The sequence below is a fragment of the Glutamicibacter ardleyensis genome (genome assembly GCF_014644555.1).
Lineage (GTDB): Bacteria > Actinomycetota > Actinomycetes > Actinomycetales > Micrococcaceae > Glutamicibacter > Glutamicibacter bergerei.
Map to the genome: position 1 here is coordinate 115,344 of NZ_BMKX01000007.1, position 57,071 is coordinate 172,414.

Consider the following 57,071-nt stretch of genomic DNA (forward strand, 5'->3'; position numbering starts at 1 on the left):
GATGGTGGAGCATTCCAAGAACAGCGTATTGTCCTTGGCCGTTTCCAGCAGGTACCCCCGGTAAGCATCTAATACATGCTGACCGGTAGGGAACATGGTGAGCACTATATCTACGTCCTGCGCGGCATCGGCGCCAGCCGACACGGTTTCTATGCCAGCAGCTTGGGCTGCCTCAAGCGCGGCCGGGACAACATCAAAAGCTTTTAATCGATAGCCTGCGCGATGCAAATTGATCGCCATAGGTAGGCCCATATGGCCTAGTCCTAGAAATCCAATGACTGGCTTCTCGCTCATTTTCCGCTCTTCTCTCGTATCCCCTGCTCCAACAGTGCAAAATTCAGTTCTGCTCCCGGCAACGGAGCAAAGTGGCGAGCCGTGCGCTGCGCCGAAGTCAGATCTCCCACCTGCTCACGCCACTGTGGGTTGCGGTCCTTATCGATCACCGCCGCGCGGATTCCTTCAGCGAAGTCAGGATCATCTAGGCGGTTGACGGCTGCCCTAAATTCTCGGCGCAGGTCTTCGCGCAGGTCATCTCCGGCACTAGATAACAGTTGATCAACGAGCCGAACCGAGCTCGGACAGGCAGCACGAAGCGCCTTGGCCGCAATTTGGCTCTGCGACTGATCGCTCGCATTTAGCGCCGCGAGAATCCCGGGGATGCTCGGCTCGGCGAAGGCCTCTACCCACTGACCATCGAGCATGCCTGGTTCTGGCTCGGACTTATATCGAGCAATAACTTCCTCGACTTCTGCGGCCTCTAGCTCCGTCAAGAGCTGGGCCAAATTTTCTTGGGGTACATAGGTGTCGGCCAGACCTAGAGCTATCGTATCCGCAGCCTGAAATTTCAATCCCGTCAGCGCTGCAAGACGCCCTGCGGCCTTGTCACCCTGAGCAAGCAGGTGGGTACCTCCGACATCGGGGAAAAATCCGATTTCCACCTCAGGCATACCGCAACGACTTGTTTCGGTCACGATGCGGTGACTACCGTGAGCCGACACTCCGATGCCCCCACCGAGCACAATCCCGTCCATCAGCGCCACGAATGGCTTGGGATACTCATCTATGAGCACGTTGAGCTGATATTCAATACGCCAGAACTCTTCGGTGGACCCGTCGCGGTTCAAAATATCGCGGTAAATGGCCACGATGTCTCCACCGGCACACAAGCCTCGTTCCCCTGCCCCGGTGATCGCTACATGGTGCACCTGCGGGTCTTCACGCCACGCAAGCAGGGCATGAAGCATCTCCCGGCACATCTGTGTGGTCAGTGCGTTAAGCGCGGCTGGCCGGTTCAGAGTAATGAGTCCCAAATGTCCCCGGCGTTCGGTCAGAATGTCGGTCAAAATACCCACCCCTCGGTGATCGCTGTCACAGTTCAATCTCGAATATACTCGGACTTCCAAGTAAATTGAAGTGGCGCATGACAGCAAACTTGATAGGTTGAACTAGTGAAGATTGCAACCTGGAATGTGAACTCCCTGCGGGCCCGGGCTGACCGCGTCGAAGACTGGCTGCGCCGATCCGACGTTGATGTCCTGGCAATTCAGGAAACGAAATGTAAAGACGATAACTTCCCCTGGGAACTTTTCGAGAATAACGATTACGAGGTGGCGCATTTTGGCGTCAACCAGTGGAATGGCGTAGCCATTGCCTCCCGCGTTGGACTTGACGACGTGCAACGCACCTTTCCCAACCAGCCCGAGTTTGGTAAAGGTGGGAAAGATCCTATCCAGGAGCCGCGAGCCATTGCGGCCACTTGCGGCGGGGTCCGCGTTTGGAGCTTGTACGTACCCAACGGACGCGCTTTAGATGACGAACATATGGGCTATAAGCTCAACTGGCTCGAAGGCCTGAAGGAAAATTCCGCTCAGTGGCTCGACGCCGACCCGAAAGCTCAAATCGCGTTGCTCGGTGACTGGAATATTGCACCTAAGGATGAAGATGTCTGGGACATCCAATTTTTCTTGGACAACCAGCTAACCCACGTCTCTGCCCCCGAGCGAGCAGCTTTCACTACTTTTGAAAATGCTGGTTTTTCAGATGTGGTGCGACCGTATACCGAAGGTGAATACACCTACTGGGATTACACGCAGCTGCGCTTCCCGAAGGGTGAGGGCATGCGTATCGACTTCGCACTGACCTCTCCCGCGCTGACTGAGCGCGTAGTGGGCGCAACTATCGACCGCGAAGAACGCAAGGGTAAGGGCGCCAGTGACCACGCACCAGTCATTGTGGAGTTGAACGACTAACAATGACAAAAAAATTGATTGGGCCCCTCGAAGAACTTACAGCCGCCACCGCACATCTGCGCGTCTACGAGCCTTTGGATACCTTCGAAGATTGGGCCCAATCAATTATTCTTCGCAACGGACAACGCAGTGCGAGTCATTGGGATAATTACGAAAATCAGAACCTCTGGGAGCGCACGTTACGAGACGTCTCAGACCCGTTCCCGCATAACGAGATTGAGCATTTCCGTTCGCTAAAGGTTCTTGATTATGAGGGCAACGAGCACACTCGCTACTGCCCTGGACAGCTAAAGGCGCGTAGCCTTTTAGCAGCAGAACAAGCCGAGGAAGCGATCCGGTCCGAAGTCTTCGATCTTCTTGTACCGCCGGCGGCGCGCAGCGCCAATGCCGAGCGAGTGACTCCAGAGCAACTTGCAGCAGACCTGACGCATTTACATACCCGCACTTCAACGTGGGGAATCCCGCTGAGCTGGTTTGCGCTCTTCCGCGAAGATGATGAGTTCGAGCAGATCCATCAAGATGACCGCCTCATGACGGTGCGCCTCATCGTACCTTTTGAGCAGGCTGTAGAACGCCTTGCCTGGGCAGTCCAGACACTAGTGACCTATGCTCCGCAGGCTCCGCTATTTGAAGAGCTAGGGGCTCTAGGAAGCTGGCTAGAATCCTTCGATAGGCGTTCCGTCATCGAGCTAGATTATGGATTACTTGCTGAAATTGTGTGGCCAGACGAGTCGGCCAATGATTTGATGCACGGAATCCAGGCCATCGAGGATGGTGACTTCTCCACTGCGGCAGCCGCTTACCGCCGGCTGACTAATCGCTGGCTAGGCCCTCGTCACTTGGGACGGGCTAACTAAAAGCTCGATACCCAACACCGCAACACCAACCATGGCGGGTAGAGAAGATCTTTAAAGTAAAAAGCTCCGGAAAACCGGAGCTTTTTTTGTTGGCGACCCTGACGGGACTTGAACCCGCGACCTCCGCCGTGACAGGGCGGCGCGCTAACCAACTGCGCTACAGGGCCTTGCTTTCGCAAGCCAATGAATTTCTTCATCTGACAACCAACAAGTTGGTTGTTTGTACCCCCAACGGGATTCGAACCCGTGCCGCTGCCGTGAAAGGGCAGTGTCCTAGGCCGCTAGACGATGGGGGCCTATATCTGCTTCGGTTTCTTGCGTCTCCGTAGCGGACTTCAACAACTATACGTGGCCTTTTTACCTTTTGCAAAATCGGCCTTTGCGGCAATTTTTTCAAGCTCAAAGCGACGCTGAACAGTAGGGTTGAAATATGAATTTGGAGATGAGTGACGACGAGTTTGACGACCTAGTCCAGTCGGCTGTCGACAGCATTCCGCAGAGCGCTATCGACATGATGGACAACGTCATTTTCTTTATCGAAGACGAATACGAGCCACTCCCTGGAGAACCAAAAAACACCGAGATTCTGGGCTTATACGAGGGTGTTGCACTCACTGAACGTGATCTCGGTTGGGCATCAGGCGCCCTGCCAGACCGGATTACAATTTTCAAAAACCCGACTCTAAGAGCCTGCGAAACACGAGAAGATGTCATCCGTGAAGTGCGCGTTACAGTCATGCATGAGGTGGCGCACCACTTCGGAATCGACGACGATAAATTGCACGATTTGGGCTGGGGATAGCAAAATTTCGTAAAAACTTATATTGAGATGTGCGTCACGAATTTTGCTCAAAATGGTGCAAAACTTGTCTTGCCAGCGCTTCTCATATTGTTGACCTCGGCGCCGCGGGTGGGAAAACCGACCTCTGTCGGTGTTTCAGGGCCGGCATGCCGATATTTTATTTATCTGCGACTGAAGCGAATCGCACCATGGATGCGCTGCATGCACATGCTTAGTCCGCGACGGGCAAAGCTTCGCCCTGACGAAGCCGACTTCCCGCTCAGTGATCATTACTTTCTGGTTCCATCACCTTTAGCCGTTGGGCGCGCTGAGCATCATGGCCAAACACGCTCAATTGGCACTTTCCTAAGCCAAGAACGTTTTAGCCTGCCTATACCTACATAAGGACGCAATAACAGCGCATTTCAGCCCTCATCTTGCTTAGTCGCGCGACAAAGTAACGAACGTGGACCCAGTTCCAACATTTTTGCGTTGCCGCACAGTCAAGATAACGAATCAAACGTGATCAAGCTTGGCACTTATAGGACTTTTACTTCCCGCCAAAAACCCTAAAACCATACCTTATTAAGCCACCTTCGTCCATATCACTCCGTAATTAGGGGCAGAAATCCCATCGATGTAATTCTTGTGACTGGTGTGACTAGTGTTGCCAAGCACCTCTTTTTTGGCCTAGTGTGCTATTTGGGACCTTGACCAAATTGCAACATTTCGATCTCGAAAAATTACGATTGGTCCTTTTCCCAACTGTCATCACCTGAATCTAGTGAGGAACGATATGGCGAACCGCCACTCGCTCGGCGTTGCCGCGTGCACCCTGGCCCTAGCAGTCTCATGTCTTGCTGGCGCCGTCCCGGCATCTGCCGCACCGTCGGCGAAGTTTCCCACGGCTATTTCGGTCGCCGCTGCACCGTCAAACACCTCTTTGCCCTCAGCGGCAGAGGTAGCGGCTGCCAAGTCGGACAAGAACGCCACTAACAACATGATTGCCCGCCTCGAAGCATCGCTTGTCTCAAGCCGTGCTGATCTACAGCGTGTTGAGACCGCCGCTCTAGAAGCACAGGAATCGTTGCTGACTGCCGGGCAGGAACGCGATTTGCGTTCAGCCGAGGCTGACAAAGCAGTTGAGCAGGTCAAATATGCGAAGCAGTACCTAGCCCAGAGTCGCAATGACCTTGGCGCTATCGCTTCGGATATGTACCGCAACGGTGCCAGCAACTCCAGCATTGGCATCCTGCTACAGGATGATGAATCAAACGACATCTTCTACAAGGCCGCCACCATGAGCGCCTTGAGCGAGAATCGCTCCCAGACGGTCAACACGGCCTCTGAAGCCGAAGCCCTCGTCACTGCTTGGGAAGAGTACGCAGACACCGCTCAGAAGGCCGCTAAGGCTGCTGCAGCGAACTATGACGAGGCTGCGACTACCGCTACCTCCACTCTGAACACCTACGAATCGTCGATCACTCCTCAGAAGGAACTTCGCGACGAACTTATTGGTCATCTTTCGGTCCTCAAGGAAAAAGAAGAAGCAGTAGTTCGTAAGCAGATCGCCGAGCAAGAAGAAAAAGCTCAGGAAGCGGCCCTGAAGGAAGTCATCGAGACTCCGCAGGCCGATGAGCCGGTCTCGAAAGATGACTTGGCCACTGCGCAACCACTTGCTGTAGAAACTCCCCAGGAATTCGAAGCTCTTGATTCCGAAGATGGCGACAACTCAAAGCTAAGAACTTTAACTCCAAAGGTGATCGAGCTCGAGAAGAACGAGCCGAAGGAAACTGAGAAGCCAAAGGAAACCGAGGCTCCAAAGGAAACTGAAAAGCCTAAGGAAACCCAGGCCCCAAAGGAAACCCAGAAGCCAAAGGAAACCGAGAAGCCGAAGGAAACTCAGGCTCCAAAGGAAACCGAAAAGCCAAAGGAAACCCAGGCTCCAAAGGAAACTCAGAAGCCAAAGGCTAAACCCAAGCCTAAGGAAACCGAGAAGCCAAAGGTCATGCCACAGGCTCCTGAAAAGCCAAAGGTTATCGAAGCTCCGAAGCCAGAACCTAAGAAGGTTCAGCCAAAGGCCCCCGAAAAGCCCAAGGTGACTCCGAAGCCAAAGCCTGAACCTGAGGTGAAGAAAGAAGAGCCTAAGCAGGAGACCAATAACAGCAACTATTCTGCTGCGATCTCTTGGGCCTTGAAAACCGCTGCTGATCCGAGCAAGGGTTACGTCTACGGCGCCAACGGACCAAATGTTTTTGACTGCTCCAGCTTCTCCAAGAAGGCGTTCGCCCAATCTGGCATCAACCTTCCACGTAGTTCCAGCCAGCAGTACGCGAGTGCTCCTCAGTATGTCTCGCTGAACGAGCTACGCCCGGGTGACTTGGTGTTCTCGTCCTCTAATGGTGGCGCTTCGTTCTACCACGTGGCTATCTACATCGGTAACGGCCAAGTAGTTCACGCTCGTAACCCAGGTGCCGGTATCTCGACGACCCCACTGAGCTGGGTCAACAACCTACATTCGAAGGCAGCACGCTACTAAGCCCGCTCACCTCCGAAAAAATGCTTCCGTAGTCTGCTGACTGCGGAAGCATTTTTCTTGTCCGTTGCTAGTTAACTAGCCAACGAGCTATTGATCCATGGCAAGAAGTTGGCCCGGAAAGATTTCTCTTTCCGGGCCAACAAGGTTTTTATTCGGCGTTAGTGTCGAAATTCTTTCGGTCAGCCAAACGAGGGTCATCACTGTCTGGTACCACCATGACCGGCCCCTTCGAATGGTGCAATACTCCCTGGCTGGTAGAGCCAAGCAACATACCGGCGAAGCCACCTCGACCACGCGAGCCCGTTACGGTAAGTACCGCATGCTCAGATTCGCGGATCAATACCTCCACCGGAGGTCCTGAAATCACATCAGTTTCCACTTCAACATTCGGATAGTGCGACTTAATCCAACGCTCGCCCACGTCCATTTGGTAGCGGACATCTTCAAGTACCGCTTCTTGATCAACGGTGGCTGGCATCCAGGCCAACGCCGCGGAGACCGGAGAAACAGCGCAAACCACACGAAGTTTGAGGTTTCGTGCTTGCGCCGCATCGGCTGCGGCTAGTACGGCAGACCTGGCTCGTTCCGATCCGTCAACACCAACAACAATGGTCTGGCGTTCCGGAGCGTCTTCCTGAGCCTGTTCCTGCTCTTTAGCCATAGACAACGGCACAACAACCGTTGGGCATTTGGCGTGCGCTGGCAATGCGGACGAAACCGACCCCAATAGCCGGCCCACGAAACCGCCACGGCCACGCGTTCCAACTACTACCAGTTCGGCATCTGCACTGAGGTCCAGCAGAACACCGGACGGGTCTCCAGACTCAATGTAGGTGCGGATCGTAGCTTCGCTACCTTCAAGTTCTGCGCGTGCCTGACGCACGATGTCCTCGGCGCCTCCACGGATTAAATCATCATCCAAAGTTGAATAACCTGCGTCCATGGACGAGGCAGCAAAAACTGGAATTGTGTAGGCGGATACGATATTTAACACGCTGCCCCGGCGAACCGCTTCGCGTTCGGCCCACCGCAAAGCGCACTTGCTTTGCTGGGACCCGTCGGCACCGACGACAATACCTTCGATTTTTTCAGTTCCGACTGGTGCTTCGTCACTCATCAGACTCGCTCCTCATTGACCTGTGATGGCATTGGGTGTGACCCCTCTTACAACCAATGTACTTCCAATCTTGTCTCACAGTGTGAGTTGGGTCTAATGATTTCACGCTAAGCCTACTCAGCTGTGAGATCAGTATGATTCCATGCCCAAAACGTCATAGAATTTTTACCATGCCCTCCCCCACCAAAACTGTGACCGAGACATCCTTCCCGGCGCGCGTTGATCGATATTTCAAAATTTCGGAACGCCGCTCAACTTTTGCTACCGAAGTTCGAGGCGGCATCGCCACCTTCTTCGCGATGAGCTACATTGTTGTACTCAACCCGCTGGTGCTCTCCGGCGTCGACTCTTCCGGTGGTGAACTCGGGATCCAACGCGTAGCCGCGGTGACCGCCTTCGTTGCTGGCATCCTGACCATCCTGATGGGCATCTGGGCCAGGCACCCATTCGCCATGGCTACCGGACTGGGCGTCAACGCCTTCGTAGCGATCACGGTGACAACAAATCCGGAACTTACCTGGGCAGATGTCATGGGCCTGGTGGTAGTTGCCGGTATCGTCATGTTCTTGCTGGTCCTCACCGGCTTTAGAACGGCAGTATTCCGCGCCGTTCCTGCGGGACTAAAGACCGCCATCGTGGTCGGCATCGGTATGTTTATCGCACTCATCGGTCTGGTCAATGCGGGCTTCGTTCAGCGCATCCCAGATGCCGCAAACACCACCGTACCGGTGGGTCTAGGCTTTGATGGCAAGCTCATGGGCTGGCCAATCGTTGTCTTCGTCGTTGGTTTGCTGTTGACCATGGCGCTGGTAGTTCGCAAGGTTAAAGGTGCCATCCTCATCGGGATTGTTGCCGCCGCAGCACTAGCGAATATTTTCGAAGCGGTCTTCAACGTTGGCGACCAGGAGACGAACAGCTGGTCACTGGTTGTTCCTTCGCTTCCAAGCTGGACCCTGCCAGATCTGAGTCTCATCGGTCAGGTCCATCTCTTTGGTGCCTTCGACAAGTTGGGCGTCACCGCGGCGTCACTACTTGCCTTCGTGATCCTACTATCGATTTTCTTCGACGCCATGGGCACCATGGTGGGTCTAGCTTCCGAGGCCGGCGTAATGGACAAGGACGGCAACATCCCGAACGTCGACAAGGTTCTGCTTGTTGACGCCGCAGGCGCCATCGTCGGTGGTGGTACCTCGAGTTCTTCGGCGCAGATCTTCGTGGAGTCCGGCGCCGGTATCGGCGAAGGCGCACGTACCGGTCTAGCCTCCGTGGTGACCGGTCTGCTACTTATCGTGGCGATGTTCCTGACCCCGTTGATCCACCTTGTTCCTTTTGAAGCGGTCGCACCGGCGCTGGTAGTCGTAGGCTTCATGATGGTTTCGCAGGTCTCCAAGATTGACTGGAGCGACTGGGGTATTGCACTTCCAGCGTTTCTCACCTTCATCCTGATGCCATTCACCTTCTCTATTGCCAACGGCATTGGAGCGGGCTTCATCTCGTACGTCTTCATCCGCACAGCGCAGGGACGTGCGAAGGAGATCCACCCATTGATGTGGGCTGTCGCGGCAGCCTTCGTGCTCTTCTTTGGTATCGGACTGATCGAGAATGCCATCGGCATGTAAGTAAAAGTACGACTCATCGGCTCGGCTCGTTTCCACGAGCCGAGCCGATTTTTCTTTGCCCAAAGCATGTTCTTCGCTTACCGACCGAACCGCAAAGACTCAGCCTTCTCCCCATATTTCGAAGCCATTACCGTGAGTTGAAATTCAGCCATTTCTACGCCCGGTGAATCACACTGGGTAGCATGAGAAATATCCAGATGATCTGAACGTTGAAGGAAGAACATGTCTCAACACAACAAGTGGGTCGAAATCGCTGCGGGATTAAAGAACCAGAATATGCGCAAGGCACTGGGTTTGGTCCTAGCCGGAGAGGGAGCCAGACTCGGCAGCTCTACCCAGAGCCTCAAAGACCTACGTCGTTGGGCCAAGATTGGCTTGTTAGTTGATACAGACCAGGGTTGGACGCTCAATGAAGAGCTTTTGAATGACACCCTGGCGACTGCCTCAGCAACCAATACCCAGCGCACCGGAATACTGCGCTTTTTTACTGGCACCCGGCTAAACGCTTTACCTGCACGTCCTACAGCCCGCCATGAAGTAATGGTCCATATTCGAGACCAGGTTCTGACCGCCCAAGAATCCTTACGGGAAAATCAGCTCAATGAGCGCTTAGCGGTCATCCATGAGGATGTGGCCTTACTGCGTCGTTACATGGTGGACCATAATTTGGTTCAGCGCGACACGGACGGCACCGCTTACCGAATGCCAGTTAGTTAATTGGCGTGGCTCCCGCAGCAAATTTGGTAACCCCAGAACCGGCAACCAGTTGCGCTGGCAGCGGGGCAATTCGCAGGTTTCGTTCAAAGCTCGCGCCGAGTGTTAACGGCTCGTCGCTAGCTAGGAATACAATATTTCCGTAACGGCGGCCCTTGAGCATTGGCGCATCAGCAATCATGGCCACGTGGGAAAATACGGAAAGTAGCGTAGCAGCTTCTGCTCGCGCGCCGGCAAGGTCCGCAGAGTCACCGCAGTTCAATAAGTAAACTCCGCCTTGATCCAGTACCCGCTGAGCTTCCTGGGCGTACCCCACGGTAGTGAGCTCGCGCGGAGTAATGCTGCCTGCGAATACATCTCGGATAATGATGTCCCGACTGTCGTCACTGAGCGTGGGGAGCACCTGCCCGGCGTCACCCACACGTAGCCGGACCAAGGGTGCACGCGGGACGTCGAAACGAGTACGCACTAATTCGGCGAGTTTTGCATCTAGTTCAACAACAACCTGGCGCGCGTTCTCATAGGTCGCTGCAACCCAACGAGCCATTGAGCAGCCGCCGCCACCTAGGTGTAACACGCGAAGTTTACGCGTGCGGCCATCAAATTCTTCGGTGGGAAAACCAATGGTGAATACAGGTTCCATCCAACGCATGTATTCAAAATCCAGGTAGCCGGGGTCATCAAGATCAATATGCGAAGAAGGCACACCATTGACCTTCAGAATGTAACGGTTAGCGCCGTAAGGGTCAGGTTCAATTTCAGCAAGCCCGGTGGCGATCTCGTAGCTTCCGACCATAACATTACTTTCGGTCTTAGCCATGTTTACGTACCATCCGTTGCTCACGAAGACCTGCCCAAGATCCGACCAGCTCTTCGCTAGTGCCATCCGGAACAAAACCATGTTTGGTATAGAAGTTTATTGCTCGCGCATTTCCTTCCAGCACCCAGAGCAACGCGTCACGCCGTGACAGCACGGTGTCCATCAAATGGGCTGCCAGCCCGGTGCCGTAATACTCTTTGAGCACATAAAGTACGCCGAGTTCGATATCGACGCCGGTATCTTGGTCTTCTTCAATGGTGGGGGTTCCGCCGGCTAAGCCGACAATTTTTCCGTCCCCGGTTTCGGCAATCCAGAACTGCGCTCCCCCAGCCAAGCCACGTTCCCACCATGCAAGCTGCTGGTCCAGTTGACTTTCATGGTGAGCAAAAAATCCTTCGTCACGGAAGGACGAGTAGGCTTCACGCCAAGCTTGCAACTTCATTTCAAGAGCTGCCCGGAGATCTTGTTCCTGGGCCAGACGGATTCGATATTCGTTCAAAAGTGACACACTCCTACATTACGTCAGCATCAGGTTCTGCGTCGCGAGGCACCACTGCCCTCCTACTTAAGGACTATTGCTACGGCGGATGGAATTTGGAAAACTAAGTAGATAGTTATTTAAACGTCCGAACCGAAGGGAAGGTCACGGGTGGATCGTAACGAGAAGTTCGCGACCTTCAGCGGCAGCGTCGTGACAGGTCTAACGCTGGTCTTCTGTTTATCCCCGACTTTCTGGATCATCTGTTTCGGTTCATTGCTACTAATCGTTAGTTTTAGCCTCTTAGCAAAATTTGAAGGGCTCTGGGGGCCAACCACTGCCAAACATTGGTTCTATATTCTGCCCATGGTGCTCGCCCCAACTCTGGGAGGGCTACTTCGCGAAACGAATTATGCACTGTGGCTCGGAGCTCTCGTGGCATTAGCCGGTGGTTTTGCAACGAATTTCCTCGTGCGCCGTTACCCTCCGTTTATGTCTCCACCTCAGGAGACGGAGACAGCAGAGACCGCAAACTCTATTTCGCGTTAGAACACTTAGCCGAGCTCAAATCCATCCCAATCACTTGGAACCATTGGTTTGTGACCCCGCGAAGAATCACGATATCCAAGATAATCACCGTTTGCTGCGCGCTCCCGACCGGCAGAATGATGAATCATGCCGTTTAGTCTTCAGAATCTTCAATTGCGCGCTCTAGACGCTGAATTTTTCCGTCAAGTTCACCGGTATATCCCGGGCGAATATCGGCCTTGAGCACCAGTGAAACCCGTGAACCATAGTTACTCACAGCCATTGTGGCAGCCTTAACGACAGCCATGACTTCATCCCATTCGCCTTCAAGCTCGGTAAACATTGAACTTGTACGGTTCGGCAACCCGGAGGCTCGAACGATTCGTACCGCTTCTGCTACGGCCTCATGAACCGAGGCATCGGGGTTGTCGGTGCTTGGGGCAACTGAAAAAGCTACAATCATGATTCCACTGTGCCACCGACGCCCACGCTTGTCAGCCTTTATGTTCTGTATGCGCAATATATTGTGGCTTAACTACAATGAGTTGCATGACCTATAGCGCACTGACTAGATACTTATCGTTGGGTGCGACTGCTAACCCAACACCGCCCGCAATCCGGGCAGAGGAACAAAACAGCGACTACGAATCAGCCATAGTTCAGGTAGAGAACCAATATTGGAGAATTCGTACCGCACGCATCACCCCGACCAAACCTGGAGCGTTCCTCGCCTGTTGGACACGCGACGTTGACGGTCGAACCGTACCGTTTAATGCGGGCGAGAAAATTGCAGGACTGTTGGTTTTTGTACAAGATGGGGAACGTTTCGGAGTCTTCAGGTTCACCCAAGAACATTTACGAGAGCTTGGAATCACTACCAGTGATTCCAGTCCCGGAAAACGTGGATTCCGGGTTTACCCAAGTTGGTGCACACAACTCAATCCGCAAGCACAACGCACTCAACGCGCCCAAAGTTCGGCCTTCAGCTCTTTAATTTAAGCGCCTCGGCGCGCCCAGCGGCGTCTACGCCGCTAATCCAGTGGCGCGTAGCGCTACCGCAGCCAGCGCTCCGACCAGCACCACGACTAAGTAGGGAGCTTTGAAGATCAAAGCAATCGTTGCTGCCGCCAACGCTCCGATCCGCGCGTCGATGATAAGTTCTTGTCCACTAGTTACCGCATTCATGGTGACCAGTGAAGCCAGCAACGCGACGGTGAGGGTTGCTGCCACATGGCTCATCAACGGGGAATCGAGTACCCGACGAGGCACAAAGTAGCCACTAATTTTCAGTGCAAAGGCCGCCGCGCAAGCGCCCAGAAGCCACCAGCTCAATTCGCTCATGTCTTCTCCTGATCTACCTGTTGCAGCTGCCCGTGTTCGGTAGCCGGCTTGGTGTGACGCCCGGTGAGCACCGCAAAAAGCACTGCGCAGCCAGCGGTGATCAGAATAGGTACGCCAGGAACCGTCAAGGGCACAGCGAACGCGGTGACAGTCGCCGCAGCACAAGCGACGACGATCGGTTGCGCGGATTTTAATCGTGGCCACAACAGTCCAAGGAACGCAGCTACCGCAGCCCCATCCAACCCCCAGGCCGCAGGATCTCCCATCCGTTCGCCAAGTAGCGCGCCCATGAGGGTAAAGAGGTTCCAGAGAACATAAACGCCAAGGCCCGCGGTCCAAAATCCACGATGGCGCTCACTGAGACTGGCTTGGCCTAAGCTCGTTGCGGTGGACTCGTCGATGGTCACCTGTGCCATGAAGGGAACCGCCCGAGGGCTAGGGCGAAGCGACTGCTTAATCTGCATTCCATAGACGGCGTTGCGCACCCCAAGCAGGGTTGCCGCGGAAAAGGCAGCCGAGGCTGCGCCGCCTCCGGAGAGCACCCCGATAAAAGCGAACTGCGAACCACCAGTGAACATTAACGCGCTCAAGGCCACCGTTTGCCACAAGTTAAGACCCGCGGCTATAGACAAAGCACCGAAGGAGATCCCGTAGAGTCCAGTCGCAAGCGCGATGGACAGACCCATTTTGGTAGCCGGCGTCAACCAATTACTCTTTGTGCTGGGCATCGTACCGCACCTTGTAAACACCACGTTTGACTCGTGCCTGGCCGATTTTTACTGCGTCTAACTGGTTCACGTGATTCACATGAGTGCCACCGCAGGCCTCGGAATTGATCCCCTCGATGGTGACCGTGCGGTGGCCATGCTCATCTATTTGAGTGCTGATTGACCCGCCGTGTGAGATCAGCTCGTCAACGCGTTGCTGTAACCAAGCTTCAGCTGCTGCCTTTTCGGTTTCATCATTAAGCGGCAAGTCGATACTGGCTGGATCAAAATCTAGGCGTGCTTGCCCGGGGAAGTGTGAGTGGCCACGGTGTTCCCATCCGCGATTTTCGCCGGCAAAGCCGATGATATGCCCGGCGGTATGTAAGGCGGCGTTGCTACGTCGCTGCGCTTCGTCGATAGCTGCGGTGACGACCTGCCCGTCGGTGAAGGTGGAAGTTGTGTAAAGAACAACCAGCCCGTCATCGGTGCGTCCAACGGTCACCGGCTGCTCATTGACCGTTCCGTGGTCTTCTTGCTGGCCTCCGCCCCGTGGGTGGAAGATATTCGGGCTCAGCGCAATCCAATAACCGGCTTCATCGTTACCTGAAGTGATGACAGTAGCTTGCGTGCTGAAGACATAGCTATCGCGCAGGTAGAGATTATCTTGGGTCGCGGTGTTCTTGGTGCTCATTCTTGGTCCAATTCTTGACGCAGTGCTGCCGGGCGGTTGCTAGTAATTTGGGTGACTCCCATGTCGATCAAATATTGTGCGTCAGCGGGGCGGTCTACGGTCCAGATTCGTGCGGTGAGTCCCTGTTCTAGCCATTGACGCACTAAGTGTTCGTTGGCGCGGACCCAGGCCACACCTGGGCCAATAATGCCGGCACCTCCGGCATTGATTAGCTCCCGTCCTTCCGCCACTGAACGGCGCATCACTTCATATACTCCGGCGCGTATAGTTTCACCCTCGCTGAGAAAGTCCGCTACCCGCCGTGGATCAATCTCGGTCATCAGCTGGCAAAGCAATGCTCGATTCACGGTCTGGGCGAGGAAACGAATTGAGTCAGGCTCAAAACTCATCAAAGTCACCTGAATCTGGCTTCGGCGACCTGCCAGTCCCGTCTGTGGATCAAAATTAAATCCAGCTAAGACCTTCAGTGTTTCTTCTTCGAGCAGGTGCCCGTACGGGCTGGGATGCTTGATTTCTATCGCTAAACCAATGTTGGTCCCACGCTCGTCGATCAATTCAAGCAGCTCCACTAGGCTAAGTAGCTGGTCGCTGATGCTTCCGTATTCTTCCGGTACAGCCACCGGCATATAAGAGGAGAAATCCATCTTCTTGAGCTCGTCGAGCGTAAATCCAGCCACTTCTCCGGTGGTATCGCTGGTACGGTCAACGGTTGGATCATGATGGCAGATCACTACACCGTCGCTACTCAGGTGCACATCACACTCAATTCCATCCGCACCCTCATCGATGGCTTGCAGATAGGCTGCGCGAGTATTTTCGGCGAATTTTTGCGAACTACCGCGATGTGCGTAAAAGAGCGTGTCCATGTCTCCAACGCTACTGGTTTATGCGCGGTACGCGCGTCATTAATGGCGTGCCATCACAAGTAAAGTGGTGCGCATGCCAGAACTTCTTGATCAGCGCGCCGAAGGCCTTCGCAGTATGAAGCGGGTAGCTACCCTGCTGTTCTTACTAATGTGCGCGCTATTTGTTTTTAGCGTGCTGTTCCAAGAGCGAATTCCTGCTTTGAGTTATCTGAAGTCAGCCGCCGAGGGCGGGATGGTCGGCGCGGTGGCCGACTGGTTTGCGGTGACTGCGCTATTTCGACATCCTCTGGGCCTGAAAATCCCTCACACAAATCTGATTCAACGTAAAAAAGATGAACTTGGCGCCTCTTTAGGTGATTTTGTACAGCAGAATTTCCTCACCCCTCAAGTCATCACCACAAAGCTTCGTCAAGCACAATTGGGGCTTCGTGTCGGTAGCTATCTTGCTAGCGAGAAGGGTTCTACTGCCGCGGCCACCCAGATTTCGACTCTGGCCGTAGGCGCATTAAATTCCCTGGATGATGAGCAGGTACTCACCGTCTTGCAGGTATTAGCCAATGATTATGTGGTCGCCCCAGAATGGTCCACAACTCTCGGAGCACTAGGCCAGAAACTCATCGACGATAGCCATCATGAAGTCGCCGTAGAACTGATCGCACAGCGGGCCGGAACCTGGGTGTCCGAACACTCTGAGGTGTTCTTAGATGTGGTTTCTGGTCGATCCCCTTCATGGGTTCCACAAATGGTCGACCAGCTGCTGGCGCAGAAAGTGCATCAAGAATTACGCGGATTGCTCTTCGCAGTGGCAAATAATGTGCAACATCCATTGCGTCTGGCGCTGACCGATTGGCTGGCGGATTTCACTGTGGCCATGCAGCATGACCCAGAAACCATCAAGAAGGTTGAGGCATTTAAGCACTCGCTGCTTGGTGACCAACAGTTACGTGAGCTAGCTGTTCGTGGCTGGGATTCTTTGAAGACAGGACTGATTCAGTCCTTGCAGGATGCCGAATCTCCACTAAATATTGCGCTTCGTTCAGCTTTGGGCACTTTTGGCGAACGTCTGCAAAATGACCACCAGCTACGTGAGAATTTAGAGGACCGATTAGTTTCCGGCGTTGCTTCACTGACCGAACAACACGGAGCGGCTTTGGCCGGACTGGTCAGCGATACTGTTCAGGCCTGGAATCCAGTGGAAACCAGTGAAAAACTTGAGCTTCAGGTGGGCCGTGATCTGCAGTTCATTCGGATCAATGGCACCGTGATCGGCGCGCTAGCCGGCGTTGTGATTTTCTCCGTGGGCGAGCTCATCGTAGCCATTTCTGGCTGACCTGCCAGAATACGTTTCCAGGGTTGCCTAGCAACACCTCTTCCCTGCAAGCCATCGAAAGATTAGTATTTATTCAGTCTCAATAACTATTGAATAAGTATTTCTCACTATCGAACCGGCTGACTAGAGTTGCCATGAACGTCGCTACAGCTTTAAGCGCGGGTCGACGATCGGAGCACCCATGGAAACTAGACTTTTACGTTATTTCGTCGCAGTAGCCGAAGAACGACATTTCGGCCGCGCTGCCGAACGCCTGCATATGGCTCAGCCACCGCTCTCTCAGCAGATCAAGCAACTCGAAGAACAACTCGGTACGAAGCTTTTCGTCCGCACTACCCGCAAAGTGGATCTCACCCCTGCCGGTGAATTGTTGTTGACTAGAGCTCGCGCGCTCCTCGAAGAACACACCCAACTGGCACGCGACGTACGCACCGTCGGAGACGGTGCCAGTGGAGTGCTTCGCTTGGGCTCCACTGGCAGCGCCACCTACCGGATCATGCCCAAGGTGATCGCCGCGACCACCGAGCATATGCCGGGACTTCAGCTCAACGTCCAAGGCGAAATGCTGACTCCGGAAATGGAAGAGGCGCTGGCTGAAGGCCGTCTTGATATCGCGATCTTGCGCCCGCCAGTACACAATGACGAGGTCGAATATTCGTTATTAGAGAAAGACTTGCTCGCTGTCGCGTTACCCACCGGGCACCGTCTGGCTTCACATGAAGTTATCGACATCCAAGAGTTGCGTACCGAAAATTTCATTTGTTACCCCGCCAGCTCTGCGGTAAACACGATTTTCGTTGAAACCTGTCGCAGCGCCGGATTCATTCCGCGCACCGCGCAGATAGCCCGCGAGACCTCTACCCTGCTGACCTTTGTGGCCGCCGGCTTAGGTATCGGCATGGTTCCAACGTCCAATTACCTGCCACACAGCGAGCGGATCATCTTCCGTCCACTGCGCAACGCGCCGTCGGTCGATCTTGCGGTGGCTTGGAAGCTGGGCAATCAGTCACCGCTCGTACAAAACTTTCTAAAACTCTGCACCAACTTGGCTCCTGAGGAAGGACACTCTGAATGAAAATTGCTCGCATTGAAGCGATCCCTTACGCCATCCCGTACACGCACCCATTGCGTTTTGCCAGTGGCGAAGTGCACACGGCAGACCACGTACTGATCCGTGTACACACCGACGACGGAATCATCGGCACCGCCGACGCCCCACCACGTCCGTACACCTATGGTGAAACCCAGACCTCCATCCGCACCATAGTGCAGGACATCTTTGGTCCACAGGTGATTGGATTAGATATCTTTGACCGCGAAAAGGTTCGTCAGGTCATGGACCGCACGATTCACAACCAAGTCGCCAAGGGCGCCCTGGACATCGCCATCTGGGATGCTATCGGCCAGGCGGTGAAGACCCCGGTACACAAGCTTCTCGGCGGATTCACCGATTCCATGCGAGTTTCACACATGCTTGGCTTCCGTCCGGCCGAAGAACTTCTCGAAGAAGCACTGCGCTTTGGCGAGCAGTACGGCATCACCACCTTCAAGTTGAAGGTGGGCCGTCGACCACTGGCGCTGGATATCGAGGCATGCCGAGTGTTGCGCGAGGGCCTAGGTGAAAACGTCGAGATTTACCTAGACGCGAACCGTGGTTGGACCGCCAACGAAGCCATGGAAGTTCTACGTCAGACCGAGGACCTTGGCCTCACGATGCTCGAAGAGCCGTGTGATGCCAAGGAAACTCTGAGCCGTAAGCGACTCGTTGAACGCTCACCAATTCCAATTGTTGCCGACGAGTCCGTCCCAACTGCTGGCGATGTCTCACGCGAACTGCTTTCCGGTGGCGCCAACGCCATCTGCATCAAGACCGCGCGTTCGGGGTTCACCGAAGCCACCGAAATTCTGGGCTTGTGCACCGGGCTGGGAGTAGACGTCACCATGGGCAACCAGATAGATACGCAGATCGGCTCGCTAGCCACCGTCACCTTCGGCGCAGCCCATCAGGCCACCACCCGCAAGGCCGGAGAACTGTCCAACTTCCTCGATATGACCGATGACCTGCTGGCGGATCCATTGGTGATCAAGGACGGGCGCATCTTCGTGCGCAACGTTCCAGGCGTTGGCGCTGGAATTGATGAAACAAAACTGGCGCATTACCGCCAGGACTAGCATTATCCCCACTTACCCTAGGAGAACCCATGTTGTTCCTTGCACGTATGGACGTATCGTTCCCAGCCCACCTCACTGCAGAGCAGGTTGCAGATTTTCAGGTCCGCGAGAAGGCCTACTCGGCTCAGCTGCAGGAAAGCGGCAAAATGCAGGGCATCTGGCGCATTGTCGGAGAGTACGCGAATCACTCGATTTATGATGTTGAATCAAATGATGAACTGCACGAAATCCTCAGTGGCTTTCCGATGTACGCGCACATGAAGATCAAGGTGACCCCGCTCGCTAAGCACCCGAATTCGATACGCTAAAAAGATTTTTAGCATCCCATCGCCAACTGTGCGCCAACCCACATGGATTGATACTCAAATCATCTCATTGGACGGTAAATAAGTATTTTACTCGTCATAGACACTGCACTACATTGAATACCAATCGCACGAGATGATGGGGATCACAATATAGATCCGCGTCAGTCACACCACACATGATTAGGGGAGTCATTATGACCATCGAAACTCCACAGGATGCAACCGCAGCAAAGTCGGGCAACGCCGCCACCGACCGTTTCCGCAGCTCCGGAAAACTTGGCTCAATTGAAACCTCAGTCGAGCGCGTGAACCTGCTAGCCAGCAAGCTGGTCAAGGCCGCAAATGACATCATCCTCGAAGAGCGCGTGAGCTATGACGAGTTCAACGCGCTGAAGGCGTGGCTGATCAAGGTTGGCGAAGATGGCGAATGGCCACTGTTCCTCGACGTCTGGCTGGAGCACTCCGTGGAAGAGGTCGCTACCGACCACCGCGAAGGCAACAAGGGCTCGATCGAGGGCCCTTACTACGTGCCGGAAGCACCTACCCAGGACTCCCCTGCCACCATCTCGATGCGCGAAGACGAGAAGGGCACCAACCTGCTCTTCCAAGGTCAGGTCCGCTCCACCGATGGCTCGGCACTGAAGAACGCCAAGATTGAGCTATGGCACGCAGATGAAGAAGGTTTCTACTCGCAGTTCGCCCCTGGCATCCCGGAGTGGAACCTGCGCGGCACCTTCATCGCTGATGAAGAAGGCAACTTCGCGATCAACACCATGCAGCCAGCTCCGTACCAGATCCCTACCGACGGCGCCTGCGGTCAGCTGATCGCCGCTGCCGGGTGGCACGCATGGCGTCCGGCCCACCTGCACCTGAAGGTCTCAGCCGAGGGCCACGAGCTGCTCACCGCGCAGCTGTACTTCCCGGGAGATGCACACAATGACGATGATATCGCCACTGCGGTAAAGCCCGAACTGCTGCTGGACATCCAGCCAGCAGAATCCGGTAACGGCAAGCAGGTCACCTACGACTTCGTACTTGACCCAGTAAAGTAAAGCAGAACTTAGAAGCACCGTCTGACGCTGTATGGGAGCGTTAGGCGGTGCTTTTTTGTCTCCAGCTCAGGGGTTTCAAACCTGTTCGGCCCGATGGTCAAAGGCCAATGGCAAGAGGTCCTGGCAAGCACCGGGCCCGCCGGTGAAATACTGGATGCCTACCCCCCGCAAATACCCTGCCGTCCGCGGCCCGCACCGCGGCGCCCAGCGTATGAATACCGTCTTGGCCCACACCTGCATTGGTGGTCGAATCAATCGTTACGCGTGCAAAATTGATGAGCTCAAGGTCACTGACTGTCAACGGAAGCGCGGAGGCAGGAATGCTCAACGGCAAACTTCAGCGTAGGCGCTTGCCCCTTCCTTAGCTTCGGATACCTTCGTAGACTCAACCTTGAATTAGCAAACGTTTCCCCCCACCGGAGGTTTGACCTATGCCGCGTATTTTGAGGTTTGATCATGTTGGTATCACCGTTCAAAATCTTGAGAAAGCCACGGAGTTTTTTGTGCGTCTCGGTCTTGAAATCGAAGGGAGCACCTTCGTTGAAGGCGATTTCATTAACACCGTCACTGCGCTGCCCAACGCGCGTTCCGAAATTGTGATGTTGCGTATCCCGGGTGGTGATACCGCGGTAGAGCTTTCCAGCTTCATTCGTCCCGCGCACCTGAGCGGATCTCCGCAGAACATGGCCAACGAGCTGGGTATTCGAAGCCTGTCTTTTGAAGTTGATGATCTGCAAGGCCAGGTCGAGCGCCTAAAAGCCCAAGGTTATGGACTAGTGGGTGGCATTGGCACATATGAGGGTTCTTGGAAAATGGCTTATATCCGCGGCCCCGAGGGAATTCTTGTGGCCCTGGCGCAGCGTCTGGGCTAAAAAACTTCCCATGAATTGCTTCAGTTGCTAGGATTCGAGAAAGGCAGCAAAACACCTTGTGAGAAGTTCTTTACACAACCTTTGCCACCATCTAATTTCTAGTAAAGGCATCTACAACATGGCAGCAGATGGGTCATTTCAAAAGCGTTTGCAATCGCACAAGGCCACTCTCACCTCAGGTGCCGGGATACTTGGGCTTGCGCTCTGCGCGGGGCTTATCTCGGGCTGTACGGCCATTGACAACTATTCAGGCGACACCTGCGATGGAGAAAAACCTGTGGCCTCCCTCGAAGAAGCTGGCCGAGCATTGGTCACCGCCGTCTACGCCGGCGATCTCGACGGCGTATGTCGTGTCACTGCCGCGCCTGCCGACGGTCATCCGCCCAGCGATCAAATGGTCGCGGCAACAAAAGTCATCTTGCAGGAACAAGGGATCACCCCGGACGATCTGAAGATTACCGTGGGCGAACAACTCGGCAGTGGCATCTTGGTAATGCTCAGCGATGGGTCAGCTGATCCTGCACAATCCATAGAACTATTTGGCACGGCCGTGCGTGCCGAAGGGTTTACTATCGGCCTCCCACCGCAGGTATATCCCACGGAACCTTCCCATCCAGCTTCTCAATCGGCAAGCGTAACGGACTAGGTTTGGTGCCGTGAACGCAGCCGATGAATCGCGAATAATCTTCGAGAAAAACAACCAACGATAAGAAATAGCGGCTAGACTCAGGCAGACATCGTTGCCCCTTAGGAGGCCACATCATGTCAAAGGTCTATTACAGCGCCCCGCTCATCTTGCTGATTGCAGTCTTGATAATTTTCGCTTTCACCCAGTGGTTACCATTGCTCTTAGTGATCCCTGGCACAGCTGCGGCGATGCTCGTCGGCAGGCAACATTTCACGACCGGCCCGACGCAGAACTCCTTGAAAACAGACCGGGAATAGTCCACTTCTCGTGCGTTAGTAGTGCGCATTGTTACTCAGCGAACCCCTCACGGGTCAGTGCAGCAAGTTCGGTACGAGTTGAAACGGCCAGCTTCGCGTAGATTTTTGTCAGGTGGTACTGCACGGTTTTGGTGCTGATAAATAGTTCTTCGGCTACGCGGCGGTTGCTGGCGCCGTCACACACAAGTTTGGCAACGGTCTGTTCTTGCGCCGTGAGGGTGGACCAGTCGGTCACATTTCGGCGCGACATGCCGGTACCACTAGCTTGCAGCTCGCGGGTGCAACGCTCAATGTAGGCGGTCGCATCAAGATGCGTGAAAGTGGCCAACGCCCGAGTTAACGGGGCAACGCATTCGGCGCGTTTTCCGGCTCGGCGTAAGCACTGCCCATATGAGAGATCAATTCGCGCTCGATAATACGCGGCGCCGATGCCCTCCAAATGCCTTAAAGCCTCTTCAAAGATCTCCCGCGCACCATCGATGTCTCCGCGAGCCGCTGACAGCATTGCTTTCACACTCAGATACCGTGCGCTACTGCTGTGATGACCGGTTGCTAGGGAAACATCTAACAGCGGTCGGATAAACTCTTCGGCCTCAGCTAGCCTTTCGGCTCGAATCAAGGCACCCGCATAGGTGTCCTGCCATGTCCAGAAACCTGGCTCATCAATACCCTGGGTACGATCAAGTTTGAGTAATGGTTCCAAGGCCAAGAGGACGTCTTCATGATTTGCTTGCGCTCTGGCGACCTCCGCACGGGCAATTCGGTAAGGCAATTCCATCACCGGATAGCTACCAATTTTGGCCCATGATTTGGCTAGGTGGACCTCGACTAGTTCCCAATTTCCGCGCAACGCGTGGATCATTACCGCGGTGGCTTGGATCAGCGGTCGAAGTACCTGAATTTCAGAGCGTTCCTGAAGCGCCTGCGCCGCCCGCACGGTCTCTAGCGCTTGGTCCCAATCTCCCATTAAGAACTCCGCACGCGCTAACCACGCCTTAGCCCACAGGGCAATACGCAGTGACCCCTCGCTGAAATCGGTGGAGCTGGCAGCAGTCAGCTCATGACGAGCAAGTTCCACCCGGTCAGAGGCTAAGTACACCCACCCCAAAGACATTTCTGCGCGTTGGCGTTGAGCCCCGGTAGGCAGCTTTGCGAGCAAACCAAGAAGTACCTGTTCACCTTCGTCGCGGCGTCCCATCATTGCCAGCCCCAGGCCCTGAATAGCTGCGCTTTCAATAGCCAGTGGACTATCAACCTCCGCTAAATCCAGAGACTGCTCGGCCCAATCTAGAAGTTTTTGACCTTCCAATTGGCAGAGGGAATGTAATACCCGGCGCTGCGAGATGACAGCCATGGCATCACTAGCCTGAGCTTGAACAGCATTCTGCCAAGCGCTGGTGAGCCACCGATTAGCGGTATTCGCGCGCCCCTGCAAAATGGCGATATAGCCGGAGAGCACATCTCGTTCAGGACTGCTCGCTAAACTTGCAAGCTGGTGTGAAAAAGTTTGGGCTCGACGTAACTCACCGGCAGCAACGATGGCATCTACCGCTTTAAGTAGCAGGGAGTCACGTTCCTGCGGGTTGGGAGTTAAGTGGGTGGCGCGAAAAAAGGCAGTTGCCGCCGAAGACCATTCACCACGTTGCCCTTGGGCCACCGCATATGTGGCTAACGCACGGGAGAGACCAACGTCAGGCAAGAGGCTGGCATCAGCCCGGTGGCCGAGCATGGCACCGTGGCCTTCCACAATTTTCGCCGCGACGGTGTGCAACCGAATCCGCGTACTCAAAGGAATCTGATGGTAGACCGCCATCCGAGTCAGCTGGCTTTCAAATCCTAGCCGCACCATGCCGCTGTGCCCGTGGGTTTGCACCAGCGAGACATCGACTAACTGTTGCAGCGGGCTTAATGGCTCGGTGACCTGCGCAAGTCTGACAATAAGATCGAGTCTGGCTTGTACGCCTAAAATCGTGGCCGCTTCCAGAATGGCACGGGCCTGTGGCTCAATTTCTTCGAGTAAGCGTTTGATATGTAACGACAGGGCCCGTGGTGCTGGTGGCCACCGATTCCATTGTTCCCAGCTTTGTTCCGGGTTCTCCTGCACTAAATCAAGGATCGTCTGAAGATTGCCTTGCGTGTACTCCACCAGCTGCTCGGCAGCCATCGCCGGCAGCTCAATACCCAAGCGGGTAAAAACAATCTCACCGATTTGTGCCGACGTTGGCAAGGCCAGTCGTATCCGCGTCAATTCACTGTCATCAAGAAATTCCCGGGCTTCGGGCGGCAACATGGCTAGGTCATTATCTCGAATTGCCAAGACGATGAGCACTCGTTCGGTGCGCAATCGCCGCCAGGCGTAGCGCACCGCCGCGAGGCTCTGAGCATCGACCCACTGCACGTTTTCAATCACCAATACCCGGGCGCGCTCTGGTTCCGCACGAAGGTAATGCAACAAGGCGGGGCCCAGATCCGCTGGTGCTCCAATACCGATAGGTTCCAGCAATGGCCCAAGTGCAGCCGCTGGTTCGTCCGCCTCCCAGCGAGAAGCGGTCACCATGCTGACGGTCGCCGCACGAGATCGAGTGTGCATCCGTCGGATGACGGTACTCTTACCGCTACCTTGTGGCCCTTGCAGCACGGCGAGGGCACTGCGTCCTTGCTCCGCGCCGCGCAAAAGGGTGGCGAGTGCGTCTTGAGCTTCCTGCTGGCTCAATTTCACACCCACCACCCCCTTGTTAATATTTTTCACCGAATCGATGTTCAACTACTTTTCTGTGCCGGTCACCAAGAGCTCACGCGCCGGCTGCAGCGCATTGGATCGAGACATGGGTACAAAGGTGGTGACCAATGTTCCAACGATAGCAACACCAGCAAAAACGTAGAACGCAGTTCCAGGGGTCGCTCCTGCGCTGAGCAGCATGCCACCGGCCAGCGGGCCGAAAATACCGCCGAGGCGGCCGAATCCAGCGCACCAGGCAACGCCTGCTCCGCGAGCGGCACTATGGTAATAATTTGAGACAAATCCGTAGATCAGCACCTGGGTTCCGATAGTTCCCACACCAGCCACCGCCACTAGTGCCAAGAGCAGCAGCAGTGGCAACTTCAGTGTCATCAGCACCATTGCAAGCGCAGCTAGGAAGAAGGTCACCGCGATGACCTGTTTGGGGCCGGTACGGTCTGCTGCGACCGAGGCAAGCAGTCCGCCAAACACCGCGGCAAGGTTGAGTACCAGGAGGAATAACAGTGAGTGGGATTTGCCGTAGCCCGCTTGCAACATGATTTCCGGCATCCAGGTGTTCAAGCCATAAGTAAGCAATAATCCTGCGAAGCTCATCATGCCCAGCAGTGCTGTTGGCAAGGCGTAGCGTTTGGTAGCCAGGGCCGCGAAGCCCACTGCTTCTGCTTTCACGTTCTCGGTTTTAGCATCAATTGGCAGTTCCAGAACAATCCCGGTGCGCGCCGACATTTCTTGTGCTTCGGCTACCCGACCACGTGACAACAGCCATTGTGGGGATTCCGGAAGTTTGAACCATGCCATTGGCAGGAGGAAGAGTAATGGCAAAGCACCGATCATGAATAATCCACGCCAGCCGATGAGGTCGGTGAGCACCATCGCCAGGAGCGAGGCGAGCACACCACCCATGGGCACGCCGGAATAAACGATGGCGTTGTAGTAGTTGCGACGGTTTTTCGGTGCAAATTCAGCCACGATGGCACCAGCGGTGGCAACCAATGCTCCCACTCCCATGCCCGTGAGGAAGCGTAAGATCCCGAACCAGAATGAGTCTGGAGCAAAAGCGGTGAGCGCCATGCCAAGGGAGAACCAGATAATACCGGTGAGCATCACCTTGCGGCGGCCTAGATAATCACCGACGGCGCCTGTAGTCAGCGCACCAACCATCACACCGAGTAAAGCGTAACTTCCCAGAAGTCCTGCGGCAGCCGCATCAAGCTGTCCTAGCTGGCTGGGATCTGCGAGCAGTGTGGAAACGATGGTCCCAAAAACTACTAGGTCATAACCGTCAAAGATCAGTGCAATGGCGGCGATAGTGACCACCCAACGGACCGTATTCACTTGCTTGGAACTATTTATTGTAGGGCTGGTCATCACGTGATTTCCGTTCATTTGCGGTATCTGGGAGCACCTCGTTGTGCCCCAGAAAATACGTGCCCGGCGGGTACAGCTACGGCACCGGGATCAAGATGATTAACGAAACGGCCCGTCGTAACGGGCCGTTTCCTTCGATAATCAGTCGAACTATCCGAGGTCTCCGCCGGCCACCGCGAGGGTTGCGCCGGTAATATAAGAGGCTTCATCGGAGGCTAGGAACACGATCGGAGCGGACTGCTCGTCCAGGGTTCCATACCGTTTGAACAACGTTGAGTCCACGGTCTGGTCAACAATTGCCTGGTACCAGGCCTGCTCCTGCTCGCCCTGTGGGGCGGGGCCACGCTTGACCTGACGTTCTGGTGCTTCGGTACCACCTGGTGCGGTAGCCACCACACGAATTCCGTGCGGTGCACCTTCCATGGCCAACGCCGAGGTAATTGCTTTCACCCCACCCTTCGCTGCCGCGTAGGGCACCCGGTTCATGCCACGAGTGGCCACCGAGGAGACGTTAACAATGGTGCCGCCACCGGCGGTAATCATCATTTCGAAGGCTGCACGGCACATCCACAGGGTGGGGAACAGCGAACGCTGGATCTCCTTTTGAATTTCCTGTGGTGTGTAATGCTCATATGGCTTGGCCCAGATGGTTCCGCCCACGTTATTGATCAGCACATCAATCCGACCGAATTCATCTTTGGCGGCGGCAACCGCCGCCAAGGCGCCCTCGTAAGTTTCCAGATCCGCGGTAACACTCAACGCATGCGCCGAGTGAGCTCGCAAACCCTCTGCCACTTCATGGATCAATGGGGCTCGGTCAACCAGCACCAGGTCTCCGCCCTCGGCAGCAATACGCCGAGCTACTGACCAGCCGATTCCCTGTGCGGCACCGGTGACCATCACTACCTTGCCGGCAAAACGTCCGGCATGGAATGACTCGGGCAAGCCTGCAGCTTTGGTCAGATTGCTCGTGGTGTCGGCGCCGCTCACTTGTTCAGTTCCTTGGATGCGGCAGCCATGGTGGCCTTGGCATGCTCGTTGTGCGCGATGATCGCGGTACGTGCCGCGGTGATGTCCTGCTGTTCAAAAGCTGCCACGATGTCCAGATGGTCTTTATCCACCGCTCCATCGATCCAATGTTCTTGTCGCAAGACCTTGGCCATAATTGCCGGTACTTCGAGTCGGGTATAAGCCTGCAGCAGGTGTTCGTTGCCCACACAGGTGAACAAGAACTCGTGGAATGCGTCGTTGGTGACGGTAAATTCGTCGGCATTGACGAACTTTTCTCCATCGAGTGTCTTTCCTGCGATTTCTGCCAGGATCTTAAACTCTCCCAGCTGCTGCTCGGTCAACCTGCCCATGGTCAGTTCCACAATCGCCAGTTCCAGCGCCATCCGAGCATCAAACTGCGCCTGGAAAGTTGCGTGTTCCTCACCGATTTCATATTCGGTGACTGCCCTCGCAACCACTGCCTCGGCTTGCTCCACAGGGGCTGCAACCTCGGTAGCCGGCGCCGCATCTGGCAGTACCGCGAGCGCGAATTTCTCGAAGTAGAAGTTCTGTGGCTTGATGCCTTCGCCTTCGAGGTGGCGGCGGACGCCTTCGACCATTGGAGGTGGACCGCAGAGGTAGATATCCACGTCGCCCTCGGCCAGATGCTGTGGTTCGAAGTGGTTGGTGACGTAACCCTTCTTTGCCGCGGCACTATTTGGGTCGCCCACCACGGTGTCAAAGCTGAAGCCTTCGATACGCGCGGTGTAGTTTTCAAGCACGTCCAGCTCAACCAGGTCGGTGTCGGTGTTCACGCCATAGATCAGGTGGACCGGGTGTGCGTTGTCCATGCCGACAAGCTTTTCCAAGATGGACAGCAGTGGGGCCAGACCGGTGCCGCCGGCAAGCAGCAGCGACTGGCGCTTTGGTTCGCGCAAGAAGAAGCTGCCCATTGGGCCGGTGAAGTTTAGTCGGTCCCCGACCTGTGCCACGTCACGCATGTAGGTGGACATTAGTCCCCCATCGGTGATGCGGATCAGGAAGGACACCGTGCTCACCTCGGGGCCCGAGCTGAAGGAGTAGGAGCGCGTCTGTCCCTCGGAGCCGGGAACTTCGATGTTCACGTACTGGCCGGGCAGGAAGTTCAGCTCTTCGCGGTTGTCCACTTCGAGGCTGAAGGCGTAGGTCGTTTCGGAAATGCGGCGGATCTCGGTCAGCGTTGACTCGTAGACGCTCGCCGCGGTTTTAGCCACATCCGAGGTGGTGGGGATCTGCAGGACCAGGTCCGATTCCGGAACCATCTGGCAGGGAAGGCAGAAGCCGGCCTCGGCTTCGTCATCGGTCAGCGCCTCTTCGATGTAATCGCCACCGTCAAACTTGCCCGATTCACAGAACGACTTGCAGGTGCCGCAGGCGCCGTCACGGCAGTCCAGCGGGATGTTGATCCTTGCCTTGTAGGAGGCGTCGGCGACGGTTTCGCGGGGGCCAACTTTGATGAAGCGGGTGATCCCGTCCTCGAAGGCTAGGGCGACCTGATAAGTCATAATGGGGCTCTTTTCAAAATGATGCTGACAGCGCAGCAGGAAGTTCTTGGCCGTGATGCGCCGAGCTAAAGGCTCGACGCATCACGGGCTGACCGGGGTGTTCTCGGCCGAATTAGATGTGGTAGATATCCACTACGTGGTGGATATAGTCGTTCTTCAGCACTACCTTCTTTGCGGTGATCACAGGCTGAGTGCCGGAGTAATCAATCGTGTAGAACGAGGTTCCAAAGTAGGTGTCCACGTTCTGGTAGCGGTAGTACAGGGTGAACCAGTTGAAGCGCACCTCAACCTTGTCCCCGTCAACTGAAACGATCTCAATGTTGTTGATGTTGTGTCCGGTGCGTGGTTCAGGCAACGAGGTGGCCGAGGAACGGTCGGTCTTGATACGGAAAACACGGTCTTCCAGACCGCCGCGGTTTGCGTAGTAGATCAACGAGATCTCGCGCTGCGGGTCTTCGGTGAGCTTGTCGTCATCGGCCCATGCTGGCATCCAGAAGGTGGCTTCCGGGTGGTAGCAATCAATCCAGTGATCGAAGTCACGGTCATCGAGGAAGCGGGCTTCCTGGTAGAGGAACTGTGCGACATCGGCGGTGGTGATGGTGCCGTTGGACGTCGCTGCCTCGGTTAATGCAATGGTGCTCATGTGAATTTTCCCTTCGGCCTTAGTTCTGTGCTTCGCGTTCGGCTGCCAGCGCGTTGCGCATAGCCGAAAGCCAGTAGCCGTGCTGGATGGGGTACAGTCCCTCGTCTTCGGTGCGTGCACCGGAGGCGATTGGTTCTAGGCCAATGGCCTTGGCACGTTCGTCGGCACCGGTGATCTGGTGTGCCGCGCCACGGCTCATGTCATTCCACTTCGCCGCGGTAGCCATGTAGGTCTTCTGGCAGGAGCGGAACTCCTCCAGGTCATCCGGGGTAGCCATACCCGAGGCGTTGAAGAAGTCCTCATACTGGCGGATGCGGTTGGCACGGGCAGAGTCTGATTCGCCCTTGGGAGCGATGCAATAGATGGTGACCTCGGTCTTATCTACGGCGACCGGGCGGAACACGCGGATCTGCGAAGAGAATTGGTCCATCAGGTACACGTTCGGGTACAGGCACAGGTTGCGCGAGACACCGATCATCCAGTCGGCCTTAGCTTCGCCGTACTTGGCAACCAGCGCGTCGCGCTGTTCGGCCAAGGGACGGTTTGCGGCGTCCAGCCATTCGGTCCAGAGCAGCAGGTGGCCGTTGTCGAAGGAGTAGAAGCCGCCTTCCTGCTTGTCCCAGCCGCCGGCATCCATGGTCTTGGTGTCGTTGCTCGACTCACCGGAGGCACGGCGTGCCTGAGTGGCTGCGTAGTTCCAGTGGGTTGCCGACACGTGGTAACCATCGGCGCCGTTTTCGGCCTGCAGCTTCCAGTTACCGTCATAGGTGTACGTTGAGGAACCGCGCAGGACCTCTAGTCCTTCTTCGGACTGATCAACGATCATGTCGATGATCTTTGCCGCTTCGCCCAGGTGTTCTTCCAGCGATGGAACGTCGGGGTTCAGCGAGCCGAAGAGGAAGCCGCGGTAGTTCTCGAAGCGGGCAACCTTGGTCAGGTCGTGCGAACCATCTTGCCTGAACTGCTCCGGGTAACCGGCTCCGCGGGAATCCTTAACCTTGAGCAGCTTGCCCGAGTTGTTGAAGGTCCATCCGTGGAATGGGCAGGTGAAGGTGGTGCGGTTATCGGTCTTGCGACGGCACAGCATTGCGCCGCGGTGGCTACAAGCGTTGATGATGGCGTTGAGCTCATCCTGCTTGTTGCGCGAGATGATGATCGGCTGACGGCCGATGTTGGTGGTGAAGTAGTCACCAATGTTGGGGATCTGCGATTCGTGGGCCAGGTACACCCAGTTGCCCTCCCAGATGTGCTTCATTTCCAGCTCGAAAACTTCTTCGTCGGTGAAAATGTTTCGGTTGGTGCGGTATTCGCCGGTTTCGGGGCTGTCAACAAGCGCGTTGTCGAGCACCTCGGATACGGCGTTTAGAGTCTCAGTCATGATGTGGTTTGCTCCATCCTTCATATGGGGCCCGACAGGGCGCAACCGCTGCTTGGCGGCCATTGATGGATTCAACCTTGACAGGTTATGCGCGCCATCACACTAGGCATCTGCCTAGCCTTGGCCTAGGCATTTTTACTAGGAGTTTGCGCATATCAAACACAATTTTTAAAGTATTTGTTGTTTGCTTGGCACCTGCGTACCTTAGACGGACGAAGTGCCGATCAAGGGACGGGCACGCCCTGATTCCCCACGTATCAAAGGTCAATAACCGCGCTCCCCACTGACTCGAACGCGAGACTTTCCGCTCAGAAATTTGTGCTGGATTTACCGCCGGCAAGTTGGCAGGCGGCCTAGCACGCCGGGTCCGCTGCGCGGCTCTTAGTCCGCGCCCGGTACCGCACTGTTGTCGACGGCGCTTGATATTTGCAGTGGTGCTGAACCTTTCACTCTGCGCCATCCTAGGCATTGCGTTGCCATTGCTGGTCGCCGGCCTCTTCGAAGTCCTACGTGACGTTATATTGAAGGAATCCGTCGCAACTTTTCGTTTTTCATTGGCCTAATTCAGCCAACTATTCATACAACTTTTTACTTCGGCAACGGCCAAGCCGTTCATCTCGGTTGCCGATGGAGGCCCATGCTGGCACCGCGGGGATTCTCCTCCCCCAGCCCTAGGGTATTCTCGGCGGCCCTGCACTACTTAGTCCCGCGTTAACCGCTCCCTGCTGGCGGTACCGACCGCCGCGAGCTGATTAGTTCCAGCCGGCGGTGGCATCCCGTGTATGCACATAACGTTCATAGATTTCCGGGCGCGCTTCGCCTTCATATCTAGTGGAATCCGCAACGTTCCACGTCGGTGGCTCGCTGGCGCCGCTTAGCGCCCACGCGGCTTGCCTCGCAGCACCCAAGGCGACATATTCGGCAGTTTGTGGCACGTCTACCGCCACACCAAAGATCTGCGGCGCAATGCGGCGTACCGCCTCGGACTGCGCGCCACCGCCGATCAGCAAGATACGGCGCGTTTCAACTCCCGTCGCATCTTCCAACGCAGCCACTGCATCCCTCATGGAGCACAAGAGGCCTTCTACATAGGCTCGAGCGATCTGCTCGCGCGTTGTACTGGTGCGTAAACCATGCATCATTCCAGTGGCATCGGGCCGGTTGGGAGTGCGTTCCCCGCCAAAGTAGGGAAGCAGGACCGCGCCGCCGGAACCAGGTTCAGCAGCTAGCGCCAGGTCGGAGAATTCTTTCTGACTCACGCCTAGCATCCGTGCCCCAAAGTCAAGAACCGGTGCACCATTTAGCGTGCAAGCCAGTGGCAGGTACCTGTCGGTGGCATCAACAAATCCGCTGACCAAGCCACTCCCATCATGTACGCTGCGATCCACCACCGCAGAGGCTACCCCAGAGGTACCCATGGACACGCAGACGTCTCCGGGTTGCAGATCCAAGCCCAGAGCGGCAGCCATATTATCTCCGGTACCGGCAGCGATCTTACGACCGGTGGAACTGCGTCCAACCATCTCGTTTGCTTCGGCCAAGCGCGGAAGAGCCACCTGCTTGCCGAGCGCCTTCGCGGCCACTTCGGGCAGGAACCGACGTTGCGCTGTCGAATAGTATCCGGTGCCCGAAGCGTCCCCGTGGTCGGTAGTCATTTCTTTGCGCCCGCCCAGATACCAGGTCAGGTAGTCGTGGGGCAAAAGGACTGCCGCCGTGCGTTCGGCATTCTCCGGCTCATTTTCACGAAGCCAACGCAGTTTCGAGGCGGTCAGCGACGCAACCATCACGCTACCGATTTGTTGCGCACAATCGTGCGCACCGCCTAACTCTGCAATTAGCTCTTCGGCCTGCTTTGCGGAGGAAATGTCATTCCACAGCATGGCGTCGCGGACGGGGATGCCCTGTGCATCGAGAGCCACCATTCCATGCTGCTGACCAGCCACCGATACCGCAGAGGCCCGCTCGAGAAGCCCCGCGACGCTTAGCTCCAATGCCTCAATCCACTGTTTTGGATCAACTTGAGTCCCGCCTGGATGCCCGGCGCGACCAGAAGCTACCACCTGCCCGGTCTCAGCGTCGACTAGCAGGGCTTTGCACGATTGAGTCGACGAGTCGATCCCTAAGACATAAGTCGGTGACATGGCTAGTCCTTCGGTGAGGTATCGGCGAGGTGAATGTTTAGCTGCAACGACTCTAGGTTCGCTAATAGCGCTGGGGCCAGTTGTTTGTCGATGACGATGTCATCGAATTCTTCCAAACCCATCACATGATAGAGCCCGGATCCCTCAAACTTACTGGAGTCAATGATCAGAATTTTTCGTCCCCCGGTTTTCAGCAGCGCCTGCTTAGTGAGCGCTGCCTCGGCGTCCGGGTGTAATAGGGACTGATTTTTGATCGCCGTGGTGGAGACAAAAACCGCATCCGCGGTTAGCCGCTGAGCCTGCTCGACGACCACGGATCCGAGGAAGGAGTCCGTTTCGGCATAGTATTGGCCACCCAGCCCCACCAGCGCGATGCCCGGATGCGTAGCCACGGAATTCATCAATGCCAACGAGTGAGTAATTACGGTCGAGGGCCGACGGCTTTCTAGGTGTGGGCCTAGTTCCCCAACGGTGGTGGAATCATCAAGCGCAATCACCGAGCCGGGTTCGATAAGTTGGGCTGCGGTGTTGGCTAGTTGCTTTTTGATGTGTGCGTTCAGGTGTCGACGTAGTCTTACATCGCGTTCGGCCAAGCGCGCGGTGATCGCCCGAGCGCCGCCACGGATGCGTTCCAGACGCCCTTCGCTAGCTAGCACGTCAAGGTCGCGATGGATGGTCATGGAACTGACACCAAAGACATCAGCCAGATCTTCGACGCGCGCAGTGTGCGAGTGGTTCACATAGCGGGTTAATTCATCCCGCCGGCTCTCCGGAGGTAGCCCATTGATTCTCATCGACACGACAATCTCCTCACTCAGCTCATCATTTCTCACATATTCGATGATAGATGCTGCGCCCACACTCTCAAAACATCACAATCCAGCAATAAATTTAACAAAAAAGATGTTGAGTTTGTTTATTTGGTGTTAGATTAGTTTCGTCACGAGCGACAGTTATGTCCCACGCAAAGGAGCGCCATGATCTCGGAACCTTCAAACCTCGATTCACCCCCGGCTGCTGGGGGTCGCTCAGGGCTGCTCGAGCGCATGGGCCTGCCTCGACCGCTACTTTGGGGTTTCATTGGACTGACCCTCTTCATGATCGGCGACGGGGTAGAAACAAACATCCTCACCCCGTATTTGACTGGCGAACACGGCTTCTCCATTCCTCTCGCCGGCACCCTCATCACCGTTTACGGCGTCGCAGTGGCAATCGCAGCTTTCCTTTCGGCATCGCTCTCAGATCTGTGGGGGCCACGCAAGGTGATGTTGATTGGCGCATCCATCTGGGTCGTCTTCGAACTTTTTTTCCTGCTTGTCGCACTGAACTCTTCAAATGTCGTGTTGGTCTTCATTGCCTACGGCCTACGCGGCTTCGGCTATCCGTTCTTCGCGTACGGATTCCTCGTATGGATCTCCGCCACTGCAAATGCTAAGCGTTTAGCGGTGGCCATTGGTTGGTTCTATGTGGCATTCAGTGCCGGACTGCCAACCTTGGGCGCGTTGACGGCCACCGCTTCACTGGAAATTTTCGGGTTGAACTACTACCAGACGCTGTGGATCTCCTTGGCCTTGGTCATACTTGGCGCAGCTGTGGCGTTACTTGGGGTCAAGGAAAAAACCGGTCGCGCGCCACTAGTGAACAATCCAGAGCAGGTCTGGAAGACCATGAGCTTTGGACTTCGCTTGCTAACAAGCAACCGCAAGGCATTGATGGTGATGCTCACTCGGACCATCAACTCTGTACCGACTTACGGTATGGCGGTATTCTTCCCCGCCTTATTTGTGGATCGTTTCAACTGGAGCGTGGGGCAGTTCCTGATTCTCACCACGGTAATTTACGCGGTGAACATCCCGTTCAACCTCTTCTTCGGAGCGTTGGGCGACAAGCTTGGATGGTCCAAGACCGTGGTCTGGTTTGGAGCGATTCTCTGCGCTATCTCCATGGCGGGCCTCTACCTGGTCCCGGCCTGGGCTATTGATCACGGCCTAAGTTATGCCTACCCACTAACGCTGCTCATCGGTGCGGTTTTCGGAATTGGCCTCGCCGGCTTTGTTCCCCTGTCGGCCATCGCAGTGTCATTGGCACCGGAGCACCCAGGAGCGGCCATGGCCTCCTACAATTTGGGCATTGGCGCCGCGGTCTTCGCCGGCCCACTGCTGGTCGCTCTGCTCTACACAACCTTGGGCGCGGCCGGAATGGTGTATCTCTTCGCCGCGCTTTATCTGGTTGCCGCATTGATGTCGCACTCACTGCGTGGAACCCAACCCGGATTTAATGGCGTCTCAGCCCCTGCCACCGAGCACGTCGGCTAAGCAGAAAGCCACCCAAAAATTTCTCATTTTACTAAGGAGACCAGGAGCTCATGAAACTTTCGAACGCAACATTGGCCCAGATCCCGTCCGAGGTAGCAGTACCAGCCTATGACCGAAGCAAGGTCACCGCCGGAATCGTTCACTTCGGCGTGGGCGGATTCCACCGCGCCCATCAAGCCATGTATTTGGACCGTCTCATGAATCAGGGTCAAGCCTTGGAATGGGGAATCTGTGGCATGGGCATTATGCCTTCTGACGCCCGCATGCGCGATACGTTGCGTGACAGCGACGGAATGTACACACTGGTCGTGAAGAACCCGGATGGTAGCCGAGAGGTGCGGGTCATTGGATCAATTATCGATTACGTGTATGCGCCAGATGATTCGCATGCCGCGGTGGAGAAACTTGCTGATCCCGCCATTCGAATTGTCTCGCTGACCGTCACCGAAGGCGGTTACAACGTCAATCCGGTCACCGGAGAATTTGACCTAGGAAACCCGGGAATCGTCGCGGATCTGAACGACCCCGCGCAACCAAAAACTACTTTTGGGCTGATCAGCGCCGGGCTGAAGCTCCGTCGCGAACGCGGGCTCGACCCCTTCACCATCATGAGCTGCGACAACATTCAGGGCAACGGCGAGGTGGCGCAAAAGATGTTTGGCGCTTTCGCAACTGCGTTGGACGAAGAATTCGGCACGTGGGTGCAAGCCAACGTTCCGTTCCCCAACTCGATGGTTGACCGCATCACCCCCGTCACCACCGAAGCCGATCGCCAAGACGTTACCGATAGTTATGGCATCGAAGACGCATGGCCCGTGGTCTGCGAAGACTTTGTGCAGTGGGTTCTGGAAGACAAATTCGTCTCCGGCCGTCCAGAATTCGAACAGGTCGGCGTCCAAATAGTTGCCGATGTAGTGCCCTATGAGCTGATGAAGCTGCGTCTGCTCAACGCTACTCATCAGGGGCTATGCTACTTTGGCCATCTGGCCGGCTACAGTGCAGTCCATGATGTGGCACGCAATGAACTATTCGCGCAGTTCCTCCTTCGCTATATGCGGACCGAGGCGGAACCAACCTTAGAAGCTCTTCCCGGAGTGGATCTGGCAGCCTATCAGGACAAACTGATCGAACGGTACAGCAACGAGTACGTTGCGGACACGATTGCACGTCTCTGCGCAGATTCGTCAGACCGCATTCCGAAGTGGCTGATGCCGGTGGTCCGCGAAAACCTTGCCGCAGATCGTGATGTGAGCCTTTCTGCCGCCATCGTAGCCAGCTGGGCTCGTTATGCCGAAGGCACCGACGAGGTCGGAGAGCCTATCCAGATCGTTGATCGTCTGGCCTCCGAGGTACGCACCGCCGCGGCGAAACATGCCGAAGATCCTTTGGCGTTCCTGCGTCAGCAGGATCTGTTTGGCGATGTCGTCAACGACGAGAGATTCACCAAACCCTACCTAGAGGCTTTGGAGTCCTTACATATCAACGGTGCAATCGCCACATTGGAACTCATCATGTCGCAGGCCTCAACTCGGTAACTTTTATTGCCGATGCCTAACGGCCGGGCGTTCCCCTGTTGCAGGGGGAACGCCCGGCCGTTTTGATATCCGGAGTCACGGCTTTCGGATGATTATTGCTAAACTAAAGTGACACTTTAGTTTTGAGGATTACCGTGAATCAGGAAATTTGGCCGGTCAGCACCCGCCCACGCAGTGTGGCAACCCATCAAAAAGTCCTGAAGGCTACAGCTGAACTACTACGCGAGGTCGGATTCCGAGGAATTTCAGTTGAACGCATCTCTGAATATTCGGGGGTCAGCTCGGCGACGTTATATAAGCATTGGCCCACCAAAAATGCGATAGTTGCCGAAGCTTTTGGACTTGTCACAAGTGAGTCGCTGCAATTCCCCACAACTGGTGACCCACTGACAAATCTCGTCAATTCCACGGTCGCATCACTCACTTTTCGCAGTGTGCAGAGCGGCCGAGTATTTTTCCAGCTTTTAGCCGCTTGTTCCTTGGAACCACAAAGTGCAGCGTACATCGATCAGTTCTATTTGGCACCCCGGCGAGAAGCCCTCAAACCACTTTTCGCTCGCGCCCTAGCCTCGGGTCAGCTGGCGCCGGGGCTGAATATAGAGATGGCCATCGACGTGGTTTATGGAGCTGCGGTCTTTCGACTGATGCGCGATGCCGACAATGTAGCTGTCGCAGACATCGAAGAAACTGTGCGTTGGTCCGTCCGCGGCCTCTTGGCTGAACAACCCTAGGCATTTGCCTCCCAGTCCCCCATCACTTCAACATAGAACGAGATCTCGTGGCACACGCCAATAACTTCGTCACCGATAAATTCGGCTTCACCACCGCACTGATCGGCCTTTGCCTCATCGCGGCACACTCCGGCACTCCCTCGCCACTCTTTCCGCTCTACTCCGAGCAATGGGGATTATCCCCGCTAGAAGTCAGTAGCGTTTTCGCCGTATACATCCTCGGCCTGCTGGTCACCTTACTGACCTGTGGCGCACTGTCGGATCATATTGGTCGGCGCCCCGTAGCTTTTTGCGCATTGCTGATCGCTGCCGCATCGATGCTGGTCATGGCGTTCGCCGATTCGCTTAACGCCCTCTTGATTGCTCGAGTTCTGCAAGGTATCGCCTCGGGTCTTGGATTTGGCACCTTGGGTGCCGCGCTTTTGGATTACTCTCCCGCATCACGCCACGGCACAGTCGCAATGCTCAACGGCGCGGTGCCACCGGCGGCTATTGGGTTCGGCGCATTACTTAGTGGAATTCTTGTCCAGTTCGCACCACACCCATTTCAGGTTCCTTACCTAGTGGTGGCCTCGCTTCTGATCCTTGCCCTCATCCCTGCGTGCTTACTTAAGGAACGCCACCCTCGCCGTCCAGGCGTACTTCGTTCGTTGGTCCCCTCGGTGCTGATCCCCAAAGAAGTACGCCGCGAATTCTTCGTTGCTGTGGGCGCACTGCTTGCCAGTTGGGCACTGGTCGGAATGAATTTGGGGCTCGGCGCGAGCATCAGCAAAACCTTGCTGAATATTCAGTCGCCCACACTTGGCGCTTTAGCCATAATGGCGGTGACCGGTACCAGTTCAATACTCGGTGTACTCACCTTCCGGTTCAATGCACTCAAGGTCATGGTCCTTGGCTGTGCGGCCTTGATCGTAGGTTTGCTTGCCTCGTGCTCGCGGTTTATACGGAAGGTGTCGCTGTATATTTCATCGCAAGCATTATTGGTGGCATCGGCTTGGGTGGTGCCTTCCAGGGTGGCTTACGCACCATTGTGGAGCGCGTTCCAGCACTACAACGCGGAGGTACGCTTTCTTCGGTATATCTGGTTAGCTATCTAGCATTTGGGCTACCAACGCTCATCGCCGGGCTGCTGATCCCGAGCTTCGGATTGAAGAATGTCACTTACGGTTATGCCGGTTTTGTCATGCTCTTATCTCTGATTGCCTTGGCGTTAATCGCAGGGACTTCGAGGCAGAACCGTCGCACTTCAAAGGGCTAGTAGCGCAAAAACAAGCGTAAGTGTTTCATGTGAAACACTTACGCTTGTTTTTCAGCGTAAAACTATTTGCGCTTTCGCTTCTTCTCCACGATCTCGGTATCGAGACTATCTGGGTCATCTAACTCCAGTTGTCCCGCTGAGATGGTATCGATTCCTTCGAAGGCCACCGCTGCGTTTTCAATGACCTTCTTGGCAAGATAACGGTTGCCTGCTCCGCCGATTACCGCTCCGATGCCAAAGGGAACCAGACGTCCGAGCATACTCGCGCCCTGGGTACCGACCATCTTGCGGATGAATTTTTTCTGCAGGCTCTTCTGCGCCGTCGCCACCAGACTAGCGGGTTTATGAGATCCAAAAGATCGCGCCCAGCCCTGCACCGGTCCAGAGCCTCGTCCCGCCGCTTGACTTGTCAATGCGGAGATCATCGAGCTGCCTTCTTCACCCATCAGTACGCCCATGACCAGCAAACGAGACCTGTCGGGGTCATCAATGGCGATACCGTGCAGCTCTGCCAAAGACTGCGCATAGAGCGCAGAGGCTTCTAAGAACCCAAGGGTGGCAGCCAAAGAAAGCCCAAGCGCCACCGCGGTACCAACCGCTGGTACGGCAGCTGTACCACCGACGGCAGCACCTGAACCTGTAACCACTACTAGATAGTCGCGCTCAACGGTCTTTGCCAGCTCCGCGGCTGAGGCCTGCGGATTTTTGGCGCGTAGCCGCTTGAGGTATGCCAGCACCAAGGGTCTTTGCACACCAACGCCCCGCATGATGGCGTCTTGAACGGCCGAGCGCGGTTTGCCGCTCGAATCAATAAATGTCATCGAAATGGGATCTTTGCTCATGATGTACCCAGACTAATGGCTCGAGCCTGATAGTTCCCGAGAAAATGCCGGATTTTCACCGCAAAATTATTGAATCTCTAATCCTGCAGATTTTTCCCTTGAATCGTCTGGACCGCGGTGCAAGAGTTGGTTTATGAAGAATGCACAGGCCAAACGCTACAATCAGGCACTAGATAAGGCTGGAATGGGTGAACGCCCGTTGGCCTTGCTCGATTTAGAAGCGTTTGATAATAACCTGATCGCCCTACGCGAACGGGCGCAAAACCTACCTATCCGGGTGGCTTCCAAGTCCCTCAGGGTGCGTTGTGCACTAGACCGAGTTCTGGAGCAACCTGGATTTAAAGGTATTTTATGCTTCACGCTTGCCGAGGCCCTCTGGTTAGCAAGCCACGGCTACAAGGACTTGGTTGTGGCCTACCCGCAGGCAGACCCAGCGGCCATCAGCAGATGGGCAACTAGCGAACAAGCACGACAAGAGATCACGGTAATGATCGACGATACCGACCAATTAGACTTGATCGACAAGATCGCCGTGGGGCATCAGGAATTGAAGGTAGCTCTAGAACTTGATGCTTCCTACTACCCAACAGCTACTTTCCGATTGGGCGCTGCTCGTTCGCCGTTACACGATCCCCAGGACGTGGCAGCGTTGGCTCAGCAGGTAGTTAAGCGTAAGGGTTTTAAAGTTGATGGACTCATGGGCTACGAATCGCAGATCGCTTCGGTTCCCGATGGCGGTTTGGGACTCAAAGCTCTGCTCGCTCGCAACATCCGTAAACGCAGCGCTGCTGAACTGGCCGAACGTCGAGGGGAAACGATCAGGCTGGTCAACGAGGTGACGAACCTCCGGTTCGTTAACGCCGGGGGCACCGGTTCCCTTGAAACTACCGCGCGAGAGAACGCGATTACCGAAGTGGCTGCCGGCTCTGGACTCTTCGCCCCGGCGCTGTTTGATTCCTTTAGATACTTTCGGCCCACCCCCGCCCTATATTTAGGCTTTAGTGTCGTACGTCGTCCCGAACCCGATGTCGTCACCATTCTTGGTGGCGGCTGGGTTGCTTCCGGGCCAGCGGGCAAGAACCGGTTGCCACAGATTGCCTGGCCTAAGAAACTGAAGTATCTGCAGATGGAAGCCGCTGGCGAGGTGCAGACCCCCTTGAAGGGAGCGGCCGCCAGCAAACTCAAGATTGGCGACACGATCTGGTTACGTCACGCCAAAGCCGGGGAACCGGCCGAACGGGTCAATCGGCTAGCGGTGTATTCAAAGGGACAGATAGTCGATGACTGGCCTACCTACCGTGGCGAGGGAAAGGCTTTCTTGTGAGGCGCTTCGCCAACTTTTCACGGACCGTCACCGCGACTCCGACCCAGTGGCATAGCATCTCAGATCCGGGGCAGCTTCCGCAGATTTTTAGCGCTGCCGCGGATCAAGGATTGACGGTGCGTACCGTCGGCGCCGGGCATTCTTTTACTCCATTGGTGCAAACCAACGGAGTACTAGTGAGTCTTGACGGTTTTCAAGGAATCGAAGAAGTCGACGCATTCACCCATGAAGTCACCTTCCGGGCTGGTACCCGTTTATGGCAGATTCCACGGCTACTTGAACCATTTAATCTGGCTCTCGAAAACATGGGCGACATCGATCGGCAATCCGTTGCTGGTGCTATTAGCACCTCAACGCACGGGACTGGTCTTGGTTTCACTGGTTTTAGTGGTGCCGTCACCGGGATTCGTATCATGCTCGCCGATGGGACTCATCAGCGAGCATCAGCGACGGAAAACCCCGAACTTTTTCACGCCACCAGAGTAAGCCTTGGCGCGCTGGGTGTGATCACACATGTCAGGTTGCGTTGTGTCCCGCATTTCTTATTGCACGCGGTAGAGCGGGTGGAAGACATCGAGCAGATAGCACAAAACTTTATCGACCGTTCCAAACAGAACGACCACGTGGAATTTTTCTGGTTCCCCGGCACCAAGCGGGCGATTGTCAAAACTAATACACGGTTAGCAGCGGGCAGTAGCCTACCAAGAATGAATTCGTTCTCCAGATGGGTCAACGATGAGCTGGTCTCAAATGGTGCCTTGCAAGGAATTAGCACCCTCGGCGCATTACGCCCGCAGTGGATCCCGAAGCTGAACCGCCTAGCTACCTCTGTACTTTCAAATAGGGAGTACACCGACCGCTGGGACAAGGTGTTCACCTCGCCCCGACGCGTTCGTTTCACCGAAATGGAATACGCTATTCCACTGGAGAACTTCACCTCGGCTTTCGCTCAACTGCGCTCGTATTTGGATAGTGTTCCCGCTCAGGTGGTGTTTCCCGTAGAGGTTCGAACAGCGGCCGCAGACGACACCTGGTTAGGCACCGCCAGCGGACGAAACAGCGTATACATTGCAGTGCATCAATATATCCATGATGACGTTCCACAGTACTTTCCTGAGGTGGAGAAGATACTGCGCGAGTTTGACGGGCGCCCCCACTGGGGCAAAGAACATTCTCTGGGCGCAGCAGATTTATCTGCGTGCTATCCGCGTTTTGGTGATTTTCAAACTGTACGTACTGCAGTTGACCCTAGAGGTTTATTCCTCAACAAGTATCTTAGACGCCTGCTAATGCGCGAAGCCTAGAACTGAACGTCGGTCCAAATTAGTGCAGGGTCAGGATTATTAAGCTGAGGTGGGCCGTCCACGGATTGAGCCTGTGCCGGCTCCCGGTCGCCAATATGCCCCTGCCCAAGTACTTGCCAAGCAGAGCTTGGAACAAGGTAATTTCCCGAATCGCTGATGGCGTCCGGACGGTTTATCTGTTTCAGTAAACCATCACGAGCAGTCAATGAGAATGGCTGCTGACCTAGTGCTCCGGCGACAATGTACGGGGCATTCCCAACACCATCGATTTTCTTGGACTGGTCGTCGCGCAGGTACTTTTTGCCATTTAGGTAATCGTCAACCACACGCAGTTGGTCCAGTTCTCGTGATTCGGCGAATGAGTATCCAGCGAAGTTGTCGTCGGTTTGGACCGCGATCAGATGTACCTGTTTTCCACGATACTCAATGGGAATATCCCAGAGCCCGCTACTCATTACAGGAATTGATGCTGCCAACGCCCCGCTGAGCCCAGAGTCATCAAGACGACTCTCGGGCATTTGGTCCCATTTGAATTCCGAGACGCTGGTGACCTGGTCAGGGGTGATCTGATATTTGGAGAGCACTACGACGGATCCTTGGCCCTCAAAATCCGCTTGCCCCCAAGCATCCTCGGGGCCACCAACAATTCGATCCCCATTCAGGTCTGCTCCGCTGGGCTTACCCTTGGACCCCACACCTAAGTACACGTAGTCGTACTCGACATCCGCACGCGCATCATCCGGGTTATTAAGATAGCGATCTTGGAATACTTCGACGGCCTGCTCATTTGCGTCCATACCGGTCAAGACCACAACATCAGCATTGGCTGCGGTGATATTATCCGCCGCTAGCGCCGCTTGCCTATCATCGCCTTGTAAGAGGTCGGTGGCTAGTTGCCCGTCAATTTCGCGGGAAATCTGCGTATCGACGGTCGCGATGCGCAGCGATGTCTCTGAGGGTTCTTGACTCGGCGCAGGGCGCGGATCTTGCGCTTCCCAGGGGGCGGCAATTGCGCCAGCGGCGGGAAGCATTAAAAGCGCTCCCAAACCTAGGCTTACCGTTCCTGCTAAAACTTTGCGCACTCTGCCACCCTACGCCGGATCAGTACTACTTTTCCAGCATCTTAATCGGATTGTGATGACTGCGCCGCGGCGGCTTTGGCGTTAGCCTCCAGCACTTCTTCCATATAAGGTGCCCGAACGTTCGGTGAGATGCGCGCATCCACCAGACAAATGCCCTTCGATCCGTGCTGTACCCACTGCTGAACCTTTGCAAGATCAGCCACGGATTGCACCCGGATACCAGTGGCTCCTACCGCGCTAGCCAGTGCCGCAAAGTCGACGGTTGGAATGAGCATGGGGTCCTCGTGAAGACCAATTGAGCCATACTGGTGAACTTCTGCACCATAGGCGGAATCGTTGTAGATGACGATGACGCCACTGCTAATAGTGCGGACTATCGACTCCAGATCTGCCAGTCCCATCAAGAATCCCCCGTCCCCGGCGGCCAGCACTACGGTACGTCCCTCGGCCGCGACTCCGGCTCCCACCATCGAAGCAATGCCTAGACCAATTGACTGATAAGCGGTACCAACACAGGTCAACGACCTAGCGCCCGTAGTTGACCAGTACATGGGTCCCCAACCAATGAAGTGTCCCCCATCTTGCACCAGCACCCGGTTTGGGGGAAGAATTTTCTCCAGTTCACTAGCTACGCGGCGTGGATCAAGTAGGCCATCGGCGGCAAGCTCATCACCTAGAGGGCGGGCGCGCACCAAGCTAAGGTCTACCGAGGAAGCCCATGCAGATTTCTGGCCGTCGTAGCAATCAAGCAAGCCACGGATTGCTGCCCTGATATCCCCTGTGGCGAAGTAATCCACGCGGGAATTTGTTGCGGTGGCTGCTAAATCAATTTGCACCACCTTCGCCTGCGCATTAATTAGCTCTCCAAAGCGCATGGTGAATTGGTTCAGTCCCGCGCCAAGTACCAGCACGGCATCAGACTGCGCAATGATTTGCGCGTTTCGTTCCGTGGAAAAACCTCCGGTAATACCCAGATCATAGGGGTAGTCCAGCAGATCTCGGGCCAGCAAGGTTCCGGAGGTCGTAGCGCCCAGACACTTGGCAAGTTCAGTGATCTCGGCGGCAGCCTCGATGGCTCCGCGACCATAAAGAATGTGCGGACGCTGGGCTCCAGCCAAGATTTCGGTGATGGCGCTGATCTGCGAGATGTTCAGTTCTGGTGCTGGAGGGGTGCTACGCAGGGATGCAAAATCTGGCAATTCACCTTCGAGGCTTGATACCGGTGCGAGATCATACGGGATGGCAAGAACCACGGGAATTTGCTCGCGTAGTGCGTGAGCGGCGGCCTTTAGTGCGGTGGCACCCGGAGTATGGCGATCCACCACGTAGCGTACTGCTCGGACTCCTGCGTCGATGGCCGCCTGATCAATATCCCACGCGCGCAGACCCGTGGTTGGCGCATCTCCGGTGACAAGCAGCAACGGGGTGCGCGCTGCGGCGGCCTCCGCTAGCGCGGTGACGGCATTGCTGTAGCCCGCGCCGTAGGTGGTCGAAGCAATCGCCAGACGATTGGAAATTCGGAAGTAGGCGTCTGCCGCGGAAACCGTTGCAGATTCGTGGCGTACCGCGGTGTAATCAAAGCCGGCACGAACTGCGGCGTCGAGGAAGTGTGCGTTGCCGTTGCCCATGAGACCAAAAATCTGTGGCGCAATTGGCTTAAGGGCATGGGCGATGGCAGCTGAAACGCTGGACATAATGGACTCTTTTCCTAAAAAGGAGTTGAAGAAAATTCCATATATGTCTGCCGTTACCGGTTGTTATTAGCAACGGGTATCGCCCCTTTTGAGAGCGCCGGAACCTTTTTGAGGCGGTCCCTGACAGGTATAAGAATAAGGTACAAATCCTTGATCGCGCTAGCTCGAGATCATTTTGAGAGTTCCTCATCTTTAAGCCGACGTGAAATATCGGCTTCCAAATCAACAATGTTCGAACCGTTTACCCAACGCCTTAGCCGTACCAAGACCATCACGAGCAGAAAGGCGGTTAGCATTTTATCGGCTAGGGAATATAGGAAATTCGACGCAAATACGGTCACAATCAACGGCATTCCATAGGAATCCAAATTTGCCCGGGTTAATTCTGAGGCATGACCAGTTCCACCATGAAAAACAACGACCAATAGAATCGTCGCAATCACGCTGCAAGATAGTGCGACCAAAAACGTCAACAGATAGTACCGTTTCAGACTTCTTTCACGGCGCACCCACCGAATTCCGTATCCCCAAACTAGGGCACCGGTGACATTGACCAGAATGAATGCCAGCGAAGAAGAATCTGTAATCGAACTCCCCAAGAGGTTCGTGGCGATAGCCACGGCAACTCCCGCCCAAGGCCCTAAAACCATCGCGACGATCGCAGTTCCCAGCATGTCTAGGTAAAGCGGTATCCCCAGTGTTGCTACCAGCCAGAATCCTAATAAGTTGAGCGCAGTACTGCTAACAATCAGCAGCATTCTCCTTCCTAGCCGCCGAGATTTATTAGATTCATTTCTTTGTGTACTGTCCTCGATCTGCGTAATGGTCGAGTCTTCAACCATGTCTAGACTTTGAGAATTCGGATGAATTTCAGGCTCCGGCACATAAGTGACTCGGTCAGCTCTGGCCCGTAGACATCGGTTGCGCCAGTTTTCAACGTCCTCTTCCGTGCCACCTAAAGCACAGACAATTTCAGAAATAAGTTCCACGTTGAGTCGGGTACGCCCAACTCGAAAGGCATCGTACACCGTTGATCTCGCTGGTCGAGACGCCCCAGGATCAACGCCTTGCGAAATACGATGGCTAGAAATACGTCGAACGATTTCAGCGTAGGGAACGTCTCCGGCGTCAAGACGCAAACGTTGCAGATCTTCGGCAATGAGATCAAAAGCCGACAGTGTCGAGTGCGACTGTTCCTCAGATTTCGACACCGTTGCTTCCTTTTCTTATGGCGCCCGATGATGTTCCGCGCTTTGATTTAATTCTACGACGGAAGATTTAATAAACAGCACCGATTACAACTATCTATCGCCAAGTACCCACCTATGGGCAGAACAATAATTCATGCCTAGATTCGCATATACATACTTATTGCCCCTGGGGCTGTTGAGTACACAGTTATTGTTGTTCGGACTTGTATGGAGATGAGATTTTGTTCGTTTGTAGAACAATTTCATAGATAAGATTTTTGTAACTTGAGGTTTTCGACCGTGAGAGGTGTACCGCTTACGGTCCGATCTCGCACTGTGGCTAAAGTTATCATCTGCAAAAACTTGGGGGCAGATGCTGACTGGTCACGGAAACATCAGCACCCTTTAGCGCTAAAGGATAATAGTTAGGCACCTTCGAAGAATTTCGAAGGTGCCTAACTATTTAATTGCCTGTCAAGATACGCAGGGTCAACTAACGCGGGAGCCTTGGCTAGTGCGCTGCGGTTGCCTGAGCCAGCAGTTCAATTACATGACGGTAATCCTTGCCGGTAGCTCGGCTCATGCCCAACTCGCAGGTGCGGTTACACGAGGCGTGAGCGCTAGCGTCTAACTCAAGCACCTCCTCAGCTTCGCGAGCAGTGGCGGATTCGGTCAGTTCCGGGTGCAACATGCCGCGATCTCCGGCGAAGGCACAGCAACCCCAATTCATCGGGATGTTGACCTTCTTCGCCACTGCCTCGGCGACCTTCTGCAGGTCCCCATTAAGTCCCATCTGAGTCGAAGAGCAAGTGGGATGCAAAGTTAGCGAATCAATCTGCGTGACCGGCGGAAGTTTGCCCAACAGGTGACGGGAAGTGAAGGCCAAAAGGTCCACAACTTCAAAGCCGTGCTCCTCTAATGTGTGAGCAAAGCCTTCGGTGCAGCTGGTGGCGTCAGAAATGACCGGCAAGCGAAAACCTGGCTGGGCTGCATGAACTTGAGCGCGCACTCGTTCTGCCATAAGTACATGACCATCCTCATATCCTTTAGAGGTCCATGGGGTGCCACAGCACATCGATTCGATCCCTTGCGGAACCAGCACAGAGACGCCTGCCTGCTTCAGCAGTTGTTCAAAGGCTGGAGCTACGCCTTGCCCCTCAGTGCCAGGCCCAAACATCGAATTCACACAAGCGGGCAGGTAGATAGCAATTGGCTCCACGCCGGGGGCACCAAGGTTTCCCGTCAGCGGCTTACGTGCCTTACCGCCTTTAGGCAGATCTGCGTCATAACGAGGCACGGTGTCTTCCCCCACCACCTTGCGGGCAATCTCGGTAGCTCCGCGGACCAGCGGGGTAGGGAATTTATCTGCCATGCTCAGTGCCACCGAGCCAACTCGGGTTGCCGCACCCCAGCCCTTGGCAGCAGCCTTGAACCCAGCAGCCATGGCTGGCTTGGCATCCTCGCGGCGTAACCGTTTAACCAACAGTCCCGTGTTGATCTGCACTGGGCAAGCGGTGACACACATACCGTCTACCGCGCAGGTTTCCACCGCCGAGTATTCATAGTCGCGTTCGAGCTCCGCGACGAGTTCTTCATTCCCCTCGGCTTCTGCCTTCGCAATAGCCCTGCGCACGGCGATACGTTGACGAGGCGTAAGCGTCAGATCTTTGGACGGGCATACCGGCTCGCAGTAACCACATTCAACGCAGCGGTCCGCCTCAACCTCAATGGTCTCGTTGAGCTTGATGTTGCGGATGTGTGCGGCATGATCTTCATCGATAATAACGCCCGGATTGAGCATCATTCGTGGATCACAGGCGGTCTTGAGTTGGACCATCACCTCGTAGAGTTCGTCGCCGTATTGGCGACGCACAAATGGTGCCATCGCACGACCCGTGCCGTGTTCAGCCTTGAGGTTTCCGCCCTTGGAAAGTACCAGCTCAACCATCTTGTCGTTGAATGCGTTGTAGCGGTTCAGCGCAGTGTCACCCTCAAAGCGGTCAGTCAACATGAAGTGGATATTTCCGTCCTTGGCGTGACCAAAGATTACCGAGTTCTGATACTCATACTCGTCAAAGAGCTCCTGCAGGGTGCTACAGGTTTCGGCCAGCGTATCGACGGGGACTGCTACGTCTTCGAGTAGTGCGGTTGTGCCTGAGACACGCGCCCCGGCCACGGAAGCGTAGAGTCCTTTACGGAATTTCCAAGCGGCTTGACGGTTTTTAGCGTCTTGGGAAAGGATCGCTGGCGCACGCAGAGCGGCGGAATCTATCAGACGCTGACCGGCACTTTGCAGTCCGGCAAGTTCTTCGTCATGGTCTGCATGGTATTCAATGAGCAGTGCCGCTTGTTCTTTGACTTCAAACCCCATGATTGCCTCAGGAACCCCGGGTAGATTTTGGCCTACGCGAAGTGAGGTGGAATCCATGAGTTCCAGCGTTGCCGCGCCAGAATCCAGCAGGTCCGGAAGCGCCCGGGTGGCCTGATCTAAGGAATCAAATACCGCCAAGGTTGCAATTGCGAGCTTACGGATGGGAACTGTTCTGAAGATCGCTTCGGCGACAAAGGCCAAGGTGCCCTCGGAACCAATGATCAGATGGGCTAGCAACTCCGCCGGCGAATCGTGATCGAGGAATGAATTAATGCCGTAGCCCATGGTGTTCTTTAGCGCGAAATGCTTCTCGATAAGAGCTACCGAATTCTTATTTGCACGTACTCGATCACGCAGTCGGGTCAGCGTCTGCACAAGCTGCGGCTCGGCGGCGGCGAGTTTGGCATCTGCGTCGGGGGCCGCGGAATCGATCATGGTCCCGCTAGGCAGCACAAAGGTCATCGATTCCAACGTGCGGTAAGTGTTAAATTCGGTGCCGCATGCCATACCCGATGAGTTATTCGCGATCACTCCGCCAATCGTGCAGGCAGCTTCACTGGCGGGGTCAGGGCCTAGCTTGTAACCGTAGACCGAGAGCCTCGCATTGACCTGACGCACCGTCGCACCGGGCTGCACACGCACACGCTTTCCCTGATCCAGCACGGTAATGCCACGGAAGTTTCTACGCACATCGAGCATCAGCCCGTCGCCGCTGGCTTGGCCGGCCAAGGAGGTTCCACCCGAACGCAAGGTAACCGGTTGTCCGGCGCGCATGCTGGCTGACAGCAACTGCGAGACTTCCTGCGCATCCTTGGCGATCACCACGGCTTCTGGGGTGTAGAGGTAATGCGAGGCGTCCGAGGCATAGGCCACCCGGTCGATGGACGTGGTTTTGACGCGGTCGGGCTCGGCGACCAGATCAAGAATGCTTCGGGAAACCTTGGTTTCTCCGAGTGCCGGCGTGCTCAATGCCATGATGCGCTCCTGTGCGTTGGTAGGCCCAGCCTACCTAAGGTCAATATTGTCTAACAAGTACACATGCTATATTAGTGCTCTTTGTGGGATAATCAATGGGTTGGCAAGTATCTTGAAGGGGAATTCATGTCCGCAAGACTAGGTGTCGTCTCGGTAGTCCAGGCGATGATCTACGATTTGCGAAGCAGAATTTTCGACGGTGAAATCCCTCCCGGCACCCCGCTAGGTGAGGTAGACATGGCCGCACACTATGGAGTCGCGCGTCCCACGGCGAAGGCAGCATTGGAAAACCTGGTAGCCAGTGGACTGCTGACCCGAAACGCGCATCAGAGCGCGCGCGTCACCGTCCTCGATTCGGCCGATGCTCGGGATATCTACCAAACGCGCGCAATTATCGAAGCCGAGGCCGTGCGCCTACTGGCAAGCACCGGCCATGTCCCGCAGGCCGCGCATGAAGCCAACGCGCAGATCACTGCTCTGGCCGACGCTTCGCCCGCGCAGATCATCGAGCCGGACCTGAAGTTCCACGCGGCACTGGTCAACGCCCTCGATTCGGCGCGAACTAGCGCAATCTATGCACAGCTCAGTGACGAGATCCGCCTATGTATGACGCATGTCCAGGATGCCACCCTGCTCAGTACCGAAAACATTGCCGCAGAGCATCAAAGGCTGCTGGACCAGATCAATTCCCGCGACGCGCAAGGCGCCGCCAGTACCTTAGCTGACCATCTCGGACGCGCAAGCAAGAAGCTCGAAGCTCATTTAGACCTGATCCAGCAGAACGGCAAATAGTGACCGGACCGTGCCGGCCGGCGAGCGCAGGAACTCCCGGCGATTAGGCCCAGCGCGTGTTGCTTGGCCTAGCGCTTCCCGGCAAGACGAGAATAATTCTCCAGGATGAGCCGAGCTCAGCATTTGATCCTCACAGCCAGCAACTGCTTGCGGAGGCACCACGGGCATGATCGCCCATGACCGGGAAGTGGCCGCGGAGCTGGCAGACGAGATAAGCGCGGCGCAAGACGGTCGGATGGTCGCAGTCGGTGGATGCCGCTCGTGCAGTACTCATAGCTTCAACATTTGCAGGATCTGTGTCCGGCTATTGGATTTCCACGATTTCCTCGCCCCATCTGCAATTAGCAGTTCTGGCGCGCCAGCCACAGTGAACACCCAGGGCAGGGCTCTGATGGATTTCCCGGTGTCCAAGGGTTTCGGTTCACCAGTGTGGCAATTAATATAGACGCAAGGTATTCACGCTTCGGTGTGATTCTTTGGAATACTCCATAGTTGGCGCGAAGTGACCGGCGCCTTTCGCCCCTTCTTCTCCGGCACGGCTAATTGCCCGCTGCCGGCTATCGACCGAGGCTCTTATGCCAGATCAAAAGGATCGTGAATCAAATGACTTCAAAAATCCGCATCGGTATTGCCGGATATGGAAACCTAGGCCGCGGCGTGCAAGCCGCAATTGCCAAAAATTCGGATATGGAACTGGTGGGCGTCTACAGCCGCCGCGATCCGGATACCCTTCAGCTGGCTCAGCCTGCACCACGCTACTCGGTGGATGTCCTGGGGGACCACGTTGACGATATCGACGTGCTGATCCTCTGCGGTGGCTCAAAATCAGACCTACCCGAACAAGGCCCCCGCATGGCTGCCCTATTCAACACCGTGGATAGCTTCGATACCCACGCGCGCATCCCGGAATATTATGAGACGGTCAACGCACCGGCGAAAGCGGCCGGCAAGACCGCGCTAATCTCCGCAGGTTGGGACCCGGGCATGTTCTCAATTAACCGCGTCTACGGTGAAGCGCTGCTTCCCGACGGGGAAACATACACCTTCTGGGGCCGCGGGCTGAGCCAAGGCCACTCCGATGCGGTACGCCGCGTGCCCGGTGTTGCCGGCGGCGTGCAGTACACCATCCCTAGCCCGGAAGCGATTGAGCAGGTACGTGCGGGACTACGCCCCACACTGAGCACTCGTGAGAAGCACCAGCGCGAATGCTACGTTGTTCTCGAAGACGGTGCGGATGAAAACACCGTGCGCGAATTGATTGTGAATATGGAACACTACTTCGACCAGTACGACACCACCGTGAACTTCATCGACGCGCAGACCCTCGCCGCCGAGCACTCGGACATGCCTCATGGCGGTTTCGTGATCCGTTCGGGCAACACCAGCGAGAGCCAGAAACAGGTCATCGAGTATTCGTTGGCGCTCGGTTCAAACCCGGAATTCACTTCCAGCGTGCTGGTGGCTTACGCCCGGGCCGCCTTCCGGATGAACCAGCGCGGCATCACCGGTGCGCAGACCGTTTACGATGTGGCCCCGGGGCTGCTCTCGCCCAAGTCCCCCGCACAGTTGCGCGCGGAGCTGCTCTAGGATTTTGCCGGGCCAGCAGCTCATCCGCTGGCGAGCGCATCCTTCTCCCAGGCCTCCACTGGCCCCGGGACCTGCACGAACAGCGGATGCAGGGCCACCTGCCCTGCCGGTTCCAAGCGGGCGATGCGCGCGGGATCCCGGACGGAGAGCTTGCGCAGCAGGTGCTCGCGCTCGAAGTGCACCTGCCCCTGGGTGACCGGGATCTTTTCCAGCTGCGCGGCGGCTGCCGGATGCAGGATCTTCGCGGCGTCGAAGCGATAGCCCCGGACAGCCGCTTCGTCCCACAAGCCCTGCAGGTAGCCGCCCATATGCACCAGCGGGGCGGGCTGCGCCTTGAACCGGAGAAGCTGCGGGTGCCCGGTATAGCCCTTGGTCTGGCCTGCGAGCACCTTCTGGGCCAGCAGTGTTTCACGCCAGCAGGCAACGAGCCCTTTGGCGTCGAGCAATGAGGGGTGCAGGGACCACAGTCGCATGGGCCAAGCCTAGTCGGGGTTCGGGCCAGCCGGGAACTCGATGATCTCGCTGCGGATCAAGAAGCGCTTGCCCTCCGGGGCTTCGACGGAGAAACCGGATCCCCGCCCGTTGACCACGTCCACGGTGAGCTTGGTGTGCTTCCAGTATTCGAATTGCTCCTTGGACATCCAGAAATCGATGTCGCCCAGAGCGGTGCCATCAGCGCCGTCCAGGGAAAGCACGCCGAGCCGGATGTCCGATCCCCCGGTGCGGAACTCGCCGGCCGGGTAGCACATCGGCGAGGACCCGTCGCAGCACCCTCCGGACTGGTGGAACATCAGCGGGCCGTGGATCCCCCACAGCTTGCGCAGCAGGTCCAGGGCTTCGGAGGTGAAGGCCACCCGCGAGAACTCTTCGCCCTCGATTGCGGCGCGCGTTTCGGTTACGGTGCTCATGTCCTGCTCCTGCCTCGTTGTCCACGTCCGGATTTATCTCGTTGTGGCCAGTGTCCTCTTTTTGGGCCGCACCGTCCATCGCTCGGCCAGGGCGGCCAGGACACCGGTACCGGATGCCGCTTCGAAAAGCCGCATCCGGTACCGTGCCATCAACCGTTGCGGATCCGGCTACGCCCTGCCGGCGTAGTCGATGACAACGCGCCCATCGATCTTGCCATGGCGCATTTCGTCGAATACGGCGTTGATGTCTTCCAGCGGGCGGGTATGGAAGGTCGGCTTGATCTTCCCTGCCGCATAGAATTCCAGCGCCTCGATCATGTCCTGCCGTGTTCCCACGATCGATCCGCGGATGGTCAGGCCCTTGAGCACGATGTCGAAAATGGGTGCGGGGAAATCACCGGCGGGCAGCCCGTTGAACACGATCGTTCCGCCGCGCCGGGTCATGCCGATCGCTTGCCCGAACGCCTTTGGATGCACCGCCGTAACCAGCACGCCGTGCGTTCCGCCAACCTTCTGCTGGATGATCTCGGCCGGGTCCTGGGCGAAGGCATTGACGGTGATTTCCGCTCCATGCTTCGAGGCCAGCGCCAGCTTGTCATCGGCCACGTCAATGGCGATCACCCGCATGCCCATGGCCACCGCGTACTGCACCGCGATATGGCCCAGTCCGCCGATACCCGAAATAGCCACCCACTGGCCGGGCTTGACCTCAGTCATCTTCAGGCCCTTGAAGACAGTCACTCCCGCGCACAGCACCGGCGCGATTTCATGGGGATCCGAACCCTCCGGGATGTGCGCGGCATAGCGGGAATCCACCAGCATGTACTGGCCGAAGGAACCGTCCACGGAGTATCCGCCATTGGACTGGGCTTCGCACAGCGTCTCCCAGCCGGTGCGGCAGTACTGGCAGTGCCCGCAGGCGCTGGCCAGCCACGCGTTGCCGATCATGTCCCCGAGCGCGACCTCGGTGACTCCTTCGCCGAGCTTTTCCACGATGCCCACGCCTTCATGCCCGGGAATCAGCGGAAGCTTCGGCTTGACCGGCCAATCGCCCTCGGCGGCGTGCAGGTCGGTGTGGCAGACGCCCGAGGCGATCAGCTTCACCAGCACCTGGCCGGGGCCGGGCTCGGGGATCTCGGCGTCCTTCACCTGGAACTCTTCGCCGAAGCCTTCGACTATTGCAGCTTTCATCTTGCTCATGTACTTTGTCCTTTGCATGGTATTCGAAGGTGCGGGGTGCCGGCTGGCGTGCGGGGGATGAGGCCAATCGATCCCCGGACGCTGTCCCGGCTGGCCCCGTACCTTCGAGGTCTGTTGTCATCTCATGCTGCTCGTGGCAGCTACTGCTCCTAGAAGAAGCCCAGCTTGTCTTCCGAGTAGGAAACCAGCAGGTTCTTGGTCTGCTGGTAGTGGTCCAGCATCATCAGGTGGTTCTCGCGCCCGATACCCGAAGACTTGTAGCCACCGAAAGCCGAGTGAGCTGGGTAGGCGTGATACTGGTTGACCCACACACGACCCGCCTGAATGGCGCGCCCTGCACGGTAGGCCACGTTGCCGTTGCGGCTCCAGACGCCCGAGCCCAATCCATACAGGGTGTCATTGGCGATCGTGATCGCTTCGTCGTAGTCCTTGAACTTGGCGACCGCTACCACCGGACCGAAGATCTCCTCTTGGAAGATGCGCATGTCGTTGGTGCCTTCAAAGATGGTTGGCTGCACGTAGTAACCACCGGACAGTTCCCCGCCCAGGTCCGCGCGTCCTCCACCGAGCAGCACCTTGGCGCCTTCGGCCTTACCGATATCCATGTAAGACAGGATCTTCTCGAGCTGGTCGTTGGATGCCTGGGCACCCATCATGGTTTCGGTATCCAGCGGGTGGCCCTGCTTGATGGCCTTGGTACGGGCGATGACATCGCCCATGAAGCGGTCGTAGATACTTTCCTGGATCAATGCACGCGATGGGCAGGTGCAAACCTCACCCTGATTTAGCGCGAACATGGTGAAGCCCTCTTGAGCCTTGTCGTAGAAGGCATCGTCCTTATCTGCGATGTCCTCGAAGAATAGATTCGGGGACTTGCCACCAAGTTCGAGGGTGACCGGGATCAGATTTTCCGAGGCGTACTGCATGATCAAGCGTCCGGTGGTGGTCTCACCAGTGAATGCGATCTTGCGGATGCGCTTGTTGCTGGCCAGCGGCTTGCCGCACTCCACACCGAAGCCGTTGACGACATTCAGGACGCCGGCAGGCAGCAGGTCACCAATCAGTTCCATGAGTACCAGGATCGAGACAGGCGTCTGTTCTGCAGGCTTGAGCACAATGGCGTTACCGGCTGCCAAGGCGGGCGCGAGCTTCCACACGGCCATCAGGATAGGGAAATTCCAAGGGATAATCTGGCCTACTACGCCCAGTGGTTCGTGATAGTGGTACGCGGTGGTATCTTCATCCAGCTGGGAAAGGCTTCCTTCTTGGGCGCGAATAGCGCCAGCGAAATAACGGAAGTGGTCCACTGCCAAAGGAAGATCGGCATTGATGCACTCGCGAATGGCTTTGCCGTTGTCCCAGGTTTCGGCCACTGCCATCATTTCGAGGTTTTCCTCGATGCGGTCTGCAATCTTGTTTAGGATGACTGCGCGTTCAGCCGGGCTAGTCTTGCCCCACGCTGGAGCAGCTGCGTGGGCTGCATCCAGGGCTACCTCGATGTCTTCTGCAGTGGAGCGCGCCACTTCGCAGAAGACCTTACCGGTTACCGGGGTGACATTTTCAAAGTACATGCCCTTAACCGGAGCAACCCATTCGCCACCAATGTAGTTCTCGTAGCGTGGTTTAAAATTGACCAATGCCCCATCGGTGTTTGGATTTGCATAAACGCCCATTGCTGCACGACTCCTTAGTCAGTCATTCTGGCCACGATGTCTTCACCGCGGAACCTTGAATGTGACTCTAGTCACGTAAAGGTTGCAAGTAGGTTGCAGCTGAAGTCCGCTATTCGTCCAGCCCTTGAACCTCGGCAACGATCAGCGAACGAGCCGGCGAATCAGCTGGCAGTTCCCGCAAGGCCGCACGCAACAAATCCGAGTCAGCCAGCTGGCGGCCCAAGTTCAATAGCTGATGGGCGGTGCCTCGATCCAGAACCATTTCACGCAAGGCCGCCTCGGCACGGTAGCGCAGCAGTATGATTCCTGGAGCCTGCGACCGTGCGAGCATCCCTGGCGAATATATCTGCAAGGCAGCGCCGAGATCGCCTTCCTCCAAGGCCTTCCATAGCCGGCCAATTGTTGTTTGCAAACCCCATTGCAATCGATAGGGTCGCGAGGTCAATGTTCTCCCCGGGACCGTCCCAAGCACTTTGCGTAACCTGACGATTTCGGCTCGAGCGGTGCCTTCTGCTGCCGCATCAGGCCTTTCGAATAGCTCCTCGACAAGTTGAGCCGTATTCAGCCCTTCTCGATATTGTGCTAGCAACGTCAGGATTTCAGCGTGGCGCAGGGAGATCGGAACGGAACCTAGGTGAGCACCGTCGGAGCGGCCAAGATCCAGATAGTCCGGGTCTGCCACTACTCCAGCGCCAGGCAGGAGTAATTGAGTTTCCGCAGCCATCACCGCCGCTTGCAGTAGCGGCAGTGAATGCGTTGCGATGGCATCTGGCCCGCCAGTCAGATCAATTGCGCCTATTACTTGCCCGGTGCGTGGATCTCGGATGGGAACCGCGGAGCAGCTGTATTGGTGAGCTCTTTCGTAAAGATGCTCCGCACCTGAGACTTGGGATCCAGCACCGGTGGCTAGTGCCATTCCCGGTGCAGACGTTCCAACCGTCCTTTCCGCCCAGTCGGCGCCGGCCATGAAGCCTACGCCTTCCGCTTGAGTCAGGGCGCCATTGCTGCCTGCGACCCACAACAAGGTGCCGCCGGTGTCAGCCAATGCGACTAAGAGGTTGGCGTCAGTTGCTGCGGGAACCAAGAGTTTTTCAAAAACCGGCCAAATCCGCTGCAGCTCACTACGTTCGCGAGCAAGCCTCAGATGATCATCACTGAGCACTGAGGGGACTTGAACGGCAGTGAGAGATGCCAGCGAGCGCTTCCATGATTCACGCACATCACTTCGCAGTGGAAGTTCTGCCACCCCTGCCTCTCGCGTCTCCAAAAGCTCATGCGCGTGCTGGGCGCGACGCGATGCGCCGGACCAATCTATGGCGGACTCGCCCATAACTCTCCTCTATCCAGCAACCTGGATTTCTGCAGTGCTCACCAGCCTAGGCGACTACGTGGGACTTGAGAAGAGCTATCTTCTTCTCAACATACGGGTTCACTTTCAGGGGCCTTGCCCCCACAAACAGGGTCCTATCCGAGGTTGAGCCTGCTACGTCTAAACCCATT

Annotated in this window: 52 protein-coding genes and 2 tRNA genes (1 of these 54 only partly in view); 23 read left to right on the forward strand and 31 right to left on the reverse strand. The window is 56.0% G+C overall.

Annotated elements, in window-relative coordinates; all coding sequences use genetic code 11:
* Together mmsB and IEX04_RS13500 are read right to left on the reverse strand one after the other, a co-directional pair.
* Positions 1-294, reverse strand: partial view of a 3-hydroxyisobutyrate dehydrogenase gene (mmsB, locus tag IEX04_RS13495; RefSeq protein WP_096256473.1) — the start only. The gene continues 603 nt to the left of window position 1, outside the view; 294 of the gene's 897 nt are visible here — the first part of the coding sequence; the start codon lies at positions 292-294; the stop codon falls past the left edge of the window.
* A complete protein-coding gene (locus IEX04_RS13500) occupies positions 291-1,343 on the reverse strand; it encodes a 3-hydroxyisobutyryl-CoA hydrolase (RefSeq protein WP_096256511.1) in 1,053 nt (350 codons plus the stop codon). The genes mmsB and IEX04_RS13500 overlap by 4 nt, the downstream gene beginning before the upstream one ends.
* A 105-nt stretch (positions 1,344-1,448) precedes the next feature.
* Here IEX04_RS13500 and IEX04_RS13505 point away from each other — a divergent pair, with 105 nt between their 5' ends.
* Both IEX04_RS13505 and IEX04_RS13510 read left to right on the forward strand, forming a co-directional pair.
* Positions 1,449-2,249, forward strand: a complete 801-nt coding sequence (locus IEX04_RS13505; protein ID WP_188686289.1) for an exodeoxyribonuclease III — start codon at positions 1,449-1,451, stop codon at positions 2,247-2,249.
* Positions 2,250-2,251: 2 nt separating this feature from the next.
* Positions 2,252-3,106, forward strand: coding sequence for a DUF8083 family protein (locus tag IEX04_RS13510; protein ID WP_105677718.1), 855 nt, complete (start codon positions 2,252-2,254; stop codon positions 3,104-3,106).
* 90 nt (positions 3,107-3,196) lie between these two features.
* Here the strand turns inward: IEX04_RS13510 and IEX04_RS13515 are convergent.
* Together IEX04_RS13515 and IEX04_RS13520 are read right to left on the reverse strand one after the other, a co-directional pair.
* A tRNA-Asp gene (locus IEX04_RS13515) sits at positions 3,197-3,273 on the reverse strand.
* Positions 3,274-3,329: 56 nt separating this feature from the next.
* Positions 3,330-3,402: transfer RNA gene (locus IEX04_RS13520), tRNA-Glu, on the reverse strand.
* A gap of 134 nt (positions 3,403-3,536) precedes the next feature.
* Between IEX04_RS13520 and IEX04_RS13525 the strand changes: the two genes are divergently transcribed.
* Together IEX04_RS13525 and IEX04_RS13530 are read left to right on the forward strand one after the other, a co-directional pair.
* On the forward strand, positions 3,537-3,908 hold the full coding sequence (locus IEX04_RS13525; RefSeq protein WP_096256476.1) for a metallopeptidase family protein: 372 nt from the start codon (positions 3,537-3,539) through the stop codon (positions 3,906-3,908).
* 775 nt (positions 3,909-4,683) lie between these two features.
* On the forward strand, positions 4,684-6,426 hold the full coding sequence (locus IEX04_RS13530; RefSeq protein WP_188686292.1) for a C40 family peptidase: 1,743 nt from the start codon (positions 4,684-4,686) through the stop codon (positions 6,424-6,426).
* Positions 6,427-6,574: 148 nt separating this feature from the next.
* On the opposite strand, the gene IEX04_RS13535 is transcribed toward IEX04_RS13530, so the two are convergent.
* Entirely contained in the window at positions 6,575-7,543 is a 969-nt protein-coding gene (locus tag IEX04_RS13535; RefSeq protein WP_096256478.1) for a universal stress protein, read from the reverse strand.
* 170 nt (positions 7,544-7,713) lie between these two features.
* On the opposite strand from IEX04_RS13535, the gene IEX04_RS13540 reads away from it, so the two are divergent.
* Positions 7,714-9,162 carry an NCS2 family permease gene (locus IEX04_RS13540; protein WP_096256479.1) on the forward strand — a complete coding sequence of 483 codons (1,449 nt, stop codon included), beginning with the start codon at positions 7,714-7,716 and terminating at the stop codon, positions 9,160-9,162.
* A gap of 222 nt (positions 9,163-9,384) precedes the next feature.
* The gene (locus IEX04_RS13545) at positions 9,385-9,879 is read left to right on the forward strand and encodes a DUF2087 domain-containing protein (RefSeq protein WP_096256480.1); all 495 of its coding nucleotides are present in this window, start codon (positions 9,385-9,387) and stop codon (positions 9,877-9,879) included.
* On the opposite strand, the gene IEX04_RS13550 is transcribed toward IEX04_RS13545, so the two are convergent.
* From IEX04_RS13550 to IEX04_RS13560, 3 genes are all read right to left on the reverse strand, one after another.
* Positions 9,872-10,696, reverse strand: a complete 825-nt coding sequence (locus IEX04_RS13550; RefSeq protein WP_229677150.1) for a spermidine synthase — start codon at positions 10,694-10,696, stop codon at positions 9,872-9,874. The two genes, IEX04_RS13545 and IEX04_RS13550, sit on opposite strands and share 8 nt — an antisense overlap.
* Positions 10,689-11,204, reverse strand: coding sequence for a GNAT family N-acetyltransferase (locus IEX04_RS13555; protein ID WP_096256481.1), 516 nt, complete (start codon positions 11,202-11,204; stop codon positions 10,689-10,691). Before IEX04_RS13555 ends, IEX04_RS13550 begins: the two co-directional genes overlap by 8 nt.
* Positions 11,205-11,856: 652 nt before the next feature.
* Positions 11,857-12,165, reverse strand: coding sequence for a thiamine-binding protein (locus IEX04_RS13560; RefSeq protein ID WP_096256483.1), 309 nt, complete (start codon positions 12,163-12,165; stop codon positions 11,857-11,859).
* Positions 12,166-12,251: 86 nt separating this feature from the next.
* On the opposite strand from IEX04_RS13560, the gene IEX04_RS13565 reads away from it, so the two are divergent.
* Complete coding sequence (locus IEX04_RS13565; RefSeq protein ID WP_188686294.1) at positions 12,252-12,701, forward strand: MepB family protein; 450 nt, start codon at positions 12,252-12,254, stop codon at positions 12,699-12,701.
* 24 nt (positions 12,702-12,725) lie between these two features.
* On the opposite strand, the gene IEX04_RS13570 is transcribed toward IEX04_RS13565, so the two are convergent.
* Genes IEX04_RS13570 through IEX04_RS13585 form a run of 4 tightly spaced genes read right to left on the reverse strand, consistent with a single transcriptional unit; the run spans position 12,726 to position 15,307 of the window.
* Entirely contained in the window at positions 12,726-13,043 is a 318-nt protein-coding gene (locus IEX04_RS13570) for an AzlD domain-containing protein (protein ID WP_096256485.1), read from the reverse strand.
* Positions 13,040-13,771: an AzlC family ABC transporter permease gene (locus IEX04_RS13575; protein WP_229677151.1), complete on the reverse strand. Its 732-nt coding sequence runs from the start codon at positions 13,769-13,771 to the stop codon at positions 13,040-13,042. Before IEX04_RS13575 ends, IEX04_RS13570 begins: the two co-directional genes overlap by 4 nt.
* Positions 13,752-14,441 (reverse strand): alanyl-tRNA editing protein, encoded by a 690-nt coding sequence (locus IEX04_RS13580; RefSeq protein WP_188686297.1) that lies wholly within the window; start codon positions 14,439-14,441, stop codon positions 13,752-13,754. Before IEX04_RS13580 ends, IEX04_RS13575 begins: the two co-directional genes overlap by 20 nt.
* Complete coding sequence (locus IEX04_RS13585; RefSeq protein WP_188686299.1) at positions 14,438-15,307, reverse strand: glycerophosphodiester phosphodiesterase; 870 nt, start codon at positions 15,305-15,307, stop codon at positions 14,438-14,440. Before IEX04_RS13585 ends, IEX04_RS13580 begins: the two co-directional genes overlap by 4 nt.
* Positions 15,308-15,380: 73 nt before the next feature.
* Here IEX04_RS13585 and IEX04_RS13590 point away from each other — a divergent pair, with 73 nt between their 5' ends.
* The 8 genes from IEX04_RS13590 to IEX04_RS13625 all read left to right on the forward strand — a co-directional run bounded on the left by IEX04_RS13590 (position 15,381) and on the right by IEX04_RS13625 (position 21,986).
* Entirely contained in the window at positions 15,381-16,637 is a 1,257-nt protein-coding gene (locus IEX04_RS13590; RefSeq protein WP_188686302.1) for a DUF445 domain-containing protein, read from the forward strand.
* Positions 16,638-16,818: 181 nt separating this feature from the next.
* Positions 16,819-17,712: a LysR substrate-binding domain-containing protein gene (locus IEX04_RS13595; RefSeq protein WP_188686305.1), complete on the forward strand. Its 894-nt coding sequence runs from the start codon at positions 16,819-16,821 to the stop codon at positions 17,710-17,712.
* On the forward strand, positions 17,709-18,809 hold the full coding sequence (locus tag IEX04_RS13600; RefSeq protein WP_096256491.1) for an enolase C-terminal domain-like protein: 1,101 nt from the start codon (positions 17,709-17,711) through the stop codon (positions 18,807-18,809). The genes IEX04_RS13595 and IEX04_RS13600 overlap by 4 nt, the downstream gene beginning before the upstream one ends.
* Positions 18,810-18,838: 29 nt before the next feature.
* Positions 18,839-19,117, forward strand: a complete 279-nt coding sequence (catC, locus tag IEX04_RS13605; RefSeq protein ID WP_096256492.1) for a muconolactone Delta-isomerase — start codon at positions 18,839-18,841, stop codon at positions 19,115-19,117.
* A 194-nt stretch (positions 19,118-19,311) separates the two neighbouring features.
* Entirely contained in the window at positions 19,312-20,169 is an 858-nt protein-coding gene (gene catA, locus IEX04_RS13610; RefSeq protein ID WP_096256493.1) for a catechol 1,2-dioxygenase, read from the forward strand.
* A 431-nt stretch (positions 20,170-20,600) separates the two neighbouring features.
* Complete coding sequence (locus IEX04_RS13615) at positions 20,601-21,041, forward strand: VOC family protein (RefSeq protein ID WP_096256495.1); 441 nt, start codon at positions 20,601-20,603, stop codon at positions 21,039-21,041.
* Between the two features lie 118 nt (positions 21,042-21,159).
* Complete coding sequence (locus tag IEX04_RS13620; RefSeq protein WP_188686308.1) at positions 21,160-21,687, forward strand: hypothetical protein; 528 nt, start codon at positions 21,160-21,162, stop codon at positions 21,685-21,687.
* 116 nt (positions 21,688-21,803) lie between these two features.
* The gene (locus IEX04_RS13625; RefSeq protein WP_096256497.1) at positions 21,804-21,986 is read left to right on the forward strand and encodes a hypothetical protein; all 183 of its coding nucleotides are present in this window, start codon (positions 21,804-21,806) and stop codon (positions 21,984-21,986) included.
* Positions 21,987-22,017: 31 nt separating this feature from the next.
* On the opposite strand, the gene IEX04_RS13630 is transcribed toward IEX04_RS13625, so the two are convergent.
* The 8 genes from IEX04_RS13630 to IEX04_RS13665 form a co-directional block, all read right to left on the reverse strand.
* Positions 22,018-24,705 (reverse strand): helix-turn-helix transcriptional regulator, encoded by a 2,688-nt coding sequence (locus tag IEX04_RS13630; protein ID WP_229677152.1) that lies wholly within the window; start codon positions 24,703-24,705, stop codon positions 22,018-22,020.
* Positions 24,706-24,750: 45 nt separating this feature from the next.
* Complete coding sequence (locus IEX04_RS13635) at positions 24,751-26,112, reverse strand: MFS transporter (RefSeq protein WP_229677153.1); 1,362 nt, start codon at positions 26,110-26,112, stop codon at positions 24,751-24,753.
* Positions 26,113-26,244: 132 nt separating this feature from the next.
* Complete coding sequence (locus IEX04_RS13640; RefSeq protein WP_308422424.1) at positions 26,245-27,084, reverse strand: 1,6-dihydroxycyclohexa-2,4-diene-1-carboxylate dehydrogenase; 840 nt, start codon at positions 27,082-27,084, stop codon at positions 26,245-26,247.
* Positions 27,081-28,628 (reverse strand): benzoate 1,2-dioxygenase electron transfer component BenC, encoded by a 1,548-nt coding sequence (benC, locus tag IEX04_RS13645; RefSeq protein WP_096256500.1) that lies wholly within the window; start codon positions 28,626-28,628, stop codon positions 27,081-27,083. The genes IEX04_RS13640 and benC overlap by 4 nt, the downstream gene beginning before the upstream one ends.
* Before the next feature lie 112 nt (positions 28,629-28,740).
* A complete protein-coding gene (benB, locus tag IEX04_RS13650; RefSeq protein ID WP_188686316.1) occupies positions 28,741-29,271 on the reverse strand; it encodes a benzoate 1,2-dioxygenase small subunit in 531 nt (176 codons plus the stop codon).
* Between the two features lie 19 nt (positions 29,272-29,290).
* Entirely contained in the window at positions 29,291-30,649 is a 1,359-nt protein-coding gene (gene benA / locus IEX04_RS13655; RefSeq protein WP_188686319.1) for a benzoate 1,2-dioxygenase large subunit, read from the reverse strand.
* Between the two features lie 752 nt (positions 30,650-31,401).
* Positions 31,402-32,790 carry a xylulokinase gene (gene xylB / locus IEX04_RS13660; protein ID WP_188686322.1) on the reverse strand — a complete coding sequence of 463 codons (1,389 nt, stop codon included), beginning with the start codon at positions 32,788-32,790 and terminating at the stop codon, positions 31,402-31,404.
* A 2-nt stretch (positions 32,791-32,792) separates the two neighbouring features.
* Positions 32,793-33,584, reverse strand: coding sequence for a DeoR/GlpR family DNA-binding transcription regulator (locus IEX04_RS13665; protein WP_229677159.1), 792 nt, complete (start codon positions 33,582-33,584; stop codon positions 32,793-32,795).
* Between the two features lie 183 nt (positions 33,585-33,767).
* Between IEX04_RS13665 and IEX04_RS13670 the strand changes: the two genes are divergently transcribed.
* From IEX04_RS13670 to IEX04_RS13685, 4 genes are all read left to right on the forward strand, one after another.
* Positions 33,768-35,105: an MFS transporter gene (locus IEX04_RS13670; RefSeq protein WP_188686326.1), complete on the forward strand. Its 1,338-nt coding sequence runs from the start codon at positions 33,768-33,770 to the stop codon at positions 35,103-35,105.
* Positions 35,106-35,155: 50 nt separating this feature from the next.
* Complete coding sequence (locus IEX04_RS13675; protein WP_188686329.1) at positions 35,156-36,640, forward strand: mannitol dehydrogenase family protein; 1,485 nt, start codon at positions 35,156-35,158, stop codon at positions 36,638-36,640.
* Positions 36,641-36,774: 134 nt separating this feature from the next.
* The gene (locus tag IEX04_RS13680) at positions 36,775-37,371 is read left to right on the forward strand and encodes a TetR/AcrR family transcriptional regulator (protein WP_188686332.1); all 597 of its coding nucleotides are present in this window, start codon (positions 36,775-36,777) and stop codon (positions 37,369-37,371) included.
* A gap of 47 nt (positions 37,372-37,418) precedes the next feature.
* The gene (locus tag IEX04_RS13685; protein ID WP_188686334.1) at positions 37,419-38,468 is read left to right on the forward strand and encodes an MFS transporter; all 1,050 of its coding nucleotides are present in this window, start codon (positions 37,419-37,421) and stop codon (positions 38,466-38,468) included.
* A gap of 223 nt (positions 38,469-38,691) precedes the next feature.
* Here the strand turns inward: IEX04_RS13685 and IEX04_RS13690 are convergent, their stop codons facing one another.
* Positions 38,692-39,471, reverse strand: coding sequence for a hypothetical protein (locus IEX04_RS13690; RefSeq protein WP_188686337.1), 780 nt, complete (start codon positions 39,469-39,471; stop codon positions 38,692-38,694).
* Positions 39,472-39,604: 133 nt separating this feature from the next.
* On the opposite strand from IEX04_RS13690, the gene IEX04_RS13695 reads away from it, so the two are divergent.
* A complete protein-coding gene (locus IEX04_RS13695; protein ID WP_188686340.1) occupies positions 39,605-40,795 on the forward strand; it encodes an alanine racemase in 1,191 nt (396 codons plus the stop codon).
* Complete coding sequence (locus IEX04_RS13700; protein ID WP_188686345.1) at positions 40,792-42,099, forward strand: FAD-linked oxidoreductase, L-gulonolactone oxidase family; 1,308 nt, start codon at positions 40,792-40,794, stop codon at positions 42,097-42,099. Before IEX04_RS13695 ends, IEX04_RS13700 begins: the two co-directional genes overlap by 4 nt.
* Here the strand turns inward: IEX04_RS13700 and IEX04_RS13705 are convergent.
* The 4 genes from IEX04_RS13705 to IEX04_RS13720 all read right to left on the reverse strand — a co-directional run bounded on the left by IEX04_RS13705 (position 42,096) and on the right by IEX04_RS13720 (position 49,411).
* On the reverse strand, positions 42,096-43,181 hold the full coding sequence (locus tag IEX04_RS13705) for an endonuclease/exonuclease/phosphatase family protein (RefSeq protein WP_194446457.1): 1,086 nt from the start codon (positions 43,179-43,181) through the stop codon (positions 42,096-42,098). The genes IEX04_RS13700 and IEX04_RS13705 overlap by 4 nt on opposite strands.
* Positions 43,182-43,222: 41 nt before the next feature.
* Positions 43,223-44,875 carry a thiamine pyrophosphate-binding protein gene (locus IEX04_RS13710; protein ID WP_096256509.1) on the reverse strand — a complete coding sequence of 551 codons (1,653 nt, stop codon included), beginning with the start codon at positions 44,873-44,875 and terminating at the stop codon, positions 43,223-43,225.
* Between the two features lie 170 nt (positions 44,876-45,045).
* Entirely contained in the window at positions 45,046-46,086 is a 1,041-nt protein-coding gene (locus IEX04_RS13715) for an ECF transporter S component (protein WP_188686350.1), read from the reverse strand.
* Positions 46,087-46,576: 490 nt separating this feature from the next.
* Entirely contained in the window at positions 46,577-49,411 is a 2,835-nt protein-coding gene (locus IEX04_RS13720; protein WP_188686353.1) for an FAD-binding and (Fe-S)-binding domain-containing protein, read from the reverse strand.
* A 126-nt stretch (positions 49,412-49,537) separates the two neighbouring features.
* Between IEX04_RS13720 and IEX04_RS13725 the strand changes: the two genes are divergently transcribed.
* Entirely contained in the window at positions 49,538-50,203 is a 666-nt protein-coding gene (locus IEX04_RS13725; RefSeq protein WP_096256803.1) for a GntR family transcriptional regulator, read from the forward strand.
* 130 nt (positions 50,204-50,333) lie between these two features.
* On the opposite strand, the gene IEX04_RS13730 is transcribed toward IEX04_RS13725, so the two are convergent.
* Entirely contained in the window at positions 50,334-50,477 is a 144-nt protein-coding gene (locus IEX04_RS13730; RefSeq protein ID WP_170947891.1) for a hypothetical protein, read from the reverse strand.
* 329 nt (positions 50,478-50,806) lie between these two features.
* Between IEX04_RS13730 and IEX04_RS13735 the strand changes: the two genes are divergently transcribed.
* Positions 50,807-51,790 carry a diaminopimelate dehydrogenase gene (locus IEX04_RS13735; RefSeq protein WP_096256805.1) on the forward strand — a complete coding sequence of 328 codons (984 nt, stop codon included), beginning with the start codon at positions 50,807-50,809 and terminating at the stop codon, positions 51,788-51,790.
* Positions 51,791-51,810: 20 nt separating this feature from the next.
* Here the strand turns inward: IEX04_RS13735 and IEX04_RS13740 are convergent, their stop codons facing one another.
* The 5 genes from IEX04_RS13740 to IEX04_RS13760 all read right to left on the reverse strand — a co-directional run bounded on the left by IEX04_RS13740 (position 51,811) and on the right by IEX04_RS13760 (position 56,901).
* A complete protein-coding gene (locus IEX04_RS13740) occupies positions 51,811-52,263 on the reverse strand; it encodes a pyrimidine dimer DNA glycosylase/endonuclease V (protein ID WP_105658982.1) in 453 nt (150 codons plus the stop codon).
* A gap of 9 nt (positions 52,264-52,272) precedes the next feature.
* Positions 52,273-52,698, reverse strand: a complete 426-nt coding sequence (locus IEX04_RS13745; protein WP_013347532.1) for a DUF779 domain-containing protein — start codon at positions 52,696-52,698, stop codon at positions 52,273-52,275.
* Positions 52,699-52,866: 168 nt separating this feature from the next.
* A complete protein-coding gene (gene adhP / locus IEX04_RS13750; protein ID WP_096256807.1) occupies positions 52,867-53,898 on the reverse strand; it encodes an alcohol dehydrogenase AdhP in 1,032 nt (343 codons plus the stop codon).
* 149 nt (positions 53,899-54,047) lie between these two features.
* Positions 54,048-55,571 (reverse strand): aldehyde dehydrogenase, encoded by a 1,524-nt coding sequence (gene adh / locus IEX04_RS13755; protein WP_188686356.1) that lies wholly within the window; start codon positions 55,569-55,571, stop codon positions 54,048-54,050.
* Between the two features lie 109 nt (positions 55,572-55,680).
* Positions 55,681-56,901, reverse strand: coding sequence for a GAF domain-containing protein (locus IEX04_RS13760; protein ID WP_188686360.1), 1,221 nt, complete (start codon positions 56,899-56,901; stop codon positions 55,681-55,683).
* Between the last annotated feature and the right edge of the window lie 170 nt (positions 56,902-57,071).

Coding starts and splice junctions, on each gene's coding strand:
- IEX04_RS13510 (WP_105677718.1), top strand. CDS start 2,252: ATGACAAAAAAATTGATTGGGCCCCTCGAAGAACTTACAGCCGCCACC.
- IEX04_RS13525 (WP_096256476.1), top strand. CDS start 3,537: ATGAATTTGGAGATGAGTGACGACGAGTTTGACGACCTAGTCCAGTCG.
- IEX04_RS13530 (WP_188686292.1), top strand. CDS start 4,684: ATGGCGAACCGCCACTCGCTCGGCGTTGCCGCGTGCACCCTGGCCCTA.
- IEX04_RS13535 (WP_096256478.1), bottom strand. CDS start 7,543: ATGAGTGACGAAGCACCAGTCGGAACTGAAAAAATCGAAGGTATTGTC.
- IEX04_RS13540 (WP_096256479.1), top strand. CDS start 7,714: ATGCCCTCCCCCACCAAAACTGTGACCGAGACATCCTTCCCGGCGCGC.
- IEX04_RS13545 (WP_096256480.1), top strand. CDS start 9,385: ATGTCTCAACACAACAAGTGGGTCGAAATCGCTGCGGGATTAAAGAAC.
- IEX04_RS13550 (WP_229677150.1), bottom strand. CDS start 10,696: ATGGCTAAGACCGAAAGTAATGTTATGGTCGGAAGCTACGAGATCGCC.
- IEX04_RS13560 (WP_096256483.1), bottom strand. CDS start 12,165: ATGATTGTAGCTTTTTCAGTTGCCCCAAGCACCGACAACCCCGATGCC.
- IEX04_RS13565 (WP_188686294.1), top strand. CDS start 12,252: ATGACCTATAGCGCACTGACTAGATACTTATCGTTGGGTGCGACTGCT.
- IEX04_RS13570 (WP_096256485.1), bottom strand. CDS start 13,043: ATGAGCGAATTGAGCTGGTGGCTTCTGGGCGCTTGCGCGGCGGCCTTT.
- IEX04_RS13575 (WP_229677151.1), bottom strand. CDS start 13,771: ATGCCCAGCACAAAGAGTAATTGGTTGACGCCGGCTACCAAAATGGGT.
- IEX04_RS13580 (WP_188686297.1), bottom strand. CDS start 14,441: ATGAGCACCAAGAACACCGCGACCCAAGATAATCTCTACCTGCGCGAT.
- IEX04_RS13585 (WP_188686299.1), bottom strand. CDS start 15,307: ATGGACACGCTCTTTTACGCACATCGCGGTAGTTCGCAAAAATTCGCC.
- IEX04_RS13590 (WP_188686302.1), top strand. CDS start 15,381: ATGCCAGAACTTCTTGATCAGCGCGCCGAAGGCCTTCGCAGTATGAAG.
- IEX04_RS13595 (WP_188686305.1), top strand. CDS start 16,819: ATGGAAACTAGACTTTTACGTTATTTCGTCGCAGTAGCCGAAGAACGA.
- IEX04_RS13600 (WP_096256491.1), top strand. CDS start 17,709: ATGAAAATTGCTCGCATTGAAGCGATCCCTTACGCCATCCCGTACACG.
- catC (WP_096256492.1), top strand. CDS start 18,839: ATGTTGTTCCTTGCACGTATGGACGTATCGTTCCCAGCCCACCTCACT.
- catA (WP_096256493.1), top strand. CDS start 19,312: ATGACCATCGAAACTCCACAGGATGCAACCGCAGCAAAGTCGGGCAAC.
- IEX04_RS13615 (WP_096256495.1), top strand. CDS start 20,601: ATGCCGCGTATTTTGAGGTTTGATCATGTTGGTATCACCGTTCAAAAT.
- IEX04_RS13620 (WP_188686308.1), top strand. CDS start 21,160: ATGGCAGCAGATGGGTCATTTCAAAAGCGTTTGCAATCGCACAAGGCC.
- IEX04_RS13625 (WP_096256497.1), top strand. CDS start 21,804: ATGTCAAAGGTCTATTACAGCGCCCCGCTCATCTTGCTGATTGCAGTC.
- IEX04_RS13635 (WP_229677153.1), bottom strand. CDS start 26,112: ATGAACGGAAATCACGTGATGACCAGCCCTACAATAAATAGTTCCAAG.
- benC (WP_096256500.1), bottom strand. CDS start 28,628: ATGACTTATCAGGTCGCCCTAGCCTTCGAGGACGGGATCACCCGCTTC.
- benB (WP_188686316.1), bottom strand. CDS start 29,271: ATGAGCACCATTGCATTAACCGAGGCAGCGACGTCCAACGGCACCATC.
- benA (WP_188686319.1), bottom strand. CDS start 30,649: ATGACTGAGACTCTAAACGCCGTATCCGAGGTGCTCGACAACGCGCTT.
- xylB (WP_188686322.1), bottom strand. CDS start 32,790: ATGTCACCGACTTATGTCTTAGGGATCGACTCGTCGACTCAATCGTGC.
- IEX04_RS13665 (WP_229677159.1), bottom strand. CDS start 33,584: ATGAGAATCAATGGGCTACCTCCGGAGAGCCGGCGGGATGAATTAACC.
- IEX04_RS13670 (WP_188686326.1), top strand. CDS start 33,768: ATGATCTCGGAACCTTCAAACCTCGATTCACCCCCGGCTGCTGGGGGT.
- IEX04_RS13675 (WP_188686329.1), top strand. CDS start 35,156: ATGAAACTTTCGAACGCAACATTGGCCCAGATCCCGTCCGAGGTAGCA.
- IEX04_RS13690 (WP_188686337.1), bottom strand. CDS start 39,471: ATGAGCAAAGATCCCATTTCGATGACATTTATTGATTCGAGCGGCAAA.
- IEX04_RS13695 (WP_188686340.1), top strand. CDS start 39,605: ATGAAGAATGCACAGGCCAAACGCTACAATCAGGCACTAGATAAGGCT.
- IEX04_RS13710 (WP_096256509.1), bottom strand. CDS start 44,875: ATGTCCAGCGTTTCAGCTGCCATCGCCCATGCCCTTAAGCCAATTGCG.
- IEX04_RS13720 (WP_188686353.1), bottom strand. CDS start 49,411: ATGGCATTGAGCACGCCGGCACTCGGAGAAACCAAGGTTTCCCGAAGC.
- IEX04_RS13725 (WP_096256803.1), top strand. CDS start 49,538: ATGTCCGCAAGACTAGGTGTCGTCTCGGTAGTCCAGGCGATGATCTAC.
- IEX04_RS13730 (WP_170947891.1), bottom strand. CDS start 50,477: ATGAGTACTGCACGAGCGGCATCCACCGACTGCGACCATCCGACCGTC.
- IEX04_RS13735 (WP_096256805.1), top strand. CDS start 50,807: ATGACTTCAAAAATCCGCATCGGTATTGCCGGATATGGAAACCTAGGC.
- IEX04_RS13740 (WP_105658982.1), bottom strand. CDS start 52,263: ATGCGACTGTGGTCCCTGCACCCCTCATTGCTCGACGCCAAAGGGCTC.
- IEX04_RS13745 (WP_013347532.1), bottom strand. CDS start 52,698: ATGAGCACCGTAACCGAAACGCGCGCCGCAATCGAGGGCGAAGAGTTC.
- adhP (WP_096256807.1), bottom strand. CDS start 53,898: ATGAGCAAGATGAAAGCTGCAATAGTCGAAGGCTTCGGCGAAGAGTTC.
- adh (WP_188686356.1), bottom strand. CDS start 55,571: ATGGGCGTTTATGCAAATCCAAACACCGATGGGGCATTGGTCAATTTT.
- IEX04_RS13760 (WP_188686360.1), bottom strand. CDS start 56,901: ATGGGCGAGTCCGCCATAGATTGGTCCGGCGCATCGCGTCGCGCCCAG.